56 protein-coding genes, 4 pseudogenes and 1 riboswitch are annotated in these 54876 nt (G+C 71.2%); of the genes and pseudogenes, 24 read left to right on the forward strand and 36 right to left on the reverse strand.

The window, feature by feature from the left end; translation table 11 throughout:
• The 5 genes and pseudogenes from AB0K37_RS06140 to AB0K37_RS06160 all read left to right on the forward strand — a co-directional run.
• A pseudogene (locus AB0K37_RS06140) lies at positions 1-462 on the forward strand (hypothetical protein); the annotation flags it as partial.
• Positions 462-1598 carry a hypothetical protein gene (locus AB0K37_RS06145; RefSeq protein ID WP_363975573.1) on the forward strand — a complete coding sequence of 379 codons (1137 nt, stop codon included), beginning with the start codon at positions 462-464 and terminating at the stop codon, positions 1596-1598. The pseudogene AB0K37_RS06140 and the gene AB0K37_RS06145, both read left to right, overlap by 1 nt.
• Positions 1595-2179 (forward strand): hypothetical protein, encoded by a 585-nt coding sequence (locus AB0K37_RS06150; protein WP_363975576.1) that lies wholly within the window; start codon positions 1595-1597, stop codon positions 2177-2179. The genes AB0K37_RS06145 and AB0K37_RS06150 overlap by 4 nt, the downstream gene beginning before the upstream one ends.
• 21 nt (positions 2180-2200) lie before the next feature.
• Positions 2201-3448, forward strand: a complete 1248-nt coding sequence (locus AB0K37_RS06155) for a hypothetical protein (RefSeq protein WP_363975579.1) — start codon at positions 2201-2203, stop codon at positions 3446-3448.
• A gap of 1 nt (position 3449) precedes the next feature.
• Positions 3450-4574, forward strand: a complete 1125-nt coding sequence (locus AB0K37_RS06160) for a hypothetical protein (protein ID WP_363975581.1) — start codon at positions 3450-3452, stop codon at positions 4572-4574.
• Between the two features lie 33 nt (positions 4575-4607).
• On the opposite strand, the gene AB0K37_RS06165 is transcribed toward AB0K37_RS06160, so the two are convergent.
• Positions 4608-6173 (reverse strand): protein kinase, encoded by a 1566-nt coding sequence (locus AB0K37_RS06165; protein WP_363975584.1) that lies wholly within the window; start codon positions 6171-6173, stop codon positions 4608-4610.
• A gap of 230 nt (positions 6174-6403) precedes the next feature.
• Here AB0K37_RS06165 and AB0K37_RS06170 point away from each other — a divergent pair, with 230 nt between their 5' ends.
• Positions 6404-6832, forward strand: coding sequence for a DUF6210 family protein (locus AB0K37_RS06170; RefSeq protein WP_363975587.1), 429 nt, complete (start codon positions 6404-6406; stop codon positions 6830-6832).
• A 78-nt stretch (positions 6833-6910) separates the two neighbouring features.
• Here AB0K37_RS06170 and AB0K37_RS06175 read toward each other — a convergent pair whose 3' ends face one another.
• The 6 genes and pseudogenes from AB0K37_RS06175 to AB0K37_RS06200 all read right to left on the reverse strand — a co-directional run.
• The gene (locus AB0K37_RS06175) at positions 6911-7249 is read right to left on the reverse strand and encodes a hypothetical protein (protein WP_363975590.1); all 339 of its coding nucleotides are present in this window, start codon (positions 7247-7249) and stop codon (positions 6911-6913) included.
• A gap of 212 nt (positions 7250-7461) precedes the next feature.
• Positions 7462-8151: an FAD-binding protein gene (locus tag AB0K37_RS06180; RefSeq protein WP_363975593.1), complete on the reverse strand. Its 690-nt coding sequence runs from the start codon at positions 8149-8151 to the stop codon at positions 7462-7464.
• 79 nt (positions 8152-8230) lie between these two features.
• Positions 8231-8911: a hypothetical protein gene (locus tag AB0K37_RS06185; protein ID WP_363975596.1), complete on the reverse strand. Its 681-nt coding sequence runs from the start codon at positions 8909-8911 to the stop codon at positions 8231-8233.
• Between the two features lie 134 nt (positions 8912-9045).
• Complete coding sequence (locus AB0K37_RS06190; RefSeq protein WP_363975768.1) at positions 9046-9507, reverse strand: ATP-binding cassette domain-containing protein; 462 nt, start codon at positions 9505-9507, stop codon at positions 9046-9048.
• Entirely contained in the window at positions 9504-9779 is a 276-nt protein-coding gene (locus AB0K37_RS06195) for an ATP-binding cassette domain-containing protein (protein ID WP_363975771.1), read from the reverse strand. The genes AB0K37_RS06190 and AB0K37_RS06195 overlap by 4 nt, the downstream gene beginning before the upstream one ends.
• 94 nt (positions 9780-9873) lie before the next feature.
• Positions 9874-10392 (reverse strand): annotated as a pseudogene (locus AB0K37_RS06200) (hypothetical protein); the annotation flags it as partial.
• 271 nt (positions 10393-10663) lie between these two features.
• Between AB0K37_RS06200 and AB0K37_RS06205 the strand changes: the two are divergent.
• Entirely contained in the window at positions 10664-11458 is a 795-nt protein-coding gene (locus tag AB0K37_RS06205; RefSeq protein WP_363975599.1) for a hypothetical protein, read from the forward strand.
• Positions 11459-11632: 174 nt separating this feature from the next.
• On the opposite strand, the gene AB0K37_RS06210 is transcribed toward AB0K37_RS06205, so the two are convergent.
• The 5 genes from AB0K37_RS06210 to AB0K37_RS06230 all read right to left on the reverse strand — a co-directional run bounded on the left by AB0K37_RS06210 (position 11633) and on the right by AB0K37_RS06230 (position 17081).
• Positions 11633-12553 carry an RIO1 family regulatory kinase/ATPase gene (locus AB0K37_RS06210; protein WP_363975602.1) on the reverse strand — a complete coding sequence of 307 codons (921 nt, stop codon included), beginning with the start codon at positions 12551-12553 and terminating at the stop codon, positions 11633-11635.
• Positions 12554-12879: 326 nt separating this feature from the next.
• The gene (locus AB0K37_RS06215) at positions 12880-13815 is read right to left on the reverse strand and encodes a cyclase family protein (RefSeq protein ID WP_363975605.1); all 936 of its coding nucleotides are present in this window, start codon (positions 13813-13815) and stop codon (positions 12880-12882) included.
• A 94-nt stretch (positions 13816-13909) separates the two neighbouring features.
• On the reverse strand, positions 13910-14974 hold the full coding sequence (locus AB0K37_RS06220; protein ID WP_363975608.1) for a phosphotransferase: 1065 nt from the start codon (positions 14972-14974) through the stop codon (positions 13910-13912).
• Positions 14971-16065, reverse strand: a complete 1095-nt coding sequence (locus AB0K37_RS06225; RefSeq protein ID WP_363975611.1) for a TIGR03857 family LLM class F420-dependent oxidoreductase — start codon at positions 16063-16065, stop codon at positions 14971-14973. The genes AB0K37_RS06220 and AB0K37_RS06225 overlap by 4 nt, the downstream gene beginning before the upstream one ends.
• A 131-nt stretch (positions 16066-16196) precedes the next feature.
• Positions 16197-17081: an AraC family transcriptional regulator gene (locus AB0K37_RS06230; RefSeq protein WP_363975614.1), complete on the reverse strand. Its 885-nt coding sequence runs from the start codon at positions 17079-17081 to the stop codon at positions 16197-16199.
• A gap of 128 nt (positions 17082-17209) precedes the next feature.
• Between AB0K37_RS06230 and AB0K37_RS06235 the strand changes: the two genes are divergently transcribed.
• Complete coding sequence (locus AB0K37_RS06235) at positions 17210-18025, forward strand: phytanoyl-CoA dioxygenase family protein (protein ID WP_363975617.1); 816 nt, start codon at positions 17210-17212, stop codon at positions 18023-18025.
• A gap of 241 nt (positions 18026-18266) precedes the next feature.
• Positions 18267-18449, forward strand: coding sequence for a hypothetical protein (locus AB0K37_RS06240; protein WP_363975620.1), 183 nt, complete (start codon positions 18267-18269; stop codon positions 18447-18449).
• 102 nt (positions 18450-18551) lie between these two features.
• On the opposite strand, the gene AB0K37_RS06245 is transcribed toward AB0K37_RS06240, so the two are convergent.
• Both AB0K37_RS06245 and AB0K37_RS06250 read right to left on the reverse strand, forming a co-directional pair.
• Positions 18552-19415: an alpha/beta hydrolase gene (locus AB0K37_RS06245; RefSeq protein ID WP_363975622.1), complete on the reverse strand. Its 864-nt coding sequence runs from the start codon at positions 19413-19415 to the stop codon at positions 18552-18554.
• A 23-nt stretch (positions 19416-19438) separates the two neighbouring features.
• Positions 19439-20599 (reverse strand): MFS transporter, encoded by a 1161-nt coding sequence (locus tag AB0K37_RS06250; protein WP_363975625.1) that lies wholly within the window; start codon positions 20597-20599, stop codon positions 19439-19441.
• A gap of 95 nt (positions 20600-20694) precedes the next feature.
• On the opposite strand from AB0K37_RS06250, the gene AB0K37_RS06255 reads away from it, so the two are divergent.
• Positions 20695-21213 (forward strand): CGNR zinc finger domain-containing protein, encoded by a 519-nt coding sequence (locus AB0K37_RS06255; RefSeq protein WP_363975628.1) that lies wholly within the window; start codon positions 20695-20697, stop codon positions 21211-21213.
• 264 nt (positions 21214-21477) lie between these two features.
• Positions 21478-22689: an MFS transporter gene (locus AB0K37_RS06260; RefSeq protein WP_363975631.1), complete on the forward strand. Its 1212-nt coding sequence runs from the start codon at positions 21478-21480 to the stop codon at positions 22687-22689.
• Between the two features lie 103 nt (positions 22690-22792).
• Here the strand turns inward: AB0K37_RS06260 and AB0K37_RS06265 are convergent, their stop codons facing one another.
• Both AB0K37_RS06265 and AB0K37_RS06270 read right to left on the reverse strand, forming a co-directional pair.
• A complete protein-coding gene (locus AB0K37_RS06265) occupies positions 22793-24106 on the reverse strand; it encodes an MFS transporter (protein ID WP_363975634.1) in 1314 nt (437 codons plus the stop codon).
• Between the two features lie 18 nt (positions 24107-24124).
• Complete coding sequence (locus AB0K37_RS06270) at positions 24125-25798, reverse strand: FAD-dependent oxidoreductase (protein WP_363975636.1); 1674 nt, start codon at positions 25796-25798, stop codon at positions 24125-24127.
• Positions 25799-25973: 175 nt separating this feature from the next.
• Here AB0K37_RS06270 and AB0K37_RS06275 point away from each other — a divergent pair, with 175 nt between their 5' ends.
• The gene (locus AB0K37_RS06275; protein WP_363975639.1) at positions 25974-26339 is read left to right on the forward strand and encodes a metalloregulator ArsR/SmtB family transcription factor; all 366 of its coding nucleotides are present in this window, start codon (positions 25974-25976) and stop codon (positions 26337-26339) included.
• A 102-nt stretch (positions 26340-26441) separates the two neighbouring features.
• Here the strand turns inward: AB0K37_RS06275 and AB0K37_RS06280 are convergent, their stop codons facing one another.
• Positions 26442-26864 carry an arsenate reductase ArsC gene (locus AB0K37_RS06280; RefSeq protein ID WP_363975642.1) on the reverse strand — a complete coding sequence of 141 codons (423 nt, stop codon included), beginning with the start codon at positions 26862-26864 and terminating at the stop codon, positions 26442-26444.
• A gap of 142 nt (positions 26865-27006) precedes the next feature.
• Between AB0K37_RS06280 and AB0K37_RS06285 the strand changes: the two genes are divergently transcribed.
• Positions 27007-27993, forward strand: coding sequence for a patatin-like phospholipase family protein (locus AB0K37_RS06285; RefSeq protein WP_363975645.1), 987 nt, complete (start codon positions 27007-27009; stop codon positions 27991-27993).
• Positions 27994-28049: 56 nt separating this feature from the next.
• On the opposite strand, the gene AB0K37_RS06290 is transcribed toward AB0K37_RS06285, so the two are convergent.
• On the reverse strand, positions 28050-28493 hold the full coding sequence (locus tag AB0K37_RS06290; protein ID WP_363975648.1) for a hypothetical protein: 444 nt from the start codon (positions 28491-28493) through the stop codon (positions 28050-28052).
• 159 nt (positions 28494-28652) lie between these two features.
• On the opposite strand from AB0K37_RS06290, the gene AB0K37_RS06295 reads away from it, so the two are divergent.
• Positions 28653-29789 (forward strand): serine hydrolase domain-containing protein, encoded by a 1137-nt coding sequence (locus tag AB0K37_RS06295; protein WP_363975651.1) that lies wholly within the window; start codon positions 28653-28655, stop codon positions 29787-29789.
• Between the two features lie 214 nt (positions 29790-30003).
• On the opposite strand, the gene AB0K37_RS06300 is transcribed toward AB0K37_RS06295, so the two are convergent.
• On the reverse strand, positions 30004-30915 hold the full coding sequence (locus AB0K37_RS06300; RefSeq protein WP_363975654.1) for a LysR substrate-binding domain-containing protein: 912 nt from the start codon (positions 30913-30915) through the stop codon (positions 30004-30006).
• 72 nt (positions 30916-30987) lie between these two features.
• Here AB0K37_RS06300 and AB0K37_RS06305 point away from each other — a divergent pair, with 72 nt between their 5' ends.
• From AB0K37_RS06305 to AB0K37_RS06315, 3 genes are read left to right on the forward strand one after another with little or no spacing between them, the layout of a single operon-like run.
• Positions 30988-32184 (forward strand): thiolase family protein, encoded by a 1197-nt coding sequence (locus AB0K37_RS06305; protein ID WP_363975657.1) that lies wholly within the window; start codon positions 30988-30990, stop codon positions 32182-32184.
• Entirely contained in the window at positions 32181-32876 is a 696-nt protein-coding gene (locus AB0K37_RS06310; RefSeq protein WP_363975660.1) for a 3-oxoacid CoA-transferase subunit A, read from the forward strand. The genes AB0K37_RS06305 and AB0K37_RS06310 overlap by 4 nt, the downstream gene beginning before the upstream one ends.
• A 2-nt stretch (positions 32877-32878) precedes the next feature.
• Positions 32879-33526: a 3-oxoacid CoA-transferase subunit B gene (locus tag AB0K37_RS06315; protein WP_363975663.1), complete on the forward strand. Its 648-nt coding sequence runs from the start codon at positions 32879-32881 to the stop codon at positions 33524-33526.
• Positions 33527-33580: 54 nt separating this feature from the next.
• On the opposite strand, the gene AB0K37_RS06320 is transcribed toward AB0K37_RS06315, so the two are convergent.
• Together AB0K37_RS06320 and AB0K37_RS06325 are read right to left on the reverse strand one after the other, a co-directional pair.
• Positions 33581-34348: an NAD(P)-binding domain-containing protein gene (locus tag AB0K37_RS06320; RefSeq protein WP_363975666.1), complete on the reverse strand. Its 768-nt coding sequence runs from the start codon at positions 34346-34348 to the stop codon at positions 33581-33583.
• 35 nt (positions 34349-34383) lie between these two features.
• On the reverse strand, positions 34384-35376 hold the full coding sequence (locus AB0K37_RS06325) for a pyridoxal-phosphate dependent enzyme (RefSeq protein ID WP_363975669.1): 993 nt from the start codon (positions 35374-35376) through the stop codon (positions 34384-34386).
• Positions 35377-35475: 99 nt separating this feature from the next.
• Here AB0K37_RS06325 and AB0K37_RS06330 point away from each other — a divergent pair, with 99 nt between their 5' ends.
• Positions 35476-36003 carry an Lrp/AsnC family transcriptional regulator gene (locus tag AB0K37_RS06330; protein WP_363975672.1) on the forward strand — a complete coding sequence of 176 codons (528 nt, stop codon included), beginning with the start codon at positions 35476-35478 and terminating at the stop codon, positions 36001-36003.
• Between the two features lie 138 nt (positions 36004-36141).
• Here the strand turns inward: AB0K37_RS06330 and AB0K37_RS06335 are convergent, their stop codons facing one another.
• Positions 36142-37215 (reverse strand): bifunctional NAD(P)H-dependent oxidoreductase/GNAT family N-acetyltransferase, encoded by a 1074-nt coding sequence (locus AB0K37_RS06335; protein ID WP_363975675.1) that lies wholly within the window; start codon positions 37213-37215, stop codon positions 36142-36144.
• Positions 37216-37245: 30 nt separating this feature from the next.
• Here AB0K37_RS06335 and AB0K37_RS06340 point away from each other — a divergent pair, with 30 nt between their 5' ends.
• Positions 37246-37734, forward strand: a complete 489-nt coding sequence (locus AB0K37_RS06340) for a MarR family winged helix-turn-helix transcriptional regulator (RefSeq protein WP_363975678.1) — start codon at positions 37246-37248, stop codon at positions 37732-37734.
• A gap of 96 nt (positions 37735-37830) precedes the next feature.
• On the opposite strand, the gene AB0K37_RS06345 is transcribed toward AB0K37_RS06340, so the two are convergent.
• The 4 genes from AB0K37_RS06345 to AB0K37_RS06360 all read right to left on the reverse strand — a co-directional run bounded on the left by AB0K37_RS06345 (position 37831) and on the right by AB0K37_RS06360 (position 41544).
• On the reverse strand, positions 37831-38565 hold the full coding sequence (locus tag AB0K37_RS06345; protein ID WP_363975681.1) for a haloacid dehalogenase type II: 735 nt from the start codon (positions 38563-38565) through the stop codon (positions 37831-37833).
• A 180-nt stretch (positions 38566-38745) separates the two neighbouring features.
• On the reverse strand, positions 38746-39471 hold the full coding sequence (locus AB0K37_RS06350; protein ID WP_363975683.1) for a hypothetical protein: 726 nt from the start codon (positions 39469-39471) through the stop codon (positions 38746-38748).
• Positions 39472-39660: 189 nt separating this feature from the next.
• On the reverse strand, positions 39661-40350 hold the full coding sequence (locus AB0K37_RS06355) for a CHAP domain-containing protein (RefSeq protein ID WP_363975686.1): 690 nt from the start codon (positions 40348-40350) through the stop codon (positions 39661-39663).
• A 14-nt stretch (positions 40351-40364) separates the two neighbouring features.
• A riboswitch (cyclic di-AMP (ydaO/yuaA leader) is annotated at positions 40365-40513 on the reverse strand.
• A gap of 392 nt (positions 40514-40905) precedes the next feature.
• On the reverse strand, positions 40906-41544 hold the full coding sequence (locus AB0K37_RS06360; RefSeq protein WP_363975689.1) for a DsbA family protein: 639 nt from the start codon (positions 41542-41544) through the stop codon (positions 40906-40908).
• 113 nt (positions 41545-41657) lie between these two features.
• On the opposite strand from AB0K37_RS06360, the gene AB0K37_RS06365 reads away from it, so the two are divergent.
• Positions 41658-42257, forward strand: coding sequence for a TetR/AcrR family transcriptional regulator (locus AB0K37_RS06365; RefSeq protein WP_363975692.1), 600 nt, complete (start codon positions 41658-41660; stop codon positions 42255-42257).
• A 50-nt stretch (positions 42258-42307) separates the two neighbouring features.
• Here the strand turns inward: AB0K37_RS06365 and AB0K37_RS06370 are convergent, their stop codons facing one another.
• From AB0K37_RS06370 to AB0K37_RS06380, 3 genes are all read right to left on the reverse strand, one after another.
• The gene (locus AB0K37_RS06370) at positions 42308-43084 is read right to left on the reverse strand and encodes an alpha/beta hydrolase (RefSeq protein WP_363975695.1); all 777 of its coding nucleotides are present in this window, start codon (positions 43082-43084) and stop codon (positions 42308-42310) included.
• Positions 43085-43183: 99 nt separating this feature from the next.
• Positions 43184-44404: an FAD-dependent monooxygenase gene (locus AB0K37_RS06375; RefSeq protein ID WP_363975698.1), complete on the reverse strand. Its 1221-nt coding sequence runs from the start codon at positions 44402-44404 to the stop codon at positions 43184-43186.
• On the reverse strand, positions 44401-45804 hold the full coding sequence (locus AB0K37_RS06380; RefSeq protein WP_363975701.1) for an MFS transporter: 1404 nt from the start codon (positions 45802-45804) through the stop codon (positions 44401-44403). Before AB0K37_RS06380 ends, AB0K37_RS06375 begins: the two co-directional genes overlap by 4 nt.
• Before the next feature lie 113 nt (positions 45805-45917).
• Between AB0K37_RS06380 and AB0K37_RS06385 the strand changes: the two genes are divergently transcribed.
• Complete coding sequence (locus AB0K37_RS06385; protein WP_363975704.1) at positions 45918-46112, forward strand: hypothetical protein; 195 nt, start codon at positions 45918-45920, stop codon at positions 46110-46112.
• A gap of 132 nt (positions 46113-46244) precedes the next feature.
• Here the strand turns inward: AB0K37_RS06385 and AB0K37_RS06390 are convergent, their stop codons facing one another.
• From AB0K37_RS06390 to AB0K37_RS06400, 3 genes are all read right to left on the reverse strand, one after another.
• Positions 46245-46919, reverse strand: coding sequence for a response regulator transcription factor (locus AB0K37_RS06390; protein ID WP_363975707.1), 675 nt, complete (start codon positions 46917-46919; stop codon positions 46245-46247).
• Positions 46916-48130, reverse strand: a complete 1215-nt coding sequence (locus AB0K37_RS06395) for a sensor histidine kinase (RefSeq protein ID WP_363975710.1) — start codon at positions 48128-48130, stop codon at positions 46916-46918. The genes AB0K37_RS06390 and AB0K37_RS06395 overlap by 4 nt, the downstream gene beginning before the upstream one ends.
• Positions 48131-48420: 290 nt before the next feature.
• Positions 48421-48948: an HXXEE domain-containing protein gene (locus AB0K37_RS06400; RefSeq protein WP_363975713.1), complete on the reverse strand. Its 528-nt coding sequence runs from the start codon at positions 48946-48948 to the stop codon at positions 48421-48423.
• A gap of 44 nt (positions 48949-48992) precedes the next feature.
• Between AB0K37_RS06400 and AB0K37_RS06405 the strand changes: the two genes are divergently transcribed.
• The 3 genes from AB0K37_RS06405 to AB0K37_RS06415 all read left to right on the forward strand — a co-directional run bounded on the left by AB0K37_RS06405 (position 48993) and on the right by AB0K37_RS06415 (position 51615).
• Entirely contained in the window at positions 48993-49634 is a 642-nt protein-coding gene (locus AB0K37_RS06405) for a TetR/AcrR family transcriptional regulator (RefSeq protein WP_363975716.1), read from the forward strand.
• Between the two features lie 128 nt (positions 49635-49762).
• Positions 49763-50215, forward strand: a complete 453-nt coding sequence (locus AB0K37_RS06410; protein ID WP_363975719.1) for a cupin domain-containing protein — start codon at positions 49763-49765, stop codon at positions 50213-50215.
• A 5-nt stretch (positions 50216-50220) separates the two neighbouring features.
• Positions 50221-51615, forward strand: coding sequence for a tetratricopeptide repeat protein (locus tag AB0K37_RS06415; RefSeq protein WP_363975722.1), 1395 nt, complete (start codon positions 50221-50223; stop codon positions 51613-51615).
• A gap of 87 nt (positions 51616-51702) precedes the next feature.
• Here the strand turns inward: AB0K37_RS06415 and AB0K37_RS06420 are convergent.
• From AB0K37_RS06420 to AB0K37_RS06435, 4 genes and pseudogenes are all read right to left on the reverse strand, one after another.
• Positions 51703-52383 (reverse strand): annotated as a pseudogene (locus tag AB0K37_RS06420) (phosphopantetheine-binding protein); the annotation flags it as partial.
• Positions 52292-53062, reverse strand: coding sequence for an AMP-binding protein (locus tag AB0K37_RS06425; protein WP_363975725.1), 771 nt, complete (start codon positions 53060-53062; stop codon positions 52292-52294). The pseudogene AB0K37_RS06420 and the gene AB0K37_RS06425, both read right to left, overlap by 92 nt.
• Positions 53044-53709, reverse strand: a complete 666-nt coding sequence (locus AB0K37_RS06430) for an AMP-binding protein (protein ID WP_363975728.1) — start codon at positions 53707-53709, stop codon at positions 53044-53046. Before AB0K37_RS06430 ends, AB0K37_RS06425 begins: the two co-directional genes overlap by 19 nt.
• A 146-nt stretch (positions 53710-53855) precedes the next feature.
• A pseudogene (locus tag AB0K37_RS06435) lies at positions 53856-54056 on the reverse strand (MbtH family protein); the annotation flags it as partial.
• Positions 54057-54876: the final 820 nt, after the last annotated feature.

The following is a 54876-nucleotide window of genomic DNA, read 5'->3' on the forward strand; positions in this document are numbered from 1 at the left end:
GTGCCGCAGGCGGGGCGCCCGCAGCACGCGTACCCGACGCGGCCGGTCGGGGACGGCCCGGCCCGCACCGCGCCCCCGCTCCCCGAGCCGCCGATCCCGCCGCAGCACTTCTCGTTCGACCCGCCGCCCGCGCGCCCGGACCACTTCGCGTCCGGCCCGGAGCAGGAGCCGCCGTACGACGACCGGCACCCGATCGTCGTCTGGATCGCCGACCGCACCGTCCAGGAGTGGGCGATCGCGGTGGCCGGCCTCGGGATCGTCGTCCTGCTCTGCCTCCTGCTGTTCGGCGGCTCGGACGAGACCCCGCCGCGGCGGGTCACCCCGACCGTGACCGTCACCGTCGTGCCGTCCGCCGCCCCGACGACCGCCCAGACGACCGGCCCCGACAAGCCGGCCGGCGAGGGCGGGACGCCGTCCGGCGACGGCCGGTCCCCGCAACCGACGACAGAAAAGACCCCCTGATGGCGCCTGGAGTGACGATCAGCCCGACCGAACCCCTCACCTCCGACGACATCCTCAGCGGCATCAGCGCGCGGTTCCACCGGTACGCCGACCGGGCGCTGCGGGACTCCCCCGGGGAGGCCGCCAGCGGTCCGGCCCTGCTGAAGCGCCTCGCCGACGACCTCGACCCGGCGGGCGGACCGCCGCCGACCGGCGTCGACCTCGTCACCGCCTACCCGGCGGACGCGCTGCTGCCCGACCCGGCGCCGCGCCGGTGGCTGGAGACCACGCTGTTCTGGGGCCGGTTCTTCCAGAACGTGCTCGTCTTCGCGCCGATCGTCGTCACCTGGTGGAAGCTGCACGACGCCCTGAACGCCTACGGCCGGGCCCACAGCGAGGGCTCGTTCCTGCTCGGCTGGCAGGCGGGCTCGTTCGACCCCGACCACATCCGGCGCGGCGTCCAGGACTTCGCGCCGCTGTCGGAGACCGCGTGGTGGGTCGTCCTCACCGTCCTCGTCGTCATCGGGTTCACCGCCGTCGTGACCACCTGCGAGAACCTCCTCGACCGTCCGCGCTACGAGGCCGAGCGCGTGCAGATCGCGCAGGACGTCGCGCTCGCGTCGCACCTGCTGTCCGGCTCCCGGAACGGCCAGGTCACCTACCGGGACCTCCAGGCCCTGGTGCAGCGGATGGAGACCAGCGTGGGCGGGCTCATCGGCCGCCTCGCGGGCACCGCCGAGGACGTCCGCGCGGCGCTCGAGGGCAGCACGGGCAAGCGGATCGAGGACGCCGTCCAGACCTGGATCGACAAGGCCGAGTCGCTGGAACGGGCGATCGCGGGCATGCAGGCGCCCGCCGAGACGCTGGAGCGCTTCCGGAAGCTGCAGGACGACATCGCGGCCGGGCAGCGCGAGCTGCGCGCCGAACTGGCCGCCATGGTGACGCAGGTGGAGCGGGCGACGCTCGCCACCACCGACCACGCCGAGGCCGCGCAGCACTACCAGGACGCCGGCAACGCGGTGCTCGCCGACGCGGTCGCCCGGCTCTCCGTCGGCACCGACCGGCTGTCGAAGGCGCTCGAACAGCTGGAGTACCTCGTCGACGACACCCGCGAGTTCGTCGCCTACGTGCGGCACGACGGCGGTGCGCACCGGTGACCGGGCCCGCGAGGGGGCGCGCGGCCCGGCGGGGACGGCGGACCTCCCGGTTCGGCGCGGCGCACCTCGCCGGCTGGCTGTTCGCCGACCTGATGCTCGTGCTGTTCCTCGTCGCCATGGCGGTGCAGCCCCGCGCGGAGCTCACCACCGGCCTGCCGGAGCAGAAGAAGCCGCGGCCGTCCGGCCCGCGCGTCCTCGGCCAGGACTTCTGCGACTTCCTGATCCCGGTGCAGGCCGAAGGGCTCCTGTCCGGCTCCGGCGGGGCCCGCGCCGACCTGCTGAAGAAGGTCGACGAGGCGCTGCGCGGCGAGCACCCGTCCTGGCTGTACGGCGACGAGATGCGGCGCGAGGGCGCCCGCCGCGCCTGCCTCCGGCAGCTCGAACAGAAGCTCCAGGTCGGCTTCTTCCTCGCCTACGGCGCGCGGAACGACACCGGCAGCGGCGTCGCCCTCGGCAAGAACGCCGCCAAGGCCGTCAAGTCCGGCAACCCCCGGTTCCGCGAGGCGATCTACCGGGCCGCGTGGACGGGCGGGGAGGGCGACGGCTCGGTCCAGCTCGTCGTCTTCTTCTACCAGAACTGATCGACACAGGGACGTGACGGGGTGACCACCGAAATCGCACTGCTCGAAACGCCGTCCGGCGAGGGCCGCGCCGAGTTCGCGCTGACCCTCGACCAGGGGAGCCGCGTCGGCGCCCGCTACAAGAGCCACTACGGCACGGTCCGGCCCGCCGGCGGCGGCGCCGAGGTCGAGTGCGTCTACAAGGTCGCCACCGGCGCCATGGGGAAGCGCGTGCTGAGCAACGAGGTGGCCGTCTGGGGCGGCCTCCGCATGGAGGACGTGCGCGCCGACCAGTTCGGGACGCTGCTCGGCTTCGACGTCGACTCCCCCGACGCCCCGGCCCGGCTGGTGCAGACGCGGCGCGGCCGTCCGCTCGCCGGGACGCCGCCCCTCACCTCCGAGCGGCTGCGGCGGCCGGCCCACGACCTGTTCACCGCGCTCCGGGTGCTCGCGGACAACGCCTACGCGCTGGGCGAGCTGTCCCCCGGGATGCTCCTGTGGGACGGCAGGGGGCTGCAGATCGCCGACCTGGGCAACGCGGTCGGCCAGCCGGACGACCTGCGGGCGGCGCGGGACGTGCGCGCGGCGGCCGGGCTGCTGTTCTGGCTCGCGTCGGGCGATGAGTCGTCGTTCGGGCCGGACGGCGCGGGGCCCGCCGACGAGGGCGAGCTGCGCTGGCTGATCCGGCACCACCCCGACCTCGGCATGGTGCTCCGGCCCGTCTTCGACGAGGAGGTTCCCACCGCCGCGGAGGTGCTGGCCCGCATGGAGGGATGGCCGCCCTCCGGCGACACGACGGAGCGGGACGCGCCCGCCGGGCACGACTCCCCCACCGAGCAGGACGCTCCCGAGGACGACGACACCCGGACCGTGGAGATCCACGCCGGCGCCCGTCCCGCGCGGCCCGGGCAGACGAGGCGCACCGCGCAGGCCGGTCCGTCGGAACAGGCCGCGCCGAAGCCGCCGGCGCCCCCGGCGCCCCCGGCGACGGACGCCGGCTCGCGCGCCATCGAGAACTACCGGAGGGAGAAGCAGTGGCTGGGCCAGCGGAGGCACGGCGCGCCCGCGCACCCGTCCAGGGGGTCAGAGCCGTCCTTCCAACGGGCACCGGGCACGGGACCGGGGCCGGGAACCGGACGGCCGGGCGCGCCTCAGGGGATCGGCGTCCCCTCGCTGCCCCGCGACTTCCCGTTCCGCGTCGCCGACGACGGCAGGCGCAGACCGCACCCCCTGCTGGTGTGGCCCGTGGTGTTCGTCCTAGTCGTCCTCATTCTCATGGTGGTGTTGTGACATGATCGCCCCGCCCTGGCAGCCCGGCCCGGCCGCGTACCCCGGCCCGGAGCCGCGCGCCCGCACGCTCTGCCCGTACTGCCTGAACCACATCGACTGGTCCGACTACGGCGAGGTCCCGCTCGTCAAGAACACCCCGGACGGGCCGGAGGTGCTGACGCGGGCGCCGGACGAGCCGGAGGTCCGCTGGCGGCACCGGACGCTCGGCGCGATGCGGCAGTGCCACGGCGACGGCGACCCGCACTCCCTCCCGGCCGACTACGGCGACCTGGACCCGCTCATCATCGGGCTGGTCGGCGCCAGCGCGGCCGGCAAGACCCACCTGCTCACCGCGATGATCGCTCAGCTCGAACGGCGCAAGGCCATGCTCGCGCCGGAGCTGCGCATCGAGCCGCTCGACGGGCACCTGCGGCAGCGGTTCTACGAGGACCGGATCCGGCCGTTCCTGGAGCAGCGCCGCGTCCTGCCCGCCACCCGCCGCACCGCGCGCGCCGAGTTCGTGTACGCGCTGCGCGTGTCCAGCGAGTACACCGGGCGCACCCACGCGGTCGGGTTCTTCGACGTCCCCGGCGAGCACTACCACCGGTACGAGTACGAGGACACCCCGTTCCTCAGCCTCGCCGACGCGATCCTCTACGTCGCGGACGGCCAGCAGCTCCGCACCGGCGACGACTGGAACCCGTGGGTGCCCGACCCCGGCTTCACGCACGCGATCACCCAGCTCCTGCACACCCGGCAGTCCCGCGACGGCCTGCTGCCGCCCGGCGCCATCGTCGTCGCCAAGTCCGACATGCTGGCCCAACTCGACGGCACCGTCGCGCACTGGCTCGCGCGGGACGACGAGACGGTGCTCGGCGACCTGCGCACCGTCGAGGACGAGAACGAGGCCGCCTACGCGTTCCTGGACCGGCACGGCGCCGAACTGTGGCTCGCACCGTTCCACTCGGGCTCGCCCACCACGCTCCACTTCGCGTCCGCGTCGGGCGTGCCGCCGATCCCGGAGGAGGGCGTGTTCCCCCACCGCAACTTCCGCCCGACCCGGGTACTGCGCCCGCTGCTGTCGCTGTTCAGCGCGACCGGGCTGGTCCCCCGGATCGACACCGAGGAGCCCGGCCAGTACCTGTGAGCCGCCCCGGCGCCCGCCCGCCGCCGGGGGCGGTCAGCGCCGGTGCGGGCCGAGCCCGCTCGCGGCGCGCCAGGCGTGCGGGGCCAGGAGCTGCGCCACCACGAGGTCGGCGCGCCCCTCCACGGTGGCGGGGTCGGCCGCCTCCGCGAGCCGCAGCCGCTCCGGCCACCACGGGACCTCGCGCGGCACGGCCGCGGCGAGCGCCCGGACCCGCTCCGCGGCGTCGGCGAGCAGCGTGAGCTCCGCCGCCCACGCCCACAGCATCGGCCACTCCCGCTCGGACGGCAGCTCCGCCGGCGGCCGGCCCGGACGACCGCGCACGACCCGGCCGCGCAGCCAGCTCAGCTTCCCCTCCGCCCGCGCGACGACCTCCGGGACGTCCGCGTGCACCCGGTCCAGGACGGCGCAGCGCCCCCGGCAGCCGGGATGACCGCAGCGGTGCCGGGCCGCGTCGGCCAACACGCCGCCGTCCACCACGTCCCGCAGCAGCTCCCGGTCGGCGGGGCCGCCCCGCGCAAGTCCGAGCAGCCCCGTCGCGTCGATCGGACGGCCCTCGTAGCGCGGCGTCACGTCCGGGATGACCTGCGCGGTCAGCCTGATCAGCGCCCGCCGCGCCCGGTCGCCGCCCAGCCCGCGCAGGTACCGCACGTCGGCGGGGTCGGCGCCCTGCCGGACGAGCCAGTCGGCCAGCCGCCCGCCGTTGCCGGCCAGCCAGGCGGCGCCGTCCCGCCAGTTCCGCTCCAGGTCGTCGGCGAGACCGCGGACGTCCCGGTAGGTACGGCCGTTGAACCGCGGCGGCCGGTGCTCGTCCGCGACCCACGCCACCACGTGCTCGTACGTCCAGCGCCGCGCCGGGTCGACGACGAGCAGCCCGTCGATCAGCCGCCGCCACTCCGGGTCGGTCACGGCGTCCAGCGCGGGCCGCCGCCCGGCGCGCAGCAGCTCCCGCACCCGCGCGGACGGCGTCCCCTCGTAGGGCGTCCGCCCGAGGAGGAGCTGGTAGGCGATGATCCCGAGAGCCCACCAGGCGGCAGGAGCGCCGCGGCGGCCCCGCGCGGTCTCGGGCGCGGCGTAGGCCCAGGTGGTCAGCAGCCCGCCCGGATCCCGCCCATGGACCCTGACATTGCGGGCTATCCCCCCGAAGTCACCGATCAGCAGTTCGTAGGGATTCCGGGACCGCACCAGGATGTTGGCCGGTTTCACGTCCGTGTGCGTCAACCCCATCGCGCCCAGCCAGAAGTTGAGGCATTCGGCGAGTTCGGCGACGATCGCCCGCAGTTCCGCGTCGCCGAGCGGAAGGGCGTCACGGATCAGCGCGTCCAGCGAACCGTGCGCGCAGTACTCCTGCGCCATCCAGCCGACCTCGGCGCCGTCCACGACGAGGTTCCCGTGATCGTGGATCCGGGGGACGTGCCGGGTGGCCTCCAGCCGCCCCAGCAGGACGAGCTGGTCGGTCTCCAGCCGGGAGTCCCGGTGAACTTTGACGACGACCAGGTCGGCGCCCGCGCACCCGCCGTGGAGCGGCTCCGCCAGATGGACGACCGACTCGGCGCCGACCGCCTCGATCCGGATCGGCCGGAATTTCTCCCGCAATGCCACCGGAAAGTCACCGGCCTCCCCGGCACCGTCGACCAGCCCCAAAGAACGACCCTCTCCCCGTCCGCCCCGTGCCCCGATCCTATGTCGGCGGACCACCCCGAAATGGGTCGTCCGACACCGTTCCCAGCAAATCGCCGCAACGGCCGTGCGGCAGCGGGCAGGGCGGCCGGACCCGGCGGTCTCGCGGAACGCCGTTGACCTCGTGATCGACAGCTCGGAAGATGGCCGCCATGGACTCTCCACGCTTCGTCTGCTTCGATCCTGACGGAACCATCGGCGGCGGCTGGCTGTACGTGGTGGTGGAGGCCAAGACCGGAGTGATCTATCAGCAGCAGTACGGCGGCAACGTGAACCGGCAGGGGCAGGTGGAGGGCTTCCTGGTGCCGCTGGCGAGCCGTGACGCACTGAGCGCACTGCGCACGCTGTTCGAGAAGGACTTCCGCGGTGCCGGCACCTGGAACCACACCTGGCCAGAGGATGCCTGGACCAGGCTAGGAGCGATCATTGGGGCTGTCCGCTACTGGGCCTGCGACGGCGACACCGAGCAGCCGCACGGCTTGAGGTTGGACGAGAGCAGGATGCGCGAGGTCGACGAGGCGTGGGTTCCGGTCATCACCCCGGACGGCCCCGGGGTGCTGGTGTGGCCCAACTCGGACTGAACACCCGGTGAGGGGGTTGCCGACTGAACTGACCTGCGGAGCTGAGATCAGGCAACCCCCTTGGGCTGTGAATTCGCGCTAGACGCAGTAAGAGACCATCGTGATCGGGCCCTGGGCCGCCCAGTCAGGAATGATCCAGTCGTGGAAGGACTTTCCTTCCACGAAGGCGCACTGGCTGTAGTTCATGCCGTCGGCATACCGGAGAGAGCGATTTCCCCCGTACAGGGAGCAGTTGTAGCCGACCCCGTGCCAGAAGCCCTCATCGTCTCGGTACACGCGGACCGTCCTGATGCAGGGCTCCGCTGCTCCGGCCGTTGCGGCGGTCACGCGGGCGGGTGTGCGGCCGGGCGGGCCGGCGGCGGTCGTCGCGGCTGCCGGGACGGCCGCCAGGACCAGCACGGCGCCGGCCAGGGCCACCGGAGCGGTGTACCGGCGGCTTCCTGAACCGCGGGCGGGGGAACTGGTAACGAGCTCGGAGCGTGCGGTGAGGTCACGGTTGGATCTGCGCATCATGGTCTCCGTCGTGATTCAGGTTCGATCCGGACGCTGCCACGTTCCCCCAGGGCGCTATCGCCCCGGTCACTTCCTGGTCACCCCGCATCGTCTTTGGCCGCTCCGGGGCGGCTCGTTCACCGGACCTGTGGCCGTGTGGTCCTCTCGGCGAGGCGGTTCCCGATGATCCAGCCCATGCCGAAGGCGGAGAGCAGCCCGTTCCCGGACAGGTAGCCGTCGGAGTGGGGGCCCGCCAGACCGCAGGCGGTGCCGCCGCCCGCGTACAGGCCGGGGATCGGCGCGCCCGCCTCGTCCAGGACGCGCCCGGACGGGTCGATGACCAGCCCGCCCTGGGTGGCGAGCAGGCCGTGGGTCACCCAGGCGAGATGGTAGGGGGCGGTGAGCCGCCGTCGGCCGGGCAGCGGGGTCAGGGCGCGATCGGCCTGCTCGGCCGTCAGGTGCAGGGAGGCGGCGAGGTCGCCGAGGGTGGCGCGGTCCTGCACGGCGCCGGCGGCGAGGCATTCGCGCATCATCTCCGACTCGCGGGTGGCGGCCATCGCGGCGGCGTCCCAGACCATCGCGGCGCGCAAGGCGCCGCTCTTGGCGACGACGACGCCGGTGACCTCGCCGTCCTTCGAGACGAGGTCGACGACGCGGGCCTCGGCGACGAAGGCGGCGTTGTCGCGGGCCGCGAGGAGGGCGCGCAGGATGTCGTCGGCGTGCCGTCGCGGCGAGTCGTCGATGCCCGCGGCCGCCTGGAAGCGGGTGCCTCCCGCGGCGAGGGAACCGAGCGCACCTGGGTCGAGGGAATCGGCGAGATGGAACACACCTTCCGGTGAGCCGGACCCGAGAGCCCCGGCCCCACAAGGGCCGGGGCCACCGGGACCGCCTCGTCCGGTGGCGGAGTCAGAGCTGGCCGAACGTCCATCCGATCGCCTGTCGCTGGAGCTCCTCCATGAGGACGGAATCGCCAGGCGACGCGGTGGCGGATTGCTGCGGGACAACGCTGGCGTACGACACCGTCGGGTCAGTGGGATCGGCCGGATGGGCGAGCGCGCCACCGAACCTCAGATCTCCGGCGAACCACAGCACCCCGTAGCCGTCGGTCATGGAGTTCCAGGTGCCGCGCTGGAGCCGGGTCTTCATCACCCCCGCCACGTTCTGGTCCGGGTCCAGAAGGAACACATGAACCAGCGCCGCGGGGTTCGCGTAGTCGCGGACGAGCTCCACTCGGCACGGCCAGACCTGCCATGGCTGCTCTGTCAGAACTCGTCTGAGCCGGTGCGCCTCCGGTCCCGTCAGGCCCTCACCGTAGGGGCCGCGGACCCGCTCCTGGCTCCTCGCGATCAGCCATATGACCAGCAGGGCGACCTCCCCTGCGAGCACCCCGCCCACAAGGCCGGAAGGGGAGAGTTCGTCCCCGAGCACCGGGATCGCGAAGACCGCCATCGCCGCACCGCACACCGAGAAGATGATCGAAAGCGCGCGGTTCATGCGTGCGGCCTTGTCGAGCTGCCCGAGGACGGACGGGGTGACGATCGCCGCCGGCTCGGGCGAGACCGCGTAGCCGAACTGCCTGGCGAGCATTCCTGCCTCCGATGACCAGCGGCTCCGATGCTTTTGATCATCATCTCCGCAACATCCGGAACCCGGCAAGAAGGGCCGGCTGACAGGAACCGGTCACCGCGGAGGAGGCCTCTCCGGCGCTCCGGCCGGGCCGGTCAGAAGAGGTCCCAGAAGTCGGTGCGGTCGCGCATCCGCTCGGCGGTCTCCTCCAGGATCACGCGGCCCGAGCGCATGACGTAGGCGCGGTCGGCGATCTTCAGTGCCTGCCTGACGTTCTGTTCGAGCAGCAGGATGCCGAGGCCCTCGTCGCCGGCGAGGCGCCGCAGGCGTTCGAAGATGGCCTCCACGACCGAGGGGGCGAGGCCCAGCGACGGCTCGTCCAGCAGCAGCAGCCGGGGCCGGGCCATCAGCGCCATGCCCAGGCTGACCATCCGCTGCTGGCCGCCGGACATCGTGCCCGCCGCCTGCTTCGCGCGCTCGCCGAGGATCGGGAACAGCTCGCCGACGGTCGCGAGGCGCTCCGCCGTGCTCGTCCCGGACGGCGCGTTCGCGGCGCCGAGGAGCAGGTTGTCGTGCACCGACAGGTCGGGGAACACGAACCGCTCCGACGGGATCATCGCGGCGCCAGGGCGACGGCCCTGCGGACGGGCCGGCGCGCGGTGTCCCGGCCGGCGATCCGGACGGTCCCGGCGCGCGGGCGGACCGCGCCGAGCACGGCCCGGATCGTGGTCGTCTTGCCCGCGCCGTTGTGCCCCATCAGGGTCACGATCTCGCCCGCCTCGACGCGGAGGCCGACACCGTGCAGCACCTCCTTGCGGCCGTAGCCGGCAACCAGGCCGCTCACGTCCTTGGCGTTGCCGCCGACGACGACCATCGCGAACACGGTCATGGCGAGCGGGAACCCGAACGCCTGCTCGGGCTGGAGCGAGGCCGTACCAGAGGGCGCAGGCGCCCGAGATGAGCCCAGCGACGGCGAAGCAGACGAGGTTGACGCGGCGGACCCCGATCCCCAGCACGGCCGCGAGGCACGGGTTGCTGCGGACTGCCTTGATCGAGCGGCCGATCGGGGTGAACGCCAGGAAGGCGGCGAGCCCGGCGACGAGGACCAGGCAGGTGGCCGTCTGCGCCAGGTCGAAGTCGGAGATCCGCACCGGGCCGAGCCGGTGCTGCACCACGTCCGGCCCGTGGAAGGGCAGGCTGCTGGTCCCGAACTTCAACTGCAGGAGCGCGATGCCGGCGGTGCTGACGCCGATGGAGGTCACCAGCACGGCGAGCATGGCGCGGTCGGCGGCGCGGCGGGCGACGGGCTCGTAGACGCCGGCTTCGAGCAGCACGCTGACGGCGACCGCCGCCGCGAGCGCCGACGGCCAGAACGGCGCGCCGAGGCCGTCCATCACCCAGAAAGCGGCGTTGGGGGCGACGGTGTAGGTGAGCGGCTGTTCCACCGCGGCACGTACGGCAGCTTCAACCCGCACTGACCGATTCGGCCCGGTGATGGCCATCCCACAAGGTTCTGAGCTGGCAATGGACACGTCGGCTCAGAGCTCCGCAGTCCGTCTATTCACGTACTGCCGCCGCGGTCCTGAATTCGCGCATACTTCTTGGGAAAGACCGGCGACCATTGATCATCCGGCTTATATAGTGTGCCGGATGACCCCCACTCTGATGGCGCGAAGGGCCGTCGCCGTACTGGCGACGGCTTTCGTATGCGTGCCACTCGCTCCCGGAGTCTCCTCGGCCGCCGACACATTCCCCTCGCAGGACGCATGTGCGGTGACGAACAACAACACTCCCGTCGGCGACTGCGGTCCTTTCGTCCAGCTCTACGCGGAGAACTTCAACGGCGGCGACGTGCCCGCGGGCGCGTTCAACACGTGCGCCGGTGACGGCGACTTCCGCTGCGAAGGGCTGAAGACCGCCTACCCGCACTACTACGACACGCTGGGCGCATACCCCTCGGGCTGGCCGGACACCGCCACCAGCGGGGCGGACGGGAACGGCGGCCGGACGTTCGGCGGCTACTACCGGCCGGAGAAGGCCGTGAGCGTCTACACGGCGTCCAACGGGGACGGCCAGATGCGGGTCCACATGACCTCCAACGGGTCCGTCAACTCCGTGGCCGCCCTGGTTCCCCGGAAGTGCATGAACCTGCGGTACGGGAAGTTCACCGAACGGTTCGTCGTCCGCACCCGCACCCCCGGCTTCAAGATGGCCCACCTGCGCTACACGCCGAACGAGGTGGATTATCCGGAGGCGGGCGGGAACTTCTCCAGCGACCCCGTGAGCGTCTTCACGCACGGCTTCAAGGAGTCCAGCGCCGACGTGGCGCCCGGCACCGCGTGGACCTCGTGGCACACCTACTCGACAGAGATCGTGCCGGGCTCGCTGCGGTTCTACCTGGACGGCAAGCTGGTCAAAACCGTTAACGCCGACTTCCCCGAGCCGGCCGACTGGGTCCTGCAGAACGAGAGCGCGCTCGCCGGTGCCTACGCAGCGGCCGGAGCATCGGTGGACATCGACACCACGTGGCTCACCTGCTACAAGTACGTGGCTCCCGCGTCCAACTGATGCACACCGCACCCGGTGGATCATCCGGATTCGCGGCCATGTCGGCCCACGTCCGGCCATGGGCACCGGCGGACCGGCGGCTCGCGCCGGGTGGACTGCCGCAGCTCGTGCAGAGAGTCCGGCCGGCCTCCCGGCCCGGGGTCGCACCTCGGGCCGGGAGCCGGCTGACGGCGATCAGAACACCATCGCGAGCAGGTCGGCGAACAGTTCCTGTTCGTCGATCTCGAGCCCGCGGTTCGTGAACCACGTGGCCATGTTGTGGCAGTCGCGCATCAGGAAGTCCATGCCCTTCGGGTTGCCGACGATGTCGACGACCTGGGGCAGGTCGATCATCACGATCCGCTCGGCCTGGGCGAGGACGTTGTAGGGCGAGAGGTCGCCGTGCGCGAGCCCCGCGCGGGCCAGTTCACGCATGCCGTCGCGGAGCTGCTCGAAGTACACACCGAGCATTTCCCTGGACGGCCGGACCTGGGCGAGCCGGGGCGCGGCGCCGCCCTCGCCGTCGTCGATGAACTCCATCAGCAGCTCGGTGCCGTCGACCTGCACGGGATAAGGCACCGGCACGCCGGCCTTCCACAATCGGTTGAGGGCGTCCCATTCGGCGTGCGCCCACTGACCGGCCGCGACACTGCGCCCGTGCGAGGTCTTTTTCGCCATCGCCCGACGGTCGCGGCTGTTGCGGGTACGGCGGCCTTCGACGTACGACGTACTGCGGTGAAAGGACCGGTGCTCCTCGGTGCGGTACCGTTTCGCGGCCAGCAGCGAGGACTTCGCCGGGTTGTCGCCGATGGCTTCGACGGCCCGTTCGAGCAGGAAGACGTCGGCTTCCTTGCCGGTTTTGAGGATGCCGAGCTCCGTATCGATCGCGGCCTGTTCCGTGACGACCCACGAGGGGCGTGGTTCCGGGCCGCGTGAGCCGCGCTCGACGTCCAGCCAGGTGGACCACCGCTGATCCGGGCCCAGCTCCTCGTCGACCGAGTGGAACTCGAAGGCGAAGGAGTCGGCCGGACCCGGCCGGGGCTCGTCACCGGCGAAACCGGACGAGCGGAAGTCGAGGTCAGAGTAGGTATCAGAGGTTTCGTACTCGGAAGACAACGGATGCGCTCCTGAACAAGAAGGCGGGACTGATGCGGACACGCCGCAGCACAGTGACGGCCATTCGTCAGCCCTCCTTAGTCCAGGCAGCGTTCGTCGCCGCTCGATCGCCCCAGCATGCCCGCCCGTTCCGGACGCCGCAACGCATTTACCGGGCCTGGGGGCGCACGGTCGGGCTCAGCCGGAGCTCCTGCATCGGCTTCGGGGATCGGCAGACCATTCCGGCAGCACACTTGGCAAGCCGCCGCCCCGGTGAAGGAACTCCCGGCTTCACCCGAGGCACCAGATCGTCGCTCCAGAAGCCTGCCGGGCCGCGAGGCCCGCGGTCAGAACGTGGCGATCGGGTTGACCGGGCTGCCGGACGTCCCGGCGAAGCGGACCGGCGCGACCGCGAGTTGGAAGTCCCACTGGCCGAGCTCGGCGGCGGTCGTCGCACACGCCTCCAGGTCGCAGTTGTCGAGCAGCCACAGACCCATCGCGACGAGACTCACCGCGTGAACCGGCATCAGCACGTCCTCGTACCCCGACGGCTGAACGTCCTGGGGCGTGTCGGCGCCGATCAGCGCGACCTCCCGTTCACGCAGCCACGGCAGGCAGGACGCGTGCCAGCCGGCCTGCTTGAAACCGCCCGACTGACCGGTCTCGTGCCGGACGCGGCCGTAGCCGGTCCTCAGGAGAACCGCATCACCGGATCGCACCCGCACGCCCTGGCGCCGCTCGGCCTCCTCCAGGTCCTCGGGAAACACCCCCTCCCCCGGTTCCAGCCACGGCACATCGCGGACCCCCGCGATGTCCAGCAGGACGCCACGCGTGATGATCCCGTTCGCCGCCGCCGTGACGGCCGCCCAGCCCGATCCCGTTGCGGCGTCGACCAGCGAGTGTGACCGCCCGTTGTACATGTCGCCGTCCCAGAAGATGTGGCACGGCGAGTCGACGTGGGTGAGGGTGTTGCCGTGGAACGTGATGCCGAGCCGCTCGGACGAGAAGCCCCAGCGCCGGTCGTTGTGGAAGGGCGCCGGCATGTTCTCGGAACCTGGCATGTCGGCGGCGCACGGGCAGGTCGTCGTCGACCGCTCCATGTCTCCCGGTACGGCGACCTCCCATGCGCACGACACGCTCCTGCCGTGGCGCACCGCCCGCGCCGCCGCCAGCCGGACGTCGTCGGTGATGTGGTTCAGAGTGCCGAGCTCGTCGTCGTCGCCCCACCGTCCCCAGTTCGACAGCGTGTTGAAGTAGCCGAGCACGTCGTCCTGTGTGGGCATCGGTCGCTCTGCCGTCATCCCAGCATCGGCTCCTCCGGTCGCGCGGTTCGAGACGCCCGCTGAACGGCCCGACACTGGATCAGCGGGCCGGCGGTCAGCCGGTCTCGGAGGTACCGTACGGCACCCCGGACGGAACCTTGCCGAGGGAGCCGTGATCGCGGATCGCGGTGCAGGAACGGGCGGCCATGGTGAGGAACATTTCGTCGCCGCGTTCGGTGGGACTGCCGTAGGCGCAGCCGAGCACGGTGATCAGGGGGCCTTGGAGGAAGGCGAAGGCGTAGTCGTCCCAGCACTGCTCAAGGGAGTAACCGGTCACGCCATGGCCGGCCAGAGCGCGGTGGTAGGCGGTGACCAGGTCGCGCTCGTGGGTTCGGCGGTCTGCGACGGTGAGGCCGGTGCCCAGGAAGTAGGCCAGGTCGCGGGCGGGCAGGCCGACGGTGAGGGTCTGCCAGTCGACCGCGGCGACGCCGGGCCCGCCCCCGGCCGCGAAGATGATGTTGTCGAGCCGGTAGTCGCCGTGGACGAGGGAGAAGCGCTCCGGCCGCGCCGTGATCCACGGTCCGGCCTGGAGCGCGACGGCTCGCAGGGTCGCCTTGTCCTCGGCGGCCAGCCGGTCCGCGAAGCGGTCGATGAAGATCTCGGTGGCCGGGCCCAACGCGCCGGTCACTCCGTCGCCGTCCTCCGGGCCGGTGCGGTGCAGCCAGTCCAGATCCAGCAGGGTCGGGTCGCACCAGCGGGGACCGTGCAGTCCGGCCAGGTTGACCACGCAGTCCAGCGCCTCGCCGGCGGTGCAACCGGCGAGCTGGTCGCCCTGCGCGCCGGGGTGCAGGTCCTCCAGGAGCAGGACGAAGTCGGTGGCGTCCTCGGAGAGCGTCCCGTACGGGCAGGCCGGGGTGCGCACGGCGACCGTCGAGGCCAGGTCAAGGTAGAACCGGACCTCTGTCCGGTAGATGCCCTTGAGCATCTCCCGCGCGGCCCGGTCGGCCGCCGGGAGTTTGGCCACCAGCCGCGCCGGCACCCCCTCCCCGGTCAGCTCGCCTCGGAAGCAGCCGCTCATCTGCCCCGTCCCGACCGGCCGCCAAACGACGTCCGTCACCGTCGCGCCGAGCACCTCGCTCAGCCAGGCGGCGTTCAGCCGGGCGGCTCCGCCGCCGCTCACGAGTCCCCCAACCGGGCGCGGCCTGGGTTGCGGGGCAGTCCCTCGAACCGGTCGGCGGGTCGCACCGCCCGGTAGGCGTCGATGACGGGGGCCAGCTCGGAGGGGGTGGCGCCGTGCAGGACCACGCTGTCGGCACCGGCGTCGAACTGGGCGAGGACGCGTCGCGCGCACCGTTCGGGAGAACCGGTCGCCGCCGCCTCCAGCCAATGCTCGGGAAGCAGCCCGGCGAGGTGGCGGAGTTCGTCCGGCGTGGCGAGCGCGTCGAAGGCCCCGGGGTAGCCGTCGACCAGGTCGTCGGCGCGGAAACGGGCCAGGTCGGCCGGATCCCAGCGGTTGACCCGGACCAGCAGGTCCCCGTAACCCTGCAGGTAGGTGGCCAGGCGGCCGACCAGCTTGCGCAGGCGGGCCTCCTCGTCCAGATGGTCGCCGACCGTGGCCAGGACCGACCACACCCGTACCGAAGCGGGGTCGCGGCCCGCCGCCGCGGCGCCCCGGCGGATCGAGGAGACCGCCCGGGCCAGGGTCTGGTCGGTGAAGAAGGTGTGCAGGACGACCCCGTCGGCGACCCGGCCGGCGAACTCCAGCGTGCGCTCGCCCATCGCCACGAGCATGATCGGGATGTCTTCGCGGAACGCGGAGTCCTGGCTGAGGTACGGGTAGCCGCCGGCGGGACCGTCGTGCCCGACGACCGCCTCTCCCCGCCACAGCCGGCGCATGATGCCGATGAAGTCGTCGAGCTGGGCCTGGGTGACGCGGCTCAGGCCCATCACATCGAAGAGCATGTCGAAGCCCCGCCCCAGGCCGAGCGCGAACCGGCCGCCGGACATCCGGTGCATCGTCGTGGCGAACGTCGCGGTGACCAGGGGGTGGCGGGTGTTGTGGTTGGTGGCCGCGGTGGCGATGCCGATCCGGGTGCCGGCCGCCGCCGCGGCTCCCGCCAGCACCGCCGCGTCCTTGGTGGTGAAGCGCTCCGACAGGAACACCGAGCCGAGCCCCATGGCCTCGGCATCGGCTACCTCGCCGAGGAGGTCGCGCGGGGTTCCCGAATGCCCGGCCAGCCCGTAGCAACCGAGCTCTGGCAGGTCGTCCACCACGGTCTCCCTCCGCCCGCACCGGGCCTCGACGGTACCCGAAATGGACAGCTGTCCGAAACCCTGTCCAGTTACGAAATGTCCCGCCTCTCACTACTGCCGAACCGAGTAAGGCCCTGCTGCCACCCGGCCTAATGCCCGCCGGGACGGAATCGGGTGCGGTATGCGGCCGGGCTGAGGGCGAAGAAGTGCCGGAACCGGCGGCTCGCGTAGTTGGGATCGTGCCAGCCGACGAGCCTTCCGATCGCTGCCACGGACAGATCGGTCTCGATGAGGAGGGCCGCCGCGCGCTCTGCTCGCAGCCTGCCCAGATAGGTCATGGGCGGAACTCCGAGATGCGCGGTGAACATACGAGTCAGGTAGGGAGGCGACAAGTTCACCGTGGAGGCGAGCTCGTCCAGGTTCCACGCCCGCTCGATATCGCTCTCCAAGAACTGCGCCGCGGCCAATACCGCGGGGTGGACGTGGTCGGTTCGTTCGCTGGGGGCGTTCGTGGAGCCATGTGCCTCTACGCCGCCGAGAAGGCAGAGCAGAATCCCCACCCACACCGCGTAGACCGGTCCGGGACGAAGGGCCGGATCGGAACCGGGCTCACCCGCGGTTTCCGCCAGGCCGGTTTCGACCACTCGCAGCGCGGTGGGGTCGAGCCGCAGCGGGTGACCGGCAGGGCGGCCGGATCGGCCGGCGATGTGCAATGAGCGGCCGATGTGCGGGGCGGCGCGCATCCAGGCCAGCTCGTGCCGGAAGGCCTCCGGGCTGACATACAGGTTGTAGACGGTCAGGCGGTCGCAGTCGCGGTAGCCGTGCCAGTCGCCCGGACGGAGCATCGTCACCGCGCCGCGGACGAGAGGCTGCTCGCCCGCGGCCGAGACGTGCGTGGCGGTGCCGCCCGCGACGACGGCGAGCTCGATGAAGTCATGGCTGTGAGAGGCGGTGTCGCTCCGCAGCTCGAACCGCTCGGCGGCGATGGGCGGCCGGCCCGGCGGAAACACCTCCGCATGCCGCACGCGATGCATCGGACTTCCCCTCCATGGATCCTCGTCAAGATCGTGCTACGCCTGTCGGGATCTCGTGCTAGCCGCACGTCGGAGGCAGCGGCGACAGTTGTCGAGACGGCAACCCCCAGAAAGCAGGGAAGACAGCCATGACCGCAGCCAGTGACGAACGGCACACCACTCCGGACGACCTTTCCCAGGACGCCGTGTCAGCGTATCGCCGTGACGGTTTCGTCCACCTGCCCGGAGTGATCTCCCGGGCCGAGGCGGCCAGGTTCGCCGATGCCGCGATGGCGGCCCGGACCACCGTCCGGGACCACCACGACGGGACGATCTTCACGCAACTGCTCCAGCTGTGGCGTCACGATGAGACGCTGCGCGAGCTCACCCTGAACCCCGCCCTGGCGGCCATCGCCGCCCGGCTGGCGGGGATCCCGCTGCGGCTGTGGCACGACCAGCTGTTGATCAAGGAGCCGAGGAACGGGGCCGCGACGGAGTTCCACCAGGACCAGCCGTACTGGCCGCACGCCGGTTCGCGGCATGCGCTCTCGGCCTGGGTGGCGCTGGTCGACGTGCCGGTCGACCGCGGCTGCATGACGTTCATCCCGGGTTCCCAGCACCTCGACGGCCTGCGACCACAGGATCTGTCCGACCATGCGGACATGTTCGCCGTGGCGCCCGAACTGCTGTGGGAACGGCGCGTCACGGTTCCCCTGCGCGCGGGCGACTGCACATTCCACAACTCCCGTCTCGCCCACAGCGCCACGCCAAACTTCACCGGCGACCCTCGAATCGCCCACGTCATCATCTACGTGGACGCGGACCTGACCTTGGCGGCCGGCCCCGCGCACCCCGTCACCGACCCGCTGGGCCTGACCGTGGGCAGCCCCCTTCCAGACGAGCATTTCCCGCGCTTCGCCGAGCTCGCCGAAGGGCCGCAGCCGGGAACCACTCCGGCGATCTGAACAGTCGGACCGCGCCGGGCGGGTGGAGTGCGTCCACCACTTCGGCGGCGTCCCCACGCCACGTCGGCGAGGAAACAAAAGAGCTGCTCGCCGCCCATTAAAATTCCGTCGCGCTGATCAGCAGCGTCACGGATGATGCTGTCCTGACAGGCTCCAGGAATGGTCGCGGCCCGCAGGCCCGCGCTCCGGTTTCCGGCCTGCGTTCGCCGCGACCCGACGGACGGTCGTAGCCGAGCAGATTTTGCGCCGGGGACCACCAGGGGACCTGGCCATCTACGGCGACAACGCCCACATCAACATCGTGGTCCGCAACCTCGGCCAGGGCAGGCTCAGCACGATCGGCGGAAACCAGGGTCCCCTCGTGGAGTCAGGAGTCCGCACGACCGCCACAGCGGTGCTGCGCCCCAACTTCAACATCTCATAAGGCCACCAACGGAATGGGGCTGGCGGGGGCCGTCCCTCTCGTCCTAGGGGGCGGCCCCCGCCAGAAGCGGCGGATCAGTTGCTCGGGTCGTCGGTGTCCGCGTCAGCGCAGGGTGCGGCCGAGGAAGTCGCGGATGTGGGCGGCGATCTCGGGGCCGTGCGTCTCGAGCGCGAAATGTCCGGCGTCGAGGATGTGGATCTCGGCGTCCGGCAGGTCCCGGGCGTAGGCGCGGGCGCCGTCGGGGCCGAAGATCTCATCGTTGCCGCCCCAGGTGACGAGGACCGGTGGGCGGTGGGTGCGGAAGTACTCCTGGAAGGCCGGGTAGCCGTCGAGGTTGAACTGGTAGTCCCAGAACAGCTGGAGTTGGATCTCCTTGTTGCCGGGACGGTCGAGGTAGGCCTGGTCGAGCGTCCAGGTGTCGGGGGACAGCCGGTCCGTCCGGTCGGTGGGCACGCCGTGCGTGTACTGCCACTTGGTGGCGTCCGGCTCCAGTAGTTCGCGGACGGCGGGTTCGTTGGGCGAGCGGTCCTTGGCGTGCGCGAACAGGACGTCCCAGAACGGGGTGAAGCCCTCCATGTAGGCGTTGCCGCTCTGGGTGACGATCGCGGTGATGCGTTCCGGGTGACGGCTGGCGATGCGCAGGCCGATCGGTGCGCCGTAGTCCTGGATGTAGAGGGCGAAGCGCTCCAGGCCCAGCTTGTCCAGCAGCTCCAGAGTGATCTCGGTGAGCTTCTCGAAGCTGTAGTCGAACTCGCCGACCGCGGGCATCGCCGACTGGCCGAAGCCGATGTGGTCGGGCGCGATCAGGTGGTAGTCGTCGGCGAGGTCGCGCAGGAGGTTGCGGAACATCGCCGAGCTGGTGGGAAAGCCGTGCAGCAGTACCAGCGTGGGGTTGGCCGGGTCGCCGGCCTCCCGGTAGAAGACGTCCAGGCCCTGGATCTCGATGGTGTGGTGCCGGGTGGTCATCGCGTTGTTTCCTTTCGCGGTGTTCAGCGGGATCGCGTGGCGGTCGCCACGGGTCGGTGGGCCGCGGGCGCGACCAGCGCCGCGGCGGTGAGGCTGAGCAGGACGCCGAGGGCGAAGCCGCCCCGGTAGCTGCCGGACAGTGCGTGGACGGCGGCGGCCAAGGCCAGCGCGGCACCGGCCGAGAGTTGGTGGATCAGCCATGCCGGGGCCAGTGCCCGGCCGAGCCGGGCCGGGTCGAGGCCGCGGGTCAGCAGCGTCATCGTCAGCGGGATCACGGTGAAGGAGGCCGTGCCGAAGATCACCGCCACCGCGACGAGGACGGCCGGCTCGGTCGCGGTGGCCGCCAGCACCAGCGCCACGGCGCGGACCAGGTGCAGCGTGCGCAGCAGCGGCTCGGGGCCGAACCGGTGCAGCAGCCGGGCGGTGGCCAGTGAGGTGAGCCCCGCGGTGAGAGCGCTGAGGGTGATCAGCCGGCCGGCGTGCGTGGCCGACCAGCCCAGTTCGGTGGCGTACTTGGGCAGCAGCAGGACCAGCATGTACAGCGACGCCGAGTGCAGGGCGAAGGACGTCAGCACACGGCCTCTGCCGCGCAGAGCGGCGGTGGCCGGTGCGGGGACGTTCCGCCCGCGCTCGTCCCGGGGCAGGATCGCCGCCAGCGCGGCGGTGACCACCAGGCCGGTGAGGCCGAGCGCCAGGTACGTCCCCCGTACACCGACCGGCTCCAGAAGCAGGGTCGCCGCCCAGGGGGCGAGCAGCTGGCCGAGGTTGATGCCCACCGAGGCGCGGGCCAGGGCCGGACCGGCCCGGTCACCGTACCGGTGGCCGATCAGCGTGGTGACGGCCAGGCTGGACGAGGCCGCGAAGCCCAGCCCGCCGAGGACCACGTAGGCGGTGATGAACTGCCAGGTCTGCTGGACGGCCGCCAAGGCCACGTAGCTGCTGGAGATCAGAGTCAGTCCGGTCAGCAGCACCAGCCTCGCTCCCACCCGGTCGAGCAGCACGCCCACCCATGGCTGCGCCAGGCCGGTCAGCGCGATGGCGATCCCGGCCGCGATCGCCGGCGTCGCGGCGGACAGCCCGTAAGCGGCGGACGCCGGCGCGAAGAAGACACCCGCCGAGAAGTTCAAGCCGAACGACACCGCCTGCGCCGTCAGCGCCGCACGTGCCACGCGATCCCGCTGCATCCCGTCCCCTAACCGTCTAAATGCTCTGTAGCGGTTAGGAAGCTGCCATGAAGTATCTAACTTGTCAACTGGCTATAGAGGGTTAGAATGACGCCATGGCACGGAGACCCCCGACCGGCGAGCCGCTGCCCTTGGACCTGGTCAACACGCGATGGCCGGCCGACGGGGTGGTGCACGACGAACTGGCCGACCCCGCCGGCCTTACCGAGTGGCTCCAGGAACACGGCTTGGAGGTCGACGACCCCCAGCGCTGCGCGGAACCACTGCGGGCAGCCCGGGCGGCCATCCGCCTGTCTCTGGACGAAGGGGTCGATCACCAGGTCAACACCGTCCTCGCGCATGGCCGGCTGCGGCTGCTCATCGAAGACGGGGCTCCGAGCGAGCGCCTGGAACCGGACTGTGAGGCGTGGCGGCCCGCCTGGCTGGCGACCAGGGCCTACCTCGACCTGCTCAGCACGGCACCCCCTGGACGACTCCGGCACTGCGAGGGGACCGGCTGCGTGCTGTGGTTCCTCGACACCTCACGCAGTGGCCGACGCCGCTGGTGCTCCATGAGCGGCTGCGGCAACCGGGCCAAGGTCAAGGCCCATTACCAGCGGATACACAGACCCTGAACCGCGCAGCGGACCGTCCTTGCCATGCCTGAGCGCGGGTCGTTACGGTCGGTCCTGAGGCTCCGCTCCGATTCGGAAGAGTGGACGCCTGCGGCGGTGGGGCTCGCCGCACCCGAACCGCGGTGCCGCTGTGGGCTCCGCCAACAGTCCCTACCTGGTGTCCTTCGCGCATGCCCGGTGGGAGAGCCCATGGCTGGAGATAGCGCTTCCGAACACCCCGATCCGGGGACCGGAGCCGAGCGGACGACTCCTGGATCGGCTGCGGTGCTGTCGCCGTGGCGGTTCGTCGTGGTCTTCGGTGTGGTCAGCCTTCTGGCGGACGCCGTCTACGAGGGGGCTCGATCGATCACCGGTCCGTTCCTGGGGTCACTCGGCGCCGGCGCCGTCCTGGTGGGGGTGGTGACGGGCGCCGGCGAGGCGGCGGGCCTGGTTCTTCGGCTGGTGAGCGGCCCGGCGGCGGAACGGTCGGGCCGGTACTGGGCCTGGACGATCGCCGGGTACGGTCTCACGGTCGCGGCGGTGCCCGCGCTGGCGCTGCCGGTCGGACTGGCCGGGGCCTGCGCGCTCGTGGTGGCCGAACGGGTGGGCAAGGCGACGCGCAGCCCGGCCAAGGACACGTTGCTCTCCCACGCCGGCAGCCCGATGGGACGCGGGACGGCGTTCGCGGTGCACGAGGCGCTGGACCAGACCGGCGCGTTCGCCGGACCGCTACTGGTCGCCGCGGCGGTCGCCTGGCACGGGTACGGCCTCGGCTTCGGGATCCTGGCGGTGCCCGGCCTCGCGGTCATGGTCGTGCTCGTCTGGCTGGCCCGCCGCGTCCCCGACCCGCGGGTCTACGAGGACGGCGCAGGACGCGTGCCCGCACCGGCTCCGGCGAGGGCGCGCGGCGTCGCGCCGCTGGCGGGACTGGGCCGGGTCTTCTGGCGCTATGCGGTGTTCTCGGCCGTCACGATGGCGGGATTCGCCACGTTCGGGCTGATCGGGTTCCATCTGGTGGAGGCGCACCTGATGAGTCCGCAGGCGGTGCCCTTGGTGTACGCGGGGGCGATGGCGACCGACGCGGTGGCGGCGCTGGCGACGGGCCGGTTGTTCGACCGATGGGGCCTGCGCGTCCTGGTGGCGTTGCCGGTGCTGGCCGGCGCCGGCACGGCGCTGGCGTTCGCCGGTTCGCTGCTTCCGGTGCTGACAGGCGCGGCGTTGTGGGGCGCGGCGATGGGGGTCCAGGAATCGACGATGCGGGCGGCGGTCGCCGATCTCGTCCCGGCCGCACGCCGGCCGACCGCCTACGGGGCCTTCGCCGCGGTCTACGGCATCGCCTGGCTCGCCGGCGGAGCAGGGCTCGGCGCCCTCGCCGGGCACGCGCATGCCGCGCTGGTGCCGGTCGTGCTGAGCGTGCAGGCGGTGGCGCTGGCCGCACTGTGGTGGGTGGTGGCAGCAGCCGACCCCATGACCGGACGACGGGCTGACCAGCGGTAGGTGGTTGAAGCGCACCCCTGGCGCTGCCCGCTCGGCCGATGCACAGAAGCCGTCCGCCAAAGCCGCCTGACCGCCGCCGATGACGGCGATCGGCGCTCATGGTTCACTCCTCGCTCTCGCGCGGTGCCAGGCGCGGCGCGGGGGCAGGCCTCGACGGCAGTGCGGCCGACGAGTGGCGTGTCGTGGTGCGGGCCGGTGCGGTGCCGACGGCGAGTACCGCGGCCAGGACGGCGGCGATGGTCAGCACCAGGAACATGCGGGGGTATCCGCCGAGTCCGGCGGCCAGGGCGGCTCCGGTGAAGGGCGACACGGCGGTCGCGATGGTGACGGGAGCGGCGAGGATTCCCGAGAGGGCGCCGTAGGACGCGGTGCCCCAGCGGTCGGAGACGGCGGTCGCCTGGAGGAGAGTGGCGATGCCGCGGGTCGCCCCCGCCAGGAAGGCGAGGGCGATGAGCAGCGCTACTGGGCCGGGGATGGCGGCGAGGGCCGCGGTCGTGGCGGCCGACATCGCCAGGATCACGACGGTCCTTGCGCGCACGCTGGTACGGCGCACCAGCGTCCGGTAGCCGAGCCGTCCGGTGACCTGGCCGATCCCGCCGAGCCCGAGCGCCCAGGCGGCGGTGCCGCTGCCGGCGCCGCGGGAGGTGAGCAGCGGGATGAGGTTGATCACCACCGCGTACATCGCCAGCGCCGACAAGGTGAGAGCCGCGGTCAGCAGAAGGAACGGCCTGCTGCGCACGGTGGCCGACACGTCGGCCCGGGCGGGGCGGGACCTGTCCGGCGCGGCTTCGGGCGGCGGGGGCCAGGGGCGCCGCAGGGCCAGCAGGTGCAGCGGGACGGTCACGACGGCCAGCACTGCGGCCAGTACGAGATAGACGCCGCGCCACGAAAGGTGGCTCGCCAGCATGGCGGTGAGTGGGGCGAAGACGGTACTGGCCAGGCCCGCGACCAGAGTGAGGGTGGTCAGAGCGCCGAGGTGGTGCGGCGCGTAGTAGCGGGTGAGCGCGGCGAAGGCGGGCTGGTACAGGACGGCGGATATCCCGACACCGGCCAGCAGCCAGGCCGCGGCGAACGTCCACAGGTTCGGTGCGGCGGCCACGGCCAGGACGGCGAGCACGGCCAGCGTCGAACCGCCGGTCATCAGGACGCGAGGGCCGTGCCGGTCCAGCGCGCGGCCGACCGGGATGCCGCCCAGCGCGGCCATGACCAGCGCGCCGGAGAACGCGGCGGTGATGGCCGCGGTGGACCAGCCGGTGTCGCGGGTGATGGCCTGGGAGAGGACGGGGAAGGCGTAGTAGAGCACGCCCCAGCTGGTGATCTCGGTGACGCAGAGGGCGAGCAGCGGAACGCGGGAAACCGCGGTGCCTGCGGAGGAGTTGTCCGGCGCAGGCTCGGGAGCGGGAGTGCCACGGCTCATCAGCTCGTCGTTACCCCGTTAGGCTTCGCCGTCATCCGCCTCACCAGAGTAGCCGTGCACGCGCCCGGTCGTGAATCCCAGGCCGGCGGGCGCGCCGATGCCGATGCCGACGGGTTCGGGGCCCGTAGATCCGCAGCACGAGCCGCCCTCGGGTTCGGACTGGACGACATAGGCAGGCGTCGCTTCGGCGGAGCAGGAACTTCCGCAGCCGGCGTCCTGGCCGGCGGCTCCCGGCAGCAGGTCCTCGGTGACCAGGCCGGTGGAGCAGACACCGGTCTCGGGCAGGTCGAGCTGGACGGAGTCGGCGGCTTCGCGGTCGCCCGCGAGCGCGGCGACGATGGAGCGGACCTGCTCGTACCCGGTGGCCATCAGGAACGTGGGTGCGCGACCGTAGCTCTTCATCCCGGCCAGGTAGAAGCCGGGCTCGGGGTGGGCGAGGTCGCGTTCGCCGTGGGGCGGCACGGTGCCGCAGCTGTGGAAGTTGGGGTCGATCATCGGAGCGAGCTTGACCGGAGCCTCGGTGGCGGGGTCGAGGTCGACCCTCACCTCGCGCAGCATGGCCAGGTCGGGCCGGAATCCGGTGGCGGCGACCACGATGTCGGCCGGCAGGACGCGGGAGCCGTCCGGGGTCTGGCCGGTGATCTGCACCGAACCGGTAGAGGCTCGATCGTCCCGCACCGCCAGGCCGGTGACGGTGAAGCTGCGGACCAGGTCGATCTCACCCTTGTCCACGGCCGCCTTCAGGCGGGTGCCGAGCGCGCCGCGGGCAGGAAGCCCGTCGGCGTCGCCGCCGCCGTAGAGCCGTGCCACCGACGCGCCGCGCACCGCCCACGTGATGCGGGTGGCGGGCTCGTACTTGGCGAGTTCGGCCAGGGCGAGCAGGGTGTTGGCGGCCGAGTGCCCCATCCCGACCACCAGGGTGTGACGGCCGGCGAAGCGTGCACGGTCGCGGCCCAGCACGTCCGGAAGCGGGCCCGCGATGTGGTCGGCGGCCTGGTCCTCACCAGGGGCGGGCAGGCCGGAGTGGCCGAGCGGGTTGCTGCGGCCCCAACTGCCGGACGCGTCGATGACCGCTCGGGCGGCGATGTCTGCCACGGCACTGTCCGGGCCGACCGCGCGGACCAGCAGCGGACGCTCCTCACGCCCGACCGTGCGGGTCACGTCCACACCCTGCCGGGTCACTGCCACCACGCGGGCGCCGGTGCGGATCCGTCCAGCCAGCGCGGGCACCCGCGCGAGCGGAGCCAGGTAGTCACGGACGAGTTCGGCGCCGGTCGGCAGCGCCTCGGCGTCGGGCAGCCGCCACCCGGTCGGCTCCAGCAGCCGCCTGGCGGCGGCGTCGGTGTCGTACCGCCAGGGCGAGAACAGCCGGACGTGCCCCCACTCCGAAATCGCCGCCCCCACCTCCTCCCCTGCTTCCAGGACGAGGAAGTCCAGGCCGCGCTCGGCCAGATGCGCGGCGGCCGCAAGCCCGACCGGTCCTGCGCCGATCACCACGACCGGAAGGCCGTCCTGGCGCCCGTCCTCGACGCAGCCGCAGCCGGCGTCGGTCTTGGCCTGCTGGACGGTGACGTCCGGGTTCACGGCCCGCTCCTCCTCGGTGCAGCAGGCGCTGACACCACAGCAGCCGCTTGCACCAGCGGAGGCGTCCGGGGACGCGGCGGGCTCCGGTCGTCCGCTCTCGTCGGTCACGATGACTCCTTGTCCGTCGGGTGATGGATGTCAGCGCTGAAGAGGAGGTCAGAGGCGGGCACGGTAGGCGGCGACGATCCGGCTGAGCAGCACCCTCATCCCCGGCCCCTGTTTAGATGTCTGTCTAAGTAGGGCCAGTTTGCGTCTCTGAATAGATGGATGTCAAATTAGAGGCATGTCCAAGTCGCTGGAGCTTGAGGACGTCACGGCCCCCGTCTGCTGTGCGCCCTTGAGCGGCCCGGCGTTGAGGGAGGCCGAGGCGGCCGAACTGGCCAAGGTGTTCAAGGCGCTGTCCGACCCGGTGCGGCTGCGCCTGCTGAACATGATCGCTTCGGTCGAGGGCGGCGAGGCGTGCGTATGCGATCTGACCGGTGCGTTCGAACTCACCGCGCCGACCATCTCCCACCACCTGAAGGTGCTGCGCCAGGCCGGGCTCATCGAAGGTGAACGTCGCGGCACGTGGGTGTACTACCGGGCGGTGCCGGACAGGCTGACCCGACTGTCGGGCCTGTTCGCATTGCCGGCCCTGACATCGCCCTAACCCGCGCCCACTCCCCCACGTCCCGACCAGACGGGCTGCGGACCGGGCGGTACCACCGCCCCGGACAGACGGCCGGACAGGTCGGCGCCTGGTCCTGCGTCCTCACTCCTCCGGCCGCAGCTCGCTCACAAGGTTCTCGACGCGCTTGCGGATCTCGTCGCGGATCGGACGGACGGCGTCGACGCCCTGCCCGGCGGGGTCGTCGAGGGCCCAGTCCAGGTAGCGCTTGCCTGGAAAGACCGGGCAGGTGTCGCCGCACCCCATGGTGATGACCACGTCCGACGCCTGGACGGCGCCCGTGGTCAGCACCTTGGGGATCTCGGCGGAGATGTCGATGCCCTCCTCGGCCATCGCCTCGACGACCGCCGGATTGACCTGGTCGGCAGGCGCGGACCCGGCCGAGCGGACTTCGACCTCATCACCGGCCAGGTAGGTGAGGTACGCGGCGGCCATCTGGGAGCGTCCGGCGTTGTGCACGCAGACGAACAGGACACTGGGCTTGCCAGAGCGAGAGGGGTCGGGCATCGGGTTTCCTCCGTTGGTCGAAGCCATAATGGCCGAGGTCGGCGGCTCCGCAACAGAGCCCGGCATGGGAGCCAATGCGCGGGAACGGCACAATGGCGTCGTTGGGGACGCCCGAGCAGGGCACCCGCACGGAGGAGGAGACGTGGGCGTGGAGACCCGGCACCGGCTTCTGCCGGTCCTTGCCGAGCGGGCCATCGCAGGCAGCAGGCCGGGCGCCCGGGACGACGGGCACCGCGTGGCGCTGGCCATCGAAGGCGGCGGGATGCGCGGCACCGTCTCGGCGGGCATGGCACTGGCGATCCACGAGCTCGGACTTCTGCCGCTGTTCGACGCGGTCTACGGCTCGTCAGCGGGAGCGATCTCCGCGGCGTGGCTCCTCAGCTCCACCCCCGAGGGAGTGCGCGGCTGGACCGACCCGGTCTTCGCCCGGACCCTGATCCGCAAGCGCAATCTCCTGCGGGGCCGTCCGATCGTGGACGTCGAGCAGCTCGTCGAAGAGGTCTACATCCGCCGGTTCCCGCTCGACTACGCCTCGGTGCTGGCCAGTCCCATCGAGTTCCATCCCCTGGCCACCGACATCGTCACCGGCGGCCCGGTGGACCTGCACGACGCCCTCGTCGACGAGCGCGCGCTGCGACTGGCGCTGCGAGCCAGCGCGGCACTGCCCCTGCTCTCCGGACGGCCGGTCGCCGTCGGGCCCGGGCTCTACTACGACGCCGGCGTCGCCGAGGCGATCCCCTTCCGCCAGGCACTGCGGGACGGAGCGACCCACGTGCTGGTCCTTCGGTCGCGCAGACTGAGCGACCGGGCACCGGAACGCCCGACCCCGTCGTTCGGCTCCCGGCTGCTCGCCGACGTCGGGCTGCGCCGCTACACGGCCGAGCTGAAGGCCACCTTCCTCGCCCGGGACGCCCGGCTCGCCGAAGCCGACCTGCTGCTCGCCCAGCACGACGCCGACCAGGACCATGACGGGCCCGCCGTGCTGTCGATCCGCCCTCCGGAAGACTCACCGCGCATCAGCCGCCTGGAGTCCGACGGCGCCTTGCTCCATGCAGCCTTCGAAGCGGGCCGTGCCGCCGCGACCACACGTCTCGCCGAAGCCGTCCACTGCCCCGGCGGCGGAGACTAAGCCCAGGTCGAGGGTCCGGCCGCCGGACAACGATCCCGGTCAACGCCCCGCCAGGATCACCTGCCCACGGTGACCTGGGCGGCCTCGACCTCGTCGCTGGCCTTCATGGAGAGCGTCGTGCCGCCGGCGAGCGCCAGGCTCAGCGCCACCGCGGCCCAGCCGAGTGCGGGCCGCCACCGCGGCCTGCGGGCGGCCCTCGGCTCGATCGCGCTGACACGTTCACCGACCGCGATGCGCTTCCTGACGGCCACCCAGGACGCCGCGTCTTCATCGTCCAGCCCGCACGCCAGGACGAAGGCGACCAGCAGCTCCTCGCGCGGCAGGCTCTCGCGGCCGAGCGCGGTGGACGCGGTCGAGTAGGGCAGCACTCGACCGGCTTCGGCGGCCCGACGCTCCAGTTGCCGGTAGCTGAGGCCCGACCAGGCCTTGAGCCGGCGCATCGCAGCGATGAACTCGGCCTCGTCGGTGGCCACGTCCGGTGACGGTGGCGGTGCGCTCACGATCTCACCCCGATGCTCGTTGATCGACCCACTATGCCCCAGCCTGAACAGGCCGTACAGCATCTCGCACAAGCTCGAACGGCACGACCTCTTGATCACCGCGGCCCGCCGCGGCCAGCCTCTGGCGCATCCCCCGCACGACACTGCCCTGGAGGACGCATGCAACGGATCAATCCGCTCCCCTTCGCCCTGGCGCTCACGACCACGCTGGCCGTGGCGGGCTGCGGCGGCGACGCCATGGGGGTGCCGAGGGCCGCCCGAAGCGCGGCCGAGCCCGTCGACCGTTCGATCGCCCGGTACCTCGACCGCGCGCTGCCCGAAGGACCGGGCGGCACGGTGGTCGCCGCCCGCGGCGCCGAGCTCGCGCACTGCAAGGGCTTCGGCCTGGCGGACCGGGCGGCCGGGACCCCTGCCACCTGCGACACCGTGTACGACGTCATGTCGATCACCAAGCAGTTCACCGCAGCCGCGATCATGAAGCTGGAGATGATGGGGAAGCTCCGGACGATCGACCGGATCAGCACGATCCTCGGCCCGGTGCCCGCGGACAAACGCGGCATCACCCTGCATCACCTGCTGGCGCACACGGCCGGGCTGGCCGAGGGGCTTGGTGACGACTACGAACGCGTCTCCCGCGACGAAATGCTGGACAAGGCGCTGAAATCCAAGCTGGTCTCCCGCCCCGGCACGGAATTCCACTACTCGAACACGGGCTTCAGTGTGCTCGCCGCCATCGTCGAGAAGGTGTCAGGGACCAGCTACGAGCGGTTCCTGGCCACGCACCTGTTCGCACCGGCGGGGATGACCCACACGGGCTATGTGCTGCCGAACTTCTCCCGCGCGGAGGTGGCCGTCGAGTACGACGAGAACGGCGTGAGCCAGGGCCGTCCGTCCGACCACCCCTGGGCCTCCGACGGACCGTACTGGTACTTGCGCGGCAACGGCGGCATGCTGTCCACCGGCCGTGACATGTTCAAATGGCACCGCGCGCTGCTCGGCGACGCGATCCTCAGCGCCACCGCCAAGGCCAAGATGTTCGAGCCCCACGCACGGATCCCCGGTACCGAGGCCGCCTACGGATACGGCTGGGGCGTCCTGCACACCAAGGACGGCCGGGTCGCCTGGCACAACGGCGGCAACGACTGGTCCTTCGCCAGCTACAGCCGGATCCTGCGCGACGGCACCATGATCTATTGGGTCACCAACCAGGCGTCCCGAGCAGATGAATGGAACCTTCAGGAACACGAACTGGAAATCAACCAGGCCCTGGCCGACCACGCCCGCGACACCGACTAGAAGCCGACGGAAGAGAAGCTCGCCCAGTTGCCCAGGCGTTGCGGACCATCTCATAGCTCGTCAGTGCGTAGACGTCGTTCGCCGGAAGGCGCACGACGCCTCAGAGGTCGCGCAGCGCCGCGAAGGATGGGGAGGGGTCGGCGAGCCCGCGCTCTTCGATGACCCGGTGAAGCGGCCGGTTTCACATCGCGGAACACATTCTTGACATGACTGCTCATGAACGCGATGCGTGGCCTGAGGTCGGTGAGACGATGCGGCGGATGACGGAGACGGCTCGGGCCAGGTGGGGCTCCGTGCGGTCGGTCCGGTGCGCGAGCGCGAGGTCGACGTGCACCGCGGGCCGTGCCAGCGGCCGGAAGACGACGCCGTCGAGGCCCAGGGCCGTCACCGGCTCGGGCACGACCGCCACGCCGAGACCGCCCGCGACAAGGGTGATCAGAGTGGAGGTCTCGCCGACCTCGTGGCGGATCCGGGGCTCGACGCCGGCGCCGCGGAAGAGCCCGAGCACCACGTCGTACATCACCGAGCGGCGGTCCGCGGAGTGCACGATCAGGTCGGCGCCCGCCATGTCGGCGACCCCCGTCTCCCGAAGGGCGGCCAGGGGATGATCGGCGGGAACGGCGACGACCAGCCGGTCCCGCCGCAGCGGCAGGACCGTGAGCGAGAGATCGGCGATCGGCGGCCGCAGCAGCGCCAGGTCGATCGCGCCGGTCCGCAGTGCCGCGGCCTGGTCGGGGACCAGCATCTCGCCGCGGAAGGAGAAGTCGACCCCGGGCAACTCCAGGGAGAGTCCGCGGGAGAGCGCGGGCAGCAGGCTGTAGGTGGCCGATCCCACGCAGCCGATCGCGAGATGGCCGACCGAGCCGGCCGCGACCCGGCGGGCCTCGTGTGCGGCCTCGGCCACCTCACCCAATATCTTCCGGGCCCGCGCCAGGTAGCCGCGGCCCGCGTCGGTGAGCTCGACCCGGCGGGTGGTCCGGTGCAGCAGTTCCACACCGAGGTCGCCCTCCATCTGGCGGATCGCCTGCGACAGCGGCGGCTGGGCCATGTTGAGCCGCTCGGCGGCGCGTCCGAAGTGGAGCTCCTCGGCGACGGCGACGAAGTACCGGAGGTGCCGTAGATCCATACTGCTCGCGTCTCAATAAGCGCGAATATTGATACTTCACTGTATCAAGGCAGGCCGCTTAGCCTCGACGCCATGAGCTCCTATCTGTACTCGGCCGTCCGGACCCCGTTCGGACGGTTCAACGGCGCCCTGTCGGGCGTCCGGCCGGACGACCTCGCGGCAGACGTGATCACCGCGCTGCTGGACAGGGCGCCCCGGCTGGACCCGGCCGCGGTCGGCGAGGTCGTCTGGGGCAACGCGAACGGTGCGGGCGAGGAGAACCGCAACGTCGGCAGGATGGCCGCGCTGCTCGCCGGGCTGCCGACCAGCGTGCCGGGCACCACCGTCAACCGGCTGTGCGGCTCCAGCCTCGACGCCGCGATGAGCGCCTCCCGGACGATCGAGTCGGGGGACGCCGACGTGGTGGTGGCCGGCGGAGTCGAGTCGATGACCCGGGCGCCGTGGGTGCTGCCGAAGCCGGCCAGGGGCTTCCCGCCCGGGGATCTCGCCGCCGTGTCGACCACGCTCGGCTGGCGGCTGGTGAACCCGCGCATGCCGCGGGAGTGGACCGTCTCGCTCGGCGAGGCCAACGAGCTGCTCCGGGAGAAGCACGCCGTCAGCCGGGAGCGCCAGGACGCGTTCGCGCTGCGCTCCCACCGGCTCGCGGCGGCCGCCTGGAACGAGGGCTTCTACGACGACCTCGTCGTGCCCGCCGGGGAACTGGAGCGCGACGAGGGCGTCCGCGCCGACACCTCGCCGGAGAAACTGGCCGGGCTCAAGCCGAGCTTCCGCGCGGACGGCACCATCACCGCCGGCAACGCCTCGCCGCTGAGCGACGGCGCCGCCGCCCTGCTGCTCGGCTCGGCCGCCGCCGCAGAGCTGATCGGCCTCGACCCCCTCTGCCGCATCGCCGGACGCGGCGCGTTCGCGCTCGACCCGCAGGACTTCGGCTACGCTCCGGTCGAGGCGGCCGACCGCGCCCTGGCGCGGGCCGGGATCGGCTGGGACCGGGTCGGTGCGGTCGAGCTCAACGAGGCCTTCGCCGTGCAGTCCCTCGTCTGCGTGGACGCCTGGGGCATCGATCCGGAGATCGTCAACACCAGGGGCGGCGCGATAGCGATCGGCCACCCGCTCGGCGCCAGCGGCGCCCGCGTCCTCGGCACTCTCGCGAAGGTGCTCCGCGAGCGCCGCGAACGCTGGGGCGTCGCCGCGATCTGCATCGGCGTCGGGCAGGGACTGGCCGTCGTCCTGGAGAACACGGACCTGCGCGGCGCGGGGGCCGGAGCATGAGCCGGACGGAGATCTTCGAAAGCGTCGACGAGGCCGTCCGCGGGATCGAGGACGGCAGCACCGTCCTGGTCGGCGGCTTCGGCTTCGCGGGAATGCCCTTCGACCTCGTCGACGGGCTGATCCGGCAGGGCGCGAAGGACCTCACCATCGTGTCCAACAACGCCGGCAACGGCGACGTCGGGCTCGCCGCCCTGCTCAAGGCCGGGCGCGTGCGCAAGGTGATCTGCTCGTTCCCCCGGCAGAGCGACTCCCACGTCTTCGACGGGCTGTACCGGGCCGGGAAGATCGAACTGGAGGTCGTGCCGCAGGGCAACCTCGCCGAACGGATGCGCGCGGCCGGCGCGGGCATCGGCGCCTTCTACTGTCCGACCGGCGCCGGCACCCCTCTGGCCGAGGGCAAGGAGACCCGGACGATCGACGGGCGCGTCCACGTCCTGGAGTACCCGATCAAGGGCGACGTGGCGCTGATCAGCGCCCACCGCGCCGACACGATGGGCAACCTCGTCTACCGGAAGACCGCCCGGAACTTCGGCCCCGTCATGGCGGCGGCCGCGACCACCACGATCGTTCAGGTGTCCGGTGTCGTTCCCGCCGGCGACATCGACCCGGAGACGGTCATCACGCCCGGAATCTACGTCGACCGCGTCGTGCCGGTCGAGCAACGGCACTACACCGTCCAAGGAGCACGCTGACCATGCCCTCCACCACGGGCCCCCTCTCCCCCGACGAGCTGGCCGAGATCGTCGCCCGCGACATCCCGGCCGGCTCGTACGTCAACCTCGGCATCGGCCGGCCGACCAAGGTCGCCGACCATCTCCCCGAGGGCGCGGGCATCGTGCTCCACACCGAGAACGGCATGCTCAACATGGGCCCCGCCGCCGTCGGCGAGGAGATCGACCCCGATCTCACGAACGCCGGCAAGGTCCCGGTGACCGAACTGCCCGGAGCGTCGTACTTCCACCATGCCGACTCCTTCGCCATGATGCGCGGCGGCCACCTCGACGTGTGCGTGCTGGGCGCCTTCCAGGTCTCGGCCACCGGGGACCTCGCCAACTGGCACACCGGGGCCGCCGACGCCATCCCGGCCGTCGGCGGCGCGATGGACCTCGCCATCGGCGCCAAGCAGGTCTTCGTGATGATGACCCTCTTCGACAAGCAGGGCCGCTCCAAGCTGGTGCCCGCCTGCACCTACCCGCTGACCGGCACCGGCTGCGTCAGCAGGGTCTACACCGACGTCGCCGTCATCGACGTCGGTCCGGACGGGGCGGCGGTCCGCGAGACCTTCGGTGTCACGGTCGACGAACTGCGCGACCGGCTCCCCGTCCCCCTCACGACCGTCTGACGCCGGTCGCCGTGGGCGTGCCCGCCTTCGCCGAGGCCAGGGGCGCGCAACCCGTTACCCCTCAAGGTCGGCGAGGAGGTCGTCCAGAGCCTGGGTGAGGGCTTTGGAGTTGTCAGGGGTGAACCAGGTGGTGCGAATACGCTCGTTGTTCCCTTTCGGGGTCTCGTGATCGGCCGCGAGTTGCCGCAGGGTCCGGGTCTTGTCGCTCAGGGCTCGGCCGACCTCCTGGAAGAGGCTGCGGACGTAGCTGTCCGCGTCGTCGGCGGCGATGCCGTGGCCGGCGGCCCAGGAGGTGAGCGCGGCGAGGTAGGAGTAGTGGGTGGTGAGCGTCCCCGTCAGTGCGGAGAAGACGTCGAAGGCCATCTCGTCCGCGACCGGGAGCACCCCGCCCAGTCGCTCGAAGAGAGAATCCGCCACCGGGTGGGACGGGCAGGTCACCGTGACGGAGCGGCGTTCGCGTATGGCGGGCAGTGGGATGGCCCGAACGATCTGGGCGTCCGTGGCCAGCGTCCTGCGAAGGTCGTCGTTGCCGACGCCCGCCATCACGTTGATCACGATCTTGTCGTCGGCCACCGTCACGCCGGCGAGCGCCTCGTGGCGGTCCTGGCGGCGTACGGCGATGATCACGATCTCCGAGTGGTCCACGACCGCCTGGTTGTCGGGGCACACCCGGACGCTTTCGTAGCGCTCGGATAGCTCCCCAGCCGTGCGGGCTCCGCGAGGGGAGAGGAACACCTGGGGCGCATCGTCGCCCCGGTAGTACAGGCCGTCCACGATGGCTCGGCCGATCTCCCCCACCCCGATGATGCCGATGCGCTTCACTGTGCCTTCCTCCATGGTCGTCGTGGTCGTGGCGATTACTGGAGGCGACCAAGACGGCACCCATGCTGTGTGAGCCGGGCCGACAGCTCCCGGACCTGTTCGGGACGAGGATTGGCGCCGGTCAGCACCGTCGCCAGGCGATCGCCGGGGACCGTGCCCTCGGCGATCGCCGCCAGGCCCGCCGCGCCCGCCGGTTCCAGGACGATGCCTAGCGTGCGCGCCGCCAGTTCCATGGCGGCGGCGATGGCCTCGTCCGTCACCAGAACCATCTCGTCCACCAGGACGCGGGCCCGCCGCACCGAGGCCTCCGTCGGGCGACGCACCGCGATGCCGTCGGCGAAGGTGCGAACGCGTCCGGCAGGGACCGCGCGGCCGGCGCGCAGGCTTTCCGCCATCGAGGGGGCGCCTTCGGCGTTGACCCCCACGATCCGGGTGCCGGGAGCGCGCTCCTTCATCCAGCGCGCCACGCCGTTGATCAGTGCGCCGTCGCCGACCGGGAGCACGACGGCGTCGAAGCACGCCCCGGCCGGCGCGCCGCGGGTCAGCTCGGCTCCGATCGTGCCGGCGCCTTCGGCGATGGCCGCCTGGACGCCGTCCTGCAGGTGGACGCGGTCGGGATGGCGCTCGGCGTGGGCGGCCGCGGCCTCTCGCGCCGACGAGCCGTCCGGTCCCGCCGCGATGACGCGGGCGCCGAACGTCTCCATCCGCTCGCGCTTGCCGGGATTGACGGTCTCGGGCACGAACACCTCGACCGGCATCCCGCGTGCTCGTCCGGCGTAGGCGACGGCCTGCCCGAAGTTGCCCGAGCTGGCGCACACCACCGGCGTGCCGGGGGCGAGCGTGCTCAGCATCAGATCGGCGCCCCGGCCCTTGAAGCTGCGCACCGGGTTGGCCGTCTCCAGTTTCACCGTCACCGCGCGGCCGCCCAGCGCCCGGCACAGCTGCTCGTCCAGGTACTGCGGGGTGTCGAGGAACACCGGATCGATCACCCGTAGGGCCTGCTCGATCCGCGCCACGTCCAGGTCCATGCGCGCCACCTTCCGCCGAGGCTTCCGACCCGGCCGACGCTAACCGAGCTCCCGATCGACGCGATTGAGAATTCTCGCGCCACGGCGCAATAATCTTGCGTGCCCGAATCGCCGCCACCTCGCCTGGACGAGATCGACGCCCTGCTGCTGGACCTCCTCCAGCACGACGCCGGGCGCACCCTGCACGACCTCGGGGAACAGGTCGGGCTCTCACCGAGCGCCGTCCAGCGGCGGATCGCCCGCTACCGCGAGCACGGGCTCATCGCCAGGCAGGTCGCCGTCCTCGATCCGCACCGCTTCGGTCCCACCGTCCTGGCCACGGTCCTGGTGACCCTGGTCCGGGAATCGTTCGAGCACCACCGGGCCTTCGCCGAACGGATGCGCTCAGAGCCCCAGGTCCAGCAGTGCTACCGCGTCGCGGGGCCGTGGGACTACGTGGTCGTGCTGGCCGCGCGGAGCATGCGCGACTGCAGTCGGCTCGGTGACCGCCTGTTGAAGGCGGACGACAACATCCAGCGCTACGAGACCCTGGTCGTCTTCGACACCATCAAGTCCGGCCTGGCTCTCCCACTTCCCGCTCGATCGCAGGACGGGCGGCCACCGGCCAGGGGAAGACCTGACGAGTGACAGTGCGTCACCGTCACCGGCTACGGCGGGGTGAACCACACAGCGGTGCGACGGGGTGGGTGAGCGCAGCCTGGGGAAGATGCCGCCGCATTTCATCGTGCCGCACTCCCCCTGCGCCAGGAGTGCGGCACGGGCCGATCAACCAGTGCCGAGGCGCATCTTGGTGAGGCGGATGGTGCCGTCCTCGCCGGGGATGGGGGCCGGCTGGTATCCCTCGCTCCGGTAGAGCGCGATGTTGTTCCGGCTGCCTGCCCCCGTGGACAGCACGATGCTGCGGCAGGCCTGGTCGGCGGCGGCCTCCGCCTCATGGAGCAGCCAGCGCCCCAGGCCGCGCCCCCGCAGGTCGGGAACGACGCCGAGCCTTCCCACGTGCCACTCGGCGTCCTCGCGGCGGGTCCGCACCATGCCGAGGAGCCGGCCGTCCCGCCACAGCCCGATCGCGTCCCAGGACGCGAGCCAGTCACGAACCTGCTCCACGGACTCGTGCAGCGCCGGGACGGTCAGGGGGTCGTTGGCGAGGGCCTCGTCCACCCAGCAGCACCGCTGCAGGACGGTCACCTCGGGGGCATCGTCCGGCGTCAACCGCCGCAGGTAGGACCCCGGTTCGGGCCCGGCCGCCGATGCGGGCCGCTCTCGCTCTCGCATCGGCCGGAGCGCGTGCGCGACCCGGACCAGTTCCTCCAGGAGATCGATCGCGGCCTCCCCGGCAGCGGCGGCGGGCCGCACCTCCCCGTCGTGCACGGCGTCGGCGATGCGGAGCGCGACCGTGGATCCCAGCGGTACCAGGCGCAGCGTGGTCACCACTTGCTTGGCGTGCTGCACGGCCCTCGTGCCCGCCGAGGTGTTGCCGTAGCTGACGAAACCGACCGGTTTCCACGCCCACTCGCGGGAGAGGTAGTCCAGCGCGTTCTTCAGGGACGCCGGCATCCCGTAGTTGTACTCCGGCGTCACGACGATGAGGCCGTCCGCGGCGTCCACGATCGCGCTCCACCTGCGCGTGTGCTCGTTGCGATACGCGCCCGACGACGGATGGTCCTCCTCGTCGAGGAACGGGAGGTCGAGGTCGGAGAGGGCCAGCGGCACCAGCTCGGCGCCGAGTTCGGCGGCGCGGGGCGTGATCGTCTCGGTCAGCCATGCCCCCACCGCGGGGCCGAGGGCGCCGGGGCGGGTGCTGCACACCAGAACGAGGAGGCGCACCTGTTTCGTTGACATGTAAATGAACTTAGGCGATAGGTTGTTTACATGTCAAAGAGACCGTCGGACGAGCCCGTGCGCTGGCTGACCCCGGACGAGGAACGGGCGTGGCGGGCCTTCCGCCGCATGGTGATCGCCGTCCAGACCGGCACCGCCCGCGACCTCTCCCAGGTCGGCCTCTCCGAGCCCGACTACGAGGTGCTCAGCACGCTGTCGGAACGGCCGGACCACGCCGGCACCCTGCATGAGCAGGCCGCGAAGATGGGCTGGTCGCGCAGCCGGCTCTCCCGGCACGCCACCCGCATGGAGGCGCGCGGCCTCATCCGCCGCGCACCCGACCCGGCCGACGGAAGGGGCTGCCTCCTGGTCCTCACCGAACACGGCCTGGACACCCTGACGGACGCCGCCCCCGCCCACCTGGAATCAGTGCGCCACCACTTCATCGACCGCCTGGCACCGGAAGACCTCACCGCCCTGGAACACATCGCCGGGAAGGTGGAGGCCCCAGACGAGGCGCACCGACCACCTAGGTCCTGACGTCGCCTCGGCGGCGGTGCGAGCACTGCTGATCACGTGAGGGTCGCGGTCGGTGCGGCTGCCCCCTGGTTGGACGGTCGCTCTCACCGTCCCTCCCTAGGTCCGCGGACCGGCCTCCAGTAGATCGGCGAGCTCACCGAACCCGCGCACGACCAGGTCGCTTTCCACGTCGTCCGCCCGGTCGGCGGTGAGAGAGGGCCCCTTCTCCAGTGGACGCTCCAGGAAGGCGGCGGCGAGCCCGGCTCCCCTGGCGCCGTCGATGTCCCACTTGTGCGCGGCGACCATCAGCACCTCCGCCGGTTCCACGTCCAGCAGCCGCACTGCTGTCAGGTACGCCTCCGGCTCGGGCTTGTACGTGCGGGCGAGCTCCGCTGACAGGACGCAGTCGAACGGCAGCCCCGCCCCCTTGATCAGGTGCGTCAGCAGGGCGAACCCGCCGTTGGACAGCGCCGCCACCACATACCTCTCCCGCAGCCGTGCCAGGCCGTCCACCGAGTCGTCCCACGCGGGCAGGCGATGCCAGGCCCGGACGAGCCGCCGCCGCGCGGTCTCGTCGAAGGCGTCCGCAACGCCGTGCAGCTCCAGCAGCTCGTCGAGCGACTCCCGGTGCAGCGTGTCGAGGTACGCCCACTCCCGTTCCCCGCTGCTGACCCGCTGCATGGACGGGAGGTACCGCTCGCGCCAATCGTCGGCGAAGGCCTCGCTCTCCAACGCGACACCGCGCTCCGCAGCGATCACTGCCACCTGGCCGGCGACCCCTGTCCGCCAGTCGACGGTCGTCCCGAAGATGTCGCAGGCCACTACCCGGATCGCCCTAACGTCGAAGCCCATTGGTACTCCCTCGCCCAAGAGCGCCCGGATGGTGCCCTACCCCAGTCCTAACATGCCGTCCTGGGCGGCCGGTTTTAGCAGCGCCTCACATCTCCCCCGGACGTGACAGACCCCGCTCTCGCCCGAGGACGGGAGCGGGGTCTGTGGTGAGGCTAGGAGGGGGTCACCTGGACGGACTGATCAGCCGAGGGGCTTCGGGGCGCCCTTCTTGCCGGCGCCGTGGCCCCAGGACAGGATCTCGTACTTGACGCCCTTCAGGTGGCCCGCCGAGGTACCCGTGTTGTACTTGCTCTTCGGCTTCTTGCCGTCGACCAGGTGGCGGAAGGTGTAGGTGTCGAGGTCGAGCATCACGCCGCGGTGCGACGGCTCGCCCGGCCCGCGGTCCCCGACGAAGCCGGTGACGCTGCGCCCCTTGTAGGTGACCTTCACCTTGGTGTGCAGAGGCCAGCTCGGGCTGGCGAACAGGCCCTTCTGCATCGGCTTGCCGCCCGCCGGGGCGCCCGTGTCGCCGTTCACGCCCGAGCCGTCGTCCCAGAAGTAGGACGCGGTGGTGCTGCCCGCCAGGACGGCGTGGCGCTTCGGAGCGACCTTGCCGGCGGTGTGGCGGGGGACCTTCGCGTCGCGCTTCCCGGTGACCTTCTTCCCGGTGACCTTCTTCCCGGCCACCTGCTGCTCGATCACCTGCTGCCCGGTGACCTGATGGCCGGTGACCTGCCGCCCCGTGGCCTTGTGCCCGGTGACCTGCTGCCCCATGGCCTTCTGCCCGGTGACCTGCTGCGCGGTGACCTTGTGCGCCGTCGGCTCGTCCGCCGCGGCCTCATGGGCGGTCCCGGCCGCCACGCCCGCGACCAGCATGCCCGCGAGGGCGGTACCGATGAGGGCCTTGTCGAGGACTCGCTGCTGCATGTTCATCCTTTGCTCGGTGGTCCGGGCGCCGGGTCACGCCTTCGGCGTAAGGCCCGCCGTTCGGGCATGACGGATCCGGCGCACGGCACGTGGGCGTGCTCGCGACGTGGGTGTGATTGCGCGGGGGAGGGAGAAGGGGGGAAGCACCACTGGACGGTGCGGGGCGAGGGGCCGCTGAGCGGCCCCGGCTTACCGGTACTGGGGGTAGCCGTAGCCGGCGACGGTGGACGTGTCGCGGACCTTCTTCTTCACCGCGTCACCGGTGTTGCCCTCGATGGTGTTGATGGTGCCGTCGTGGTTGTCCTTGACGACGATTCCGACGTGCTCGACACCCTTGATGCCGCCGCCGTTCCAGGCGAAGAAGACCACGGCGCCGGGCTTCGGGGTCTGGCCGAAGCGGCCGGTCTTCTTGAACCACTTGGCGTGGCTGACGGTGTAGGCGTCGGCGCCCATGCCCTTGGTGCCGGTGTGCTGGCCCAGCCAGGACACGAACATGTCGCACCAAGACTGGCCCTTGTAGACCGAGGCGCTCTTGGAACCGATGCGGTGGGCGTTCTGCTCGCCCAGGGGCGAGCCGACGTACCAGTCGTTGAACTTGCTGTTGCCCGAGGCGTCCTCGTGGGTGCCGACCTGCGTGCGGGCGAGCTTGATGACGTCCTGCGCGGAGGCGCCGGCGTTGGCGCTCTGGCCTGCGGTCTTGGCGCCGTTGGTGCCGGCCTGGGGCGCGGCGGCGACCTGCACGGTGTTCGCGGGCTTGGTGTCCGCCTGGGCGGACGGGGCCAGGGAGGCGAGGCCGAACGCGCTCGCCAGGGAGAGGACGGCTCCGGCGGCGACGCGGGTGCCCATGCGCTTGGTCAGGTCGAAGGTACGAGCGGTCATGCGAAGGTTCTCCTGAGGTCTTCCAGTCCGCCTACCGGGTTAGCTGTCGGGTTCGGGCATGGAAGTAGCCCTACCGCGGCCCCGCGCATGGCGGGAGTGCGGATTCACCCCGGTGTTTCGGTGGGTCCCCGGCTCCGCTGGCCGTGATCGGCGCTCTGCGGACTCGGCGGCGGACGTGCCTTGATCGGCCGTCCTGATGATCAGGGACTCGACGCGCCCTTCATGATCTGGTCGGGCGCTCCGGACGGGCTTCCCCGTCGGTCACACACCCACAACAGGTTCAAGCGGGCCCATATTTCGTCAAGCACACCCCAAAGACCCTGCTGACCTGTAAAGCCTCCCCAAAACTCCCTCAACGTAGGGGCTGCGGTCCAGTCAAACCGAACCAAGATTTTTTGTCCGCCCCTCCCCCCAGAGGAAGACGATCACACCCGAGCGCTCCCCCGTTGCCTTTAATTCGTGTGTATTACATGGCCAGTCGCCTTGAAGGTACGGATCTGAGCTGACCGAGCGCCGACCGCCGAGCGCGGAGGCAGATCACGGAACTCTTCCACCTCATAGTCGCGCCGGAGCAGAACTCGGGTGAGCGTTCCTGCTGGAGCGTCGGCGCGGCGAGTCGGCCCTCATCAACTCACTCCTCAGCGTGGCGAGCGACACGGCTCCGACGAGGACCGTCCCGTCCGGAAACCGGAAGACCGGCACTCGCGGGTCGGACGCGCGAGCGGATCGCGCCGGTTCCGCGCGGGGCCGCTCGCCGTCTTTCCCGCCGTCCCACCTGACGCCGGCCGCGGACGCCAAGCCCCGCAGCACGTTCGCGTCGCCGAGGTCCAGACCGTCACTGAAGTAGGCGCGGTACAGGCGGGCGGTCATGTCCTCGGCGGCGCCGTGCGCGGCCGCCAGCGCGATGAGCCGGTGGGCGTCGGCGGTGGGGGCGGGCACGATCCGGTCAAGGTTCACCGCCAGGCCGTCGGCCGCCGCCGCCCGCGCAACCTGCTCGACCCGCGCGGCGGGCACGAGATGGAGATGTCCACGGCTCGGCGGCGGTTCCTCTGGCGAGACCGCGGTCCGGTACGGCCTGAAGACGACCTCCAGTTCGCCGCCACCCGCACGGTGCTCCTCGGCGGCCCGCTGGAAGCGGACGTAGCCGAGCGCCGACCAGACGCAGGCGATGTCGTGGGTGAACTCAACTTTCATGGGTTCGTCCTTCAATGGCGGCACGGATCGTTCCGTGCCGCCTCAGCATGCCCGCCGCCGTTCCCCTCGTCAATACGGAACGTTCCGTGCCGCCTGAAGGCTATGCTGTCCTCATGTCACCCAGACGTCCTGAGCGCCGAAGTGAAGAGGCCGCCAACGCCGTCATCAAGGCCGCCATGGACCTCTGCGAGGAGGTCGGGTACCGCAAGGTCAGCATCGAGGGCATCGCCGCCCGCGCCGGCGTCGGAAAGAACACGATCTACCGCTGGTGGCCGTCCAAGGCCGCCGTGCTGCTGGACGGCCTCCTGTCCACATGGAAGATGGACGCGACCTTCCCCGACACCGGGGACTTCGTCGCAGATATCAAGGCACAGATGGCGGCGGCCTCTCGCATCCTCGGCGACCCGCACGTCTTCCCGCACTACCGCGCACTGATCGGCGAAGCCCAACACGACCCGGACCTCCACCAGGCCTTGTGGGACAACTTCATCGGTCACCTGGCGGGCGCCGCCGCCGAACGCATCCGGGCAGCGCAGCGCAAAGGCCAGGTCCGTTCCGACGCCGACCCGGTCCTCGTCACCGAACTGCTCTACGGCGCCGCCTACTACCGGCGGCTGCTCACCCCCCGCATGGCCGACGCCGAGCACATCAGCGCCATCGTCGACCTCGCAATGACCGGCCTCGCCCCATCGGCCGGCACACCCGCTCAGTAGCAGGCCCCATTAGTTCCGGCCGCCCTCGCACATGCCGCCTGCGCAGGCGCTCACGGTTTGTGCGCGGTGGTGAGGAAGTCCAGGACGAGGGGGCTGGCGTGGGTGCGGTACTCCTCGAAGTAGGCATGCCGCGCATCGGGGATCAGGTGTAGCCGGGCGTCGGGGATGCGGTCAGCGAGCAGGGGTGCGTTGGCGGTGGGGTTGAGCAAATCGTCGCTTCCGTGGACGACCAGGGTGGGGGCGCTGATGTCCGGCAGGAGGTCCCAGGCGTTGTGCCGGTTGCTCGCCACGAGGTGGCGGCGCCGGGCATGGGCAGGCATGCGAGGGTCGCCGAGGGTGTGGTGCGGGCCGGGATGGGAGGCCAGCCATCGAGGGGTGTACATCAGCTCCAGCAGGGCCTGCCGCGCGGCTTCGGGCTGAGGTTGCGCCAAGGCTCGGCGGACGTCGTTACCGCGTTCGACGCTGTGCGGGCCACCCGGTGAAGTGCAGCCGAGAACCAGAGCTCCAACCCGGTGCGGATGGCGGGCCGCGATCTGCTGGGCCACTCGTCCGCCCATGGACGTGCCGTAGACGTCCGCCCGGTCGATGCCGAGTTCGTCGAGGACGGCGATCACGTCCTGGGCGAACTGTTCGGTGCTGTAGGGGCTGTCGGGCTTGTCGCTGTCACCCGTGCCGCGATAGTCGAGCGTGAGGGTGCTGCGAGCGGGATGGAAGTCGGCACGAACCGCATCCCACCAGTGGTGGTCGTTGGCCTGGCCCGCCAGCAGGACCAGCGGCGCCCCCTGGCCCTGGAGCTGGTAGGCGATGCGGGTTCCGTCCGGTGCCATGGCGTACGTCATCGACTCCCTCACTCCCGTGCCGTCAGGCAGAGTACCCGCGTGCCCCGGACGGTGGTCATGCTGAGTCCCGCGGGTGGTTGAGCGGGCTCACCTCATGGGCGTGAATTCGGGCAAAGTGAGGGCCGAATGGGCAGGTCGTCCGCCTGCGGCGGGCATGGCGCTGAGTCCGCGCAGCCTCTCGTTCCGCTCGTCCAGGGCCTGGGCGGTGGTCGGGAACAGTGCGGCACCGCCCTCCCCGACCAGCCCCTGGTTCAGAGTCACGAACTCACGGGTGTCGCGTTCGTAAGCGGCGAAGCCCGCGGCGTGGTCCCGATCGGCCAGGGAACCGGCGAGCATGTACGCGCCGACGAGCGCGAGGCTGGTGCCCTGCCCGGTCAGGAAAGAGGGTGCGTATGCGGCGTCTCCGACCAGCGCGCCCCTGCCGCTGGACCAGCGGGGCATCCGGATCTGGCCGACTCCGTCGAAGAACAGGTCGTCCGCGTCGCCCATCGCGGCCAGCATGCCCGGGACCTCCCATCCCGCGTCGGCGAAGACCGCGGCGACCAGTTCCCGTTGGGCGTCCGGGTCCGTCAACGCGCCGGACGGCGGTTCCGGCCGAGCGAAGTTCAGGAACGCGTGCACTTCGTCGTCGTCCCCCACGGCGTAGAGCGCCGCGGCCCTGCCCGGCGTATTCCACATGACGGTCTCGTGGGAGAGCCCGAAAGTGTTGCGCATGGTGAACACGGCGAAGCAGTAGCCGAGGTACCGGTGGAACCGTTCTTCGGGGCCGAACAGCACCTCCCGGGTGCGCGAGTGCGTGCCGTCCGCACCGAACACCATGTCGAACGTACGCGTGCCGCCCCCGCGGAAAGTGACGTCGACTCCGGGGCCGGACTGATCGAGGCTGTCGATGGAGTCGTCGAACACGAACTCCACGTCGTCACGGACCGCCGTGTACAGAGCGTCGGTCAGATCACCGCGCCGCACCTCCAGGTCCCGTTCCGCGACGCCGCCGGTGACGGTGTGCGGGTCGATTGAGGCCACCTCGCCGCCGTCCCCGTCGAGGAAGGTCAGCCGCCGCGAGTCGACGTGCGCGTCCCGCAGGCGCGGCAGGATCCCCATCCGCCGGACGACCTCCAGTGCGGTGCCGCGCACGTCGACGGGATAGCCGCCGCTGCGAAGCATGCCCGCCTTCTCCACCACCGTGACGGCGTGGCCGTGGCGGTTCAGCCAGAACGCGAGGGCGGGCCCCGCGATGCCGCCCCCCGAGATCAGGACCTTGCGCTTCGGCGCGGTACGGGCGCCCGTCATCAGGTCAGAACGGTTCATGCCTTGGTTCCTTTGCTCATGGTGCGGACGGCGAACAGGGACAGCGCCGTGACGGCGCCGGCGATGGCGAAGCCGATGACGAAGGCCGATTCGGCCGGGACGTCCGACCCGGAAGGGGTTCCGGCGGTGAGGAAGGCGCCGCTGACCTGGGCGCCCGCGGCGAAGCCGATCACGCGCGTCACCAGGACCAGGCTGGTGGCCGTTCCGGTGTCGCCGTGCTCGACGGAGGTGGCCGTCCGGACGACCATCGCCGTGATGCAGACGCCGCTGGCCAGGGCGATCAGCGCCTTGCCCACGACGAGGTGCCAGACCTCGGTGTGCAGGAGCGCCAGGCCGACCAGCGTGGCCGCCATGACGCCGATTCCGGCGGTGACCACCGCACCCGCGCCGAAGCGCCGCACCGCGACCCCGCCGAGCGGCCCGCTGATCGCCGCCGTGACGGCGCCGGGCAGCAGGTACCGCCCGATGTCGGTGGAGCCGGCCCCGAAGCCGTACCCGTCGCCGGCGACCGCGAGCAGTTGCGGAACGAGGTACATCGACACCGCCGTGCCCACGCAGACGGCGAACGTGATCACGTACGAGCTCCATATCGGAGGCTTCGCGAGCAGGCGCAGATCGACCATCGGTGAGGCCGTACGACGCTCGACGGCCGTCCATCCGGCAATGAAGGCGGCGAGGACCAGGACGAGCGCGCCGAGCGCGAGCGGCCGCGAGCCGACGTCGGGCGCCACCGAGAGCCCGAGCATGAGCGTCAGCAGGACGCCGCTCAGCAGGACCAGGCCGGGCCAGTCGATCCGGGCGCCCGGACGGGCCGGCGGGTCGTCCGGCATCAGCAGGTGGACGAACAGGGTCGCCACGACGATCGCGAACGTCGGTATCGCGAACATCCAGTGCCGGGACAGCCCTTCCGCGATGGGCCCGGCGACCAGCGTCCCGAGCATGCCGCCGCCCACGAACAGCCCGCTGACCACCCCGATGGCCACCTGCGACTCCCCCGCCGGGAGGTGCTTGCGCACCAGGATGAACGAGAGCGGCATCGCGCCGACCATCGCGCCCTGCAGTACCTGCCCGAGCAGCAGCACCGGCAGGTTCGGCGCCAGCGAGGACACCAGGCCACCGGCCGCGACCACCGCCATCAGCCGGATCATGACGCGCTTGCCGCCGTGGCGGTCACCGAGACTGCCCGCGACGGGCGCGACGAGAGCACCGGTGATGAGCATCGCGATGCTGAGCAGCGCCCCTTGGGCAGGGCTCATCGACAGTTCGCGCTGCAGCAGCGGGAGCGTCGGCGCCACCACCGATTCCAGGGTGCCGGTGGCGGCCGCCAGCATGCCGAGGGCCCAGACGGGGGTCTTTCGTATGCGGACTGGGGGAACGGGGGGAGCCAGGGTTGCGGGCATGGATGTCCATACCTCCTTCGTCGTCGGGAAAGGTCGTTCGGGGCGGGAGCCGGGCGATGCGGCTCCCGCCCGCATGTGCGCTACGGCCGGCGGCGCACTGCAGGAAGGTGGGCTTGCGCGACCCGGACGGGTTCATGACCGGGGTGAACTTGCCGTACGGGGAGGGCGAGATCGACGCCCGCGAGAGCGTGCACGGAGCCCGCGCCGCGACCGCGCCGCCGCCGGACACCGCGCAGTTCGACCGCGAGACCGGGTGCGGAGGCCCGGGCCTCCGGCCTCTCGTCCGCCTTCCGCTTGCCTCTGCGTAGCCGCATCATCCGCCCTTTCGTCGTCTCTCGGACCGAACGGGTGGAGTGTGCGAGGGCGGTTGCGCGCCGGGCGTCATACCCGGGAGCCGATGTGGGGGTGCTACGGCGGTGGGGGGTGGAGGAGGGGGCGTCCTACTCGCCCGGGGTCACCAGCCCCGATTCGTACGCGAAGACCACCGCCTGGGCGCGGTCGCGCAGGTCGAGCTTGGTGAGGACGCGGCTCACGTGCGTCTTCACCGTCTGCTCGGCGAGCACCAGCGTCTCCGCGATCTCCGAGTTGGACATGCCGCGGGCCACCAGGCCGAGGACCTCGGTCTCACGTTCCGTCAGTGCCTTGAGCCGCAGCGCGGGCTTGCCCCGGGCGGGGGGACGCTGCCGGGCGAAGTCCGCGATGAGGCGGCGCGTGACCGAGGGGGCGAGCAGCGCGTCGCCCGAGGCGACGACGCGCACCGCCGCGATGAGGTCGGCCGGCGGCGCGTCCTTCAGCAGGAAGCCGCTCGCGCCCGCCCGCAGCGCCTCGTAGACGTAGTCGTCGACGTCGAACGTGGTGAGCATCAGCACGCGCGGCCGGTGCGTCACGCCCGGCGGTGGCGCGAGGAGACGGCGCGCGCCCTCCAGGCCGTCCATCTCGGGCATGCGGACGTCCATCAGCACCACGTCGGGACGGGTGCGCCGGCTCAGCTCGACGCCCTGCGCGCCGTCGGCGGCCTCGCCCACCACCTCGATGTCGCTCTGGGCGGCCAGCAGTGCGGCGAAGCCGGCCCGCACCATGGCCTGGTCGTCGACGATGATGACGCGCGTCGTCACGTTGGGTCCCTTTCCGTCAGGGGGAGCCGGGCGGCCACGCGGAAGCCGCCGTCCGGCAGCGGCCCCGCTTCGATGGTGCCGCCGCCGAGCCGCACCCGTTCGCGCATGCCGACGAGGCCGTGCCCCGTGCCGCGCTCCTCCAGCGGCGCGGCCGGCGGCTCGGGCGAAGGCCCGTTGACGACGAGGACGGTGAGCCAGCCCCCTTCCTCCGCCACCGACACCCTTGTCGGAGCGCCCGGCGCGTGCCGCACCACATTCGCGAGGGCCTCCTGGACGATGCGGTACGCGGAGAGCCCCACCGCCTCGGGCACGTCGGCGTCGCAGGAGGCGAACTCCACTGGGACGCCCGCCCGGGCCGTCGCCTCCACCATCGGCCCGATCCGCTTCAGGCCCGGCTGGGGCGCGAGCTCGCCGTGCGCCTCCTCGCTCCGCAGCACGCCGAGGAGCCGTCGCATCTCGCCGAGCGACTCGCGCGCGGTCGCCGCGATGGAGGTGAACTCCTCCTGCACGTCTGGCGTCAGCCCGTCGAGGCGGTACACCGACGTGTCCGCCTGCACCGTGATGACGGACATGTGGTGCGCCACCACGTCGTGCAGCTCGCGCGCGATGCGGGCGCGTTCCTCCAGCAGCGTTCGCCGGCCGCGCTCGGCCTCGCTGATCGTCTCCTGCTCGGCCAGCCTGCGCTGCGCCTCGTACCGCTCGCGGAGCGCACCGCCGAGCACGAGCGCGACGCCGCTGAGAATCGTGAGCAGCGTCCCCCTGGCGCTCGTGCCGTGGGGCGCGACGAACCCCAGGCCGACGCTCGCGCCCGCCGTCGCCAGCCACACCAGCAGCAGCGTCCGGCGCGACTCGCGCAGGCCGAGGGCGAGGCAGAGGCCGATGTAGCCGACGATCTCCATGGGCGGAAACGGCCACAGGAGCCGCTCTTCGAAGTCGACGGTGAGCAGCGCGAGCGCCCCGGCCACGTCCGCGGCGAAGATCACGTACCAGGCCCGCAGCGGGCGGACGACGGCGAGCACCAGCGGCGCCGCCTGCGCGACGGCCAGCGCGCCCGCGACGCCGCCGTTCAGACCGTAGTCGACGCTGAGCACCGTGATCGTGGTGGGCAGCAGAGCGACGCACAGCACGAACGCCACCCCCCACGGAAGCAGCCGTACCGACCGACGCGACGCCCCCGCGAACAGCGCGCGCGGGGGTTCCTCGGACGTCATGAGCGCCAGCCTATGACCGGCCGCGCATGTCCAGAGGGGCCTGTATCGGGGTGGCTGATCCGGGGTGCGACAGAGTGGTCCTGCAACAGCGCATTCGTCCTACTCCCTCAGTCTCGTCCGTGCTGGCCGGGGAGGAGGGTAGAAAGGCGGTCGGGGCGGGTGCGTCACGCTGGGGAGCCAAGCCGGAGTGATACCCCGGTAGCCGGTGTCGTCCGCAAGGAGGAGCCCGGCACCAGATCGTCGCGGCGTGGTCCGAGCGCGGCATGCGGCCAGGCGAGATCCCACGGGCTTCAGTGACTTCCTTGCCCGTCCTCGGCGGCTTTCTCGCGGGTCGAGGTGAGCAGGTGGGCTCCGGTGTGGACGGCCTTCAGGGTCACGGGAAGCAGGATCGCGGCGTCGCGGAGTGTCCGCGCCGTGTCGCGGCGAACACCTGCGCGGCCGAGCGCGCGCCAAGCCCACAGGGAGAACGGCACGACGATCGTGGGTGCTGTCGCTACACCCGGGGTGTAGCCGCGTTGGCTGACGCTCAAAGCCAGGTGCCCGAGCCCGTGCACGCCGAAACCGGCCAAGGTGGCCTGATAGAGCCGGGACCTCCCGCCGGTCCGCACGCCGTCCACCGTGGCGGCGAGCATGAAAGCGCCCATGAGAGCGATGGCCGTGCGGGCGTGCGCGGTGGAGATCTCGCGACGCAGCCACACCGGCCCGGGAGCGCTGCCGCCCGCGTTCTTTCGTGACCAGGGAGCCATGGTGAACCATTCCTCGGCGTCGTTGGCCGCCCAAGCCAGCAGCAGCCCCCAGGTCACACTCCGACGGACCATCACGCCCTCCATTTCGTTACGAGTCGTACTGTAATATTGCTTGTATGGGCGAGGAACGCAAGGGCGCGACAGGACGCCGCGGCCGGCCGCGCAGCACCGACGTCGACCGCGCCGTCACCGCGGCGACGATCGAACTGCTGGCCGAACAGGGATACGCGAGGCTGACGATCGAGGCGGTCGCCGCGCGCGCAGGGGTGGGCCGGCCGGCGGTGTACCGGCGCTGGCCGACCAAGGACGACCTGGTGGTCCACGCCCTGGTCGAACAGGTGCCACCGCTGCCCGTTCCGGACACCGGCGACGTGCTGCGCGATCTGAAGGAAATGTCCGCCGGGTTCGCGCTACGGCTGGCCGGCTCCCCGCTCGGTCGAACCGTCCTTGCCGTGCACGCTGAAGCGGGTCGGCGGCCCGACCTCGCCGAGGTGCTACGACACCACTACCTGAACCCCAGGGACGCCACCATCCGCGCCTTGATCGAACGCGGCCTGGCCGAAGGCCACCTCGACCCCGCACTCGCCCCCGACACGATCCGCGACCTGCTCTTCGGCCCCCTCATCTACCACTGGCTCGTCACCGGCCACCTCACGACCGCCACAGCGAACAACCTTGCTCACGCCGCCTGCGCCGCGGTCAGCCGCACCGTGACGGCGGGGCCTGTTGCCCGGACGGAGCGCCGCATGCAAGGCTGAATCGTCCTCACGGGGACCCTCCGCCTCCACCGCGCACTCCGGGACTGGGCGGATCACTGCCGCTTGTGCCGCCTGCGACGACCACGAAGCCGCACTGCATGGTTGAAACGGCCAATAGAGGGACACCAGTGACTGATCACGCACGGGGGACGGCCGCCTGGCATGGCCGCATCGAGCATGTCCGCGGCGCCGACCTGGACCCCGACACCGCACAGACCTCGGGAATGCGAAGGTACGAGGCGATCTCGGGCAGGAGCGTGGGCTCGGAACGGCTCTGGATGGGCCGTACCCACGTCGGGCCCGCGACCAGCTCCGGCGACCATCACCACGGCGAGGCGGAAACGGCGATATACGTCGTCTCCGGCCGGCCGGTCTTCGTCTTCGCCGAAGGCGCCGAGGAGGTCCGAGTCGAGACCGGGCCGGGCGACTACATCTTCGTCCCGCCCTATGTCCCGCACCGTGAGGAGAACCCCTCCCCCGACGAGGAGGCGGTCGTGGTCATCGCACGCAGCACGCAGGAGGGAATCGTGGTCAACCTTCCCAGCCTGTGGGCGGACGTCGAACGTCCGACGGACACCTGACGGCCATGAAGGACGAGCACGGGCTGGCCATCGGAGCGGGCAGCCGCACCGCACTCGGACACTACGACAACGCCGTCCATGAACTGCTGCACTTCCGCCCGGAGGTCGACGCCGAAGCGAAGCGGGCGCTCGAAGCGGATCCCGACTTCCCGCTGGGCAACGTCCTGTCGGCGTACCTCGGACTTCTGGCCACCGAGCCCGAAGGCGCGCGGGCCGCGGCGGAGCGGTTCCGGCGCTTCCGGTCGCGCGTGGACGGCTCCGGGCTCCTTCCCCGGGAGCGGGCACACGTCGCGGCGCTCGAGCGCCTGGTGAAGGGCGACTTCCTCGGCTGCGGCCGCCTGCTCGGCCAGATCAGCGAGGAGTACCCGCGGGACGTCCTCGCTCTGTTCGTCGGCCATCAGATCGACTACTTCACCGGGGACGCCCGCGCGCTGCGCGACCGGGTCGGCGGTGCGCTGACGGCATGGAGCGAGACCGACCGGCATTTCGGCCCGTTGCTCGGCATGTACGCCTTCGGGTTGGAGGAGGCAGGGCACTACGACCGCTCGGAGGAGGTCGGCCTGCGCGCGGTCGGGCTCGACCCCAAGGACGTGTGGGGCATTCACGCGGTCGTCCACACCTACGAGATGCAAGGCCGGTTCCGGCGAGGAATCGCCTATATGGACGAACGTTCGACCGACTGGTCGACCGGCACGTTCTTCAACGTGCACGCGTGGTGGCACTATGCGCTCTACGCACTGGAGGCCGGAGACACGGCCCGGGCCTTGGAAATCTACGACGCCGTGCTCCACGGCCCGGAGTCGGCGGGCACCGCGATGGAGCTGCTGGACGCCGCCGCCCTGCTCTGGCGCCTGCTTCTCGAAGGCGATGACCAGACCGTGAGGTGGAACGCGTTGGCCGACGCCTGGGCCTCCAAGGCCCAGGAGCCGTTCTACGCGTTCAACGACATGCACGCGGTGATGGCCTTCGTCGGCGCCGGCCGCTTCAGCGACGCCGACCGGCTGATCGCCGACCGCGAGGCCTACCTGGCCGATCCCCTGCCCGACGTCACCAACCAGGCGATGACGGCACGGGTCGGCCTTCCGGTCTGCCGCGCCCTGGTGGCCTTCGGCCGCGGCGACCACGCCACCGCCGTCGAGCTCCTCGCCCCCGTCAGGCACCACGTCAACGAATTCGGCGGCAGCCACGCGCAGCGCGACGCGGTGCAGAAGACCCTGCTGGAGGCCGCCCTCCGCTCCGGCCGCCTCGATCTGGCCCGCGTCCTGGTCAGCGAGCGGATCAGCGTACGACCCTCCAGCCCGTTCAACTGGCTCAAGCACGCCGACGTCGCCGAAGCCCTCGGCGACGCGGCCACCGCGGCCGCCGCCCGGTCGCACGCGACGAGGCTGCGCCGGCCCTGAGCTCCCGAAACGCACGACGAGCCGGTCGGGGCCGGTGCGGCTCGGGCCGCACCGGCCGGGGGGAAGCGCTATACGCCAGACCACCTGGACGGGTTCGCTCAGCCCTTCCCACGCCACGCCCGTACGGAACACGTCATGGCGGTCCACGACCTGCTGCAACGCACCCAAGAACGCGTCCAGACGCTCACGTCCGTCGAACTCCAGGACCAGGGTAAGCACATACGCATCGCTGTCCCCGCCTGCGCCCCGCAGATAGTGGAAGAAGATGCCTTCCTGGAGTGGGGCCAGCGGATAGACGTCGGCCACGTTGGCCGCGCCGCCTTCCACTTGCGCCACCACGCGCTCCACCTCGGCGGCGGTCAACTCGACCAGCGGCAAAAGGTCGGGCGTGATCGAGGTGGCGTTCTCCGGAATGAGGTTGGGCGGGACCACGACCGGCTCGGGGCCTGCCACCGCGGCCAAACCCGCCACCGTCGGAGTCTGGAACAGCGCCCGCACCGACACCGAAACACCACGCGCCCGCAACCGCTCCACCAACGACACCGCCAACAGCGAATGCCCACCCAACGCGAAGAAGTCGTCTTCCACGCCCACCCGGTCCAAACCCAGGACCTCGGCGAACACCTGACACAAAACCTCTTCGCGCGCATCCGCCGGGCCCCGACCCTGGTCCACCTCATACTCGAGAGCCGGAAGCGCGCGACGATCCAGCTTCCCGTTGCCGGTGAGCGGCAAAGCCTCCAGCACCACCACAGCCGACGGGACCACGTACTCCGGCAGCTTGTCCGCAGGACCTCTTCACCCTGTGCGCCAGGTCTTCGCGGCCCTGGCCCAGAGTGGTGTCCGCAGGCACGATGTAACCGATCAGGCGCGGGTCGCCCGGGGTGTCCTCGCAGGCGAGGACGGTGGCCCGGGCGACCGAGGGGTGCGCGGCCAGGACCGACTCCACCTCACCGGGCTCGATGCGATACCCGCGGATCTTGACCTGGTGCCCGCGCGCCAACTGCACACCGGACACATAGAGCTCACTCGCAACCCCCGGCGGGACCAATTCCAATGCTTCGTCCAGCACATGAGTATGGGTATTGGCGACTGGCCGGCCGATCGGCACCATGCCGGCACCATCCCGGGACAAGCGGGTCGTCACCACGCCGATCGTGGTCTCCGTCGGACCGTAGTGGTTGAACACACCGCAACCAGCGTCCTCGGCCGCCCCGAGCAGCTCCAACCAGTCGGCCGAAGCCGCCTCGCCACCCAGAATCAATGACCGCGCTGGCAGCACACCTGCGAATCCCGCACTCGCCGACAACGCCGAAAAATGAGAGGGAACCGCCTTGATGAAATCAACTTCAAAGCGGTTCAGGTAATCGGCCACTGCACCGGCATCAGTCACCACATCCGCGGGCAGCACATGCAACTCGCCGCCGCTCACCAGGTTCGAAAACACCACTGTGTTTCCCAAATCCTGAACGGTGCCTGCAATAGCCCGAACCGGCCCGACTTTCCTTCAACCCGGAAACTCACCGCGGGCGGCACCGACGCGACGTAACTTGCCAGCCCTTTTTGGGTGACTCCGACACCCTTCGGCCGACCGGTGGACCCGGAGGTGTACATCACGTACGCCAAGGCGCCTCCAGGCACCTCCAGACCGAGAGGTGCCACCGGAAGACCGTCCACCAGGACCGCGACCGCCGGATCGTCCAGCGCCATCACCCGCACCCGACCGGCAGGCAGATCCTCGGCGACCTCCCGCGTCCCCAGGACGAGCACCGCACCCGCGTCGGCGATCATGAACGAGACCCGTCCTGCGGGCAATGCCGGGTCGATGGGCAGGTACGCGCCGCCCCGACGCCCGTCGCGTGCCCTCGCCGGCAGCGGAGGACTGATCGCCCACATCGTCCGGGTCGAGGCCCAGCACTTCGGCGAACGCCTGACACAACAGCTCTTCGGCCGTGCCGTTCGGCTCCCGATCGGGCCCCACCCGGTGATCCGGCGCCGGTAACGCACCGCGATCCCGCTTCCCGTCGAATGCAGCCACGTTCGCACACCCCACCGATTCGGCCGACTCACCAAGCAGCAAGTGCCGGCCGGCATCGAGGCATGTCAAGCACCGCCCGTTTTCGCTCAACAAAGCGGTGGCCATCGAGCCGACCGGTCCAGCACCGGAAAAAGCGCATCTGAAGGTGCGTCCGGTCGATCACGTTCTTCAGGCGGCAGAAGAGATCCGCGGTCCAACTCTGCTCCATGGCCTCGATCAGGCTCTTGGGGCGAAGGTCGGTCCAGTTCTTCTCGATGTAGTCGAGGCACTCCTGACGTCCGGCCTCACCGAACACCGTCTTCCACCCGTCCGGAACCTCGGCGAACACGGGCCACAGAGAGCGCTGCCCTTCATCGTTGACCAGGACAAAGAAGTTGGCATCGGGATCGTCGAACGGATTCATTACCCACCATCTCCTCGTGTTCTCGAGCAGATCAGTCGCCGCTCACTATGCAGGAGAGGTACGAACTGATCAACAGCTCATCTCTCGCCGACACCGCATCCCCCGGGCAATCGACACAGACATCATGCGGTACCCACCCGACATGCGTTCAACTGGGCCGATGCAGCAGTTGAACGCCCTCCGGGGAACTGGTCGCGACCGACGCCGACCACTGTTCAACATCCTCAAGATGACCACACGCCTCGCCTAGCACTATTATCGGCATTTTCTGTTTTGGACCTGGATGTGGTGGTGTCTTAACTGGCGTTTCCACGGGTGACGGCAGGGCCGAAGCAGGCAGAGGGCCAGTTCGAGTTCGCCTTGCTCGTTGGGGACGAAGCTGCGGCGCACCAACAGCCAGTGCTGGAACGGGCGCGCCGAGATCGTCGCGGACGTGGGTTCCAGGCCGGCCATGACCCAGTCGCGGTGACCGCGTCAGCGCGTGAACCGCCATTGCCGCATCCGATGCCAGCCCCCAGTGATTGACTCTTCGGCACGGCCACCACGTATCCGATCCGGCGTTCCTCCAGGCAGCGGCGAAACTTGTGGTCCTGCCCATAGCCCTCGTCCGGGCCCTGGTCAGCATCGCCTGCGCCAGCGGGGGCTTGGTCATGAGCTTGACCTAGTTGGGAAGCCGACGCGGGCGCACCGTTGACGGTCGGGCAGCGGCGATTTCGCCAGATACAGCTCACCATCGCTCAACGTGCGCCCGCCCAGTGCGACACACCAAGCCATCTGGGCGCATGGGCCGAGACAGCCAAGCGCATTCCGGACAAACAGT

This window comes from Actinomadura sp. NPDC049753 (assembly GCF_040674655.1).
In the GTDB taxonomy this organism is placed as follows: Bacteria; Actinomycetota; Actinomycetes; order Streptosporangiales; family Streptosporangiaceae; genus Spirillospora; species Spirillospora verrucosospora.

Bases quoted from the DNA above. Each gene is read 5' to 3' on its own strand.
- AB0K37_RS06305 (WP_363975657.1), top strand. From the start codon at position 30,988: ATGAGCTCCTATCTGTACTCGGCCGTCCGGACCCCGTTCGGACGGTTC.
- AB0K37_RS06430 (WP_363975728.1), bottom strand. From the start codon at position 53,709: ATGCCGGCCGGCACTTGCTGCTTGGTGAGTCGGCCGAATCGGTGGGGT.
- AB0K37_RS06400 (WP_363975713.1), bottom strand. From the start codon at position 48,948: ATGGTCCGTCGGAGTGTGACCTGGGGGCTGCTGCTGGCTTGGGCGGCC.
- AB0K37_RS06190 (WP_363975768.1), bottom strand. From the start codon at position 9,507: ATGATCCCGTCGGAGCGGTTCGTGTTCCCCGACCTGTCGGTGCACGAC.
- AB0K37_RS06365 (WP_363975692.1), top strand. From the start codon at position 41,658: ATGTCACCCAGACGTCCTGAGCGCCGAAGTGAAGAGGCCGCCAACGCC.
- AB0K37_RS06380 (WP_363975701.1), bottom strand. From the start codon at position 45,804: ATGCCCGCAACCCTGGCTCCCCCCGTTCCCCCAGTCCGCATACGAAAG.
- AB0K37_RS06340 (WP_363975678.1), top strand. From the start codon at position 37,246: ATGTCAAAGAGACCGTCGGACGAGCCCGTGCGCTGGCTGACCCCGGAC.
- AB0K37_RS06250 (WP_363975625.1), bottom strand. From the start codon at position 20,599: ATGCAGCGGGATCGCGTGGCACGTGCGGCGCTGACGGCGCAGGCGGTG.
- AB0K37_RS06395 (WP_363975710.1), bottom strand. From the start codon at position 48,130: ATGACGTCCGAGGAACCCCCGCGCGCGCTGTTCGCGGGGGCGTCGCGT.
- AB0K37_RS06265 (WP_363975634.1), bottom strand. From the start codon at position 24,106: ATGAGCCGTGGCACTCCCGCTCCCGAGCCTGCGCCGGACAACTCCTCC.
- AB0K37_RS06360 (WP_363975689.1), bottom strand. From the start codon at position 41,544: ATGAAAGTTGAGTTCACCCACGACATCGCCTGCGTCTGGTCGGCGCTC.
- AB0K37_RS06245 (WP_363975622.1), bottom strand. From the start codon at position 19,415: ATGACCACCCGGCACCACACCATCGAGATCCAGGGCCTGGACGTCTTC.
- AB0K37_RS06310 (WP_363975660.1), top strand. From the start codon at position 32,181: ATGAGCCGGACGGAGATCTTCGAAAGCGTCGACGAGGCCGTCCGCGGG.
- AB0K37_RS06255 (WP_363975628.1), top strand. From the start codon at position 20,695: ATGGCACGGAGACCCCCGACCGGCGAGCCGCTGCCCTTGGACCTGGTC.
- AB0K37_RS06280 (WP_363975642.1), bottom strand. From the start codon at position 26,864: ATGCCCGACCCCTCTCGCTCTGGCAAGCCCAGTGTCCTGTTCGTCTGC.
- AB0K37_RS06215 (WP_363975605.1), bottom strand. From the start codon at position 13,815: ATGCCCACACAGGACGACGTGCTCGGCTACTTCAACACGCTGTCGAAC.
- AB0K37_RS06275 (WP_363975639.1), top strand. From the start codon at position 25,974: ATGTCCAAGTCGCTGGAGCTTGAGGACGTCACGGCCCCCGTCTGCTGT.
- AB0K37_RS06170 (WP_363975587.1), top strand. From the start codon at position 6,404: ATGGACTCTCCACGCTTCGTCTGCTTCGATCCTGACGGAACCATCGGC.
- AB0K37_RS06350 (WP_363975683.1), bottom strand. From the start codon at position 39,471: ATGCAGCAGCGAGTCCTCGACAAGGCCCTCATCGGTACCGCCCTCGCG.
- AB0K37_RS06345 (WP_363975681.1), bottom strand. From the start codon at position 38,565: ATGGGCTTCGACGTTAGGGCGATCCGGGTAGTGGCCTGCGACATCTTC.
- AB0K37_RS06415 (WP_363975722.1), top strand. From the start codon at position 50,221: ATGAAGGACGAGCACGGGCTGGCCATCGGAGCGGGCAGCCGCACCGCA.
- AB0K37_RS06295 (WP_363975651.1), top strand. From the start codon at position 28,653: ATGCAACGGATCAATCCGCTCCCCTTCGCCCTGGCGCTCACGACCACG.
- AB0K37_RS06335 (WP_363975675.1), bottom strand. From the start codon at position 37,215: ATGTCAACGAAACAGGTGCGCCTCCTCGTTCTGGTGTGCAGCACCCGC.
- AB0K37_RS06405 (WP_363975716.1), top strand. From the start codon at position 48,993: ATGGGCGAGGAACGCAAGGGCGCGACAGGACGCCGCGGCCGGCCGCGC.
- AB0K37_RS06145 (WP_363975573.1), top strand. From the start codon at position 462: ATGGCGCCTGGAGTGACGATCAGCCCGACCGAACCCCTCACCTCCGAC.
- AB0K37_RS06325 (WP_363975669.1), bottom strand. From the start codon at position 35,376: ATGGACCTGGACGTGGCGCGGATCGAGCAGGCCCTACGGGTGATCGAT.
- AB0K37_RS06235 (WP_363975617.1), top strand. From the start codon at position 17,210: ATGACCGCAGCCAGTGACGAACGGCACACCACTCCGGACGACCTTTCC.
- AB0K37_RS06230 (WP_363975614.1), bottom strand. From the start codon at position 17,081: ATGCATCGCGTGCGGCATGCGGAGGTGTTTCCGCCGGGCCGGCCGCCC.
- AB0K37_RS06300 (WP_363975654.1), bottom strand. From the start codon at position 30,915: ATGGATCTACGGCACCTCCGGTACTTCGTCGCCGTCGCCGAGGAGCTC.
- AB0K37_RS06375 (WP_363975698.1), bottom strand. From the start codon at position 44,404: ATGAACCGTTCTGACCTGATGACGGGCGCCCGTACCGCGCCGAAGCGC.
- AB0K37_RS06185 (WP_363975596.1), bottom strand. From the start codon at position 8,911: ATGCTCGCCAGGCAGTTCGGCTACGCGGTCTCGCCCGAGCCGGCGGCG.
- AB0K37_RS06370 (WP_363975695.1), bottom strand. From the start codon at position 43,084: ATGGCACCGGACGGAACCCGCATCGCCTACCAGCTCCAGGGCCAGGGG.
- AB0K37_RS06315 (WP_363975663.1), top strand. From the start codon at position 32,879: ATGCCCTCCACCACGGGCCCCCTCTCCCCCGACGAGCTGGCCGAGATC.
- AB0K37_RS06160 (WP_363975581.1), top strand. From the start codon at position 3,450: ATGATCGCCCCGCCCTGGCAGCCCGGCCCGGCCGCGTACCCCGGCCCG.
- AB0K37_RS06195 (WP_363975771.1), bottom strand. From the start codon at position 9,779: ATGACCGTGTTCGCGATGGTCGTCGTCGGCGGCAACGCCAAGGACGTG.
- AB0K37_RS06355 (WP_363975686.1), bottom strand. From the start codon at position 40,350: ATGACCGCTCGTACCTTCGACCTGACCAAGCGCATGGGCACCCGCGTC.